This window comes from Cnuibacter physcomitrellae, from assembly GCF_014640535.1.
GTDB classification, from domain to species: Bacteria; Actinomycetota; Actinomycetes; order Actinomycetales; family Microbacteriaceae; genus Cnuibacter; species Cnuibacter physcomitrellae.
Map to the genome: position 1 here is coordinate 56,304 of NZ_BMHD01000002.1, position 55,716 is coordinate 112,019.

53 protein-coding genes and 4 tRNA genes (1 of these 57 cut by a window edge) are annotated in these 55,716 nt (G+C 70.6%); 24 read left to right on the forward strand and 33 right to left on the reverse strand.

Annotation, left to right across the window (positions count from 1 at the left end; all coding sequences use genetic code 11):
- The first annotated feature begins 86 nt into the window (after window positions 1–86).
- The 3 genes from IEX69_RS17135 to IEX69_RS17145 all read left to right on the forward strand — a co-directional run bounded on the left by IEX69_RS17135 (window position 87) and on the right by IEX69_RS17145 (window position 3,026).
- Window positions 87–1,097, forward strand: coding sequence for a LacI family DNA-binding transcriptional regulator (locus tag IEX69_RS17135; protein ID WP_085019070.1), 1,011 nt, complete (start codon window positions 87–89; stop codon window positions 1,095–1,097).
- Window positions 1,098–1,295: 198 nt separating this feature from the next.
- A complete protein-coding gene (locus tag IEX69_RS17140; protein WP_085019069.1) occupies window positions 1,296–1,619 on the forward strand; it encodes an L-rhamnose mutarotase in 324 nt (107 codons plus the stop codon).
- A gap of 60 nt (window positions 1,620–1,679) precedes the next feature.
- Window positions 1,680–3,026, forward strand: coding sequence for an L-fuconate dehydratase (locus tag IEX69_RS17145; protein ID WP_085019068.1), 1,347 nt, complete (start codon window positions 1,680–1,682; stop codon window positions 3,024–3,026).
- Window positions 3,027–3,076: 50 nt separating this feature from the next.
- Here IEX69_RS17145 and leuS read toward each other — a convergent pair whose 3' ends face one another.
- From leuS to IEX69_RS17170, 5 genes are all read right to left on the reverse strand, one after another.
- On the reverse strand, window positions 3,077–5,659 hold the full coding sequence (gene leuS / locus IEX69_RS17150) for a leucine--tRNA ligase (protein ID WP_085019067.1): 2,583 nt from the start codon (window positions 5,657–5,659) through the stop codon (window positions 3,077–3,079).
- A gap of 108 nt (window positions 5,660–5,767) precedes the next feature.
- Entirely contained in the window at window positions 5,768–7,411 is a 1,644-nt protein-coding gene (gene cydC, locus IEX69_RS17155; RefSeq protein ID WP_085019066.1) for a thiol reductant ABC exporter subunit CydC, read from the reverse strand.
- Window positions 7,412–9,115: a thiol reductant ABC exporter subunit CydD gene (gene cydD, locus IEX69_RS17160; RefSeq protein ID WP_085019065.1), complete on the reverse strand. Its 1,704-nt coding sequence runs from the start codon at window positions 9,113–9,115 to the stop codon at window positions 7,412–7,414.
- 4 nt (window positions 9,116–9,119) lie between these two features.
- Complete coding sequence (cydB, locus tag IEX69_RS17165) at window positions 9,120–10,160, reverse strand: cytochrome d ubiquinol oxidase subunit II (RefSeq protein WP_085019064.1); 1,041 nt, start codon at window positions 10,158–10,160, stop codon at window positions 9,120–9,122.
- Window positions 10,161–10,169: 9 nt separating this feature from the next.
- Complete coding sequence (locus IEX69_RS17170) at window positions 10,170–11,582, reverse strand: cytochrome ubiquinol oxidase subunit I (protein ID WP_085019063.1); 1,413 nt, start codon at window positions 11,580–11,582, stop codon at window positions 10,170–10,172.
- 116 nt (window positions 11,583–11,698) lie between these two features.
- On the opposite strand from IEX69_RS17170, the gene IEX69_RS17175 reads away from it, so the two are divergent.
- A complete protein-coding gene (locus tag IEX69_RS17175) occupies window positions 11,699–12,427 on the forward strand; it encodes a DedA family protein (protein ID WP_085019062.1) in 729 nt (242 codons plus the stop codon).
- Here IEX69_RS17175 and IEX69_RS17180 read toward each other — a convergent pair.
- The 5 genes from IEX69_RS17180 to IEX69_RS17200 form a co-directional block, all read right to left on the reverse strand.
- Window positions 12,420–13,361 (reverse strand): ABC transporter substrate-binding protein, encoded by a 942-nt coding sequence (locus tag IEX69_RS17180; RefSeq protein WP_085019061.1) that lies wholly within the window; start codon window positions 13,359–13,361, stop codon window positions 12,420–12,422. The two genes, IEX69_RS17175 and IEX69_RS17180, sit on opposite strands and share 8 nt — an antisense overlap.
- Before the next feature lie 5 nt (window positions 13,362–13,366).
- On the reverse strand, window positions 13,367–14,104 hold the full coding sequence (locus tag IEX69_RS17185; protein ID WP_085019060.1) for an ABC transporter permease: 738 nt from the start codon (window positions 14,102–14,104) through the stop codon (window positions 13,367–13,369).
- Window positions 14,101–14,799: an ABC transporter permease gene (locus IEX69_RS17190; RefSeq protein ID WP_085019059.1), complete on the reverse strand. Its 699-nt coding sequence runs from the start codon at window positions 14,797–14,799 to the stop codon at window positions 14,101–14,103. The genes IEX69_RS17185 and IEX69_RS17190 overlap by 4 nt, the downstream gene beginning before the upstream one ends.
- Window positions 14,796–15,608, reverse strand: coding sequence for an ABC transporter ATP-binding protein (locus tag IEX69_RS17195; protein ID WP_085019058.1), 813 nt, complete (start codon window positions 15,606–15,608; stop codon window positions 14,796–14,798). Before IEX69_RS17195 ends, IEX69_RS17190 begins: the two co-directional genes overlap by 4 nt.
- Window positions 15,609–15,742: 134 nt before the next feature.
- Window positions 15,743–16,399: a TetR/AcrR family transcriptional regulator gene (locus IEX69_RS17200; RefSeq protein ID WP_115365105.1), complete on the reverse strand. Its 657-nt coding sequence runs from the start codon at window positions 16,397–16,399 to the stop codon at window positions 15,743–15,745.
- Window positions 16,400–16,516: 117 nt separating this feature from the next.
- Between IEX69_RS17200 and IEX69_RS17205 the strand changes: the two genes are divergently transcribed.
- On the forward strand, window positions 16,517–17,566 hold the full coding sequence (locus tag IEX69_RS17205; protein ID WP_229756444.1) for an App1 family protein phosphatidate phosphatase: 1,050 nt from the start codon (window positions 16,517–16,519) through the stop codon (window positions 17,564–17,566).
- A 49-nt stretch (window positions 17,567–17,615) separates the two neighbouring features.
- Here IEX69_RS17205 and IEX69_RS17210 read toward each other — a convergent pair whose 3' ends face one another.
- On the reverse strand, window positions 17,616–19,061 hold the full coding sequence (locus IEX69_RS17210; RefSeq protein WP_085019055.1) for an XRE family transcriptional regulator: 1,446 nt from the start codon (window positions 19,059–19,061) through the stop codon (window positions 17,616–17,618).
- Between the two features lie 109 nt (window positions 19,062–19,170).
- Here IEX69_RS17210 and IEX69_RS17215 point away from each other — a divergent pair, with 109 nt between their 5' ends.
- The 5 genes from IEX69_RS17215 (at window position 19,171) to IEX69_RS17235 (ending at window position 25,196) form a co-directional block, all read left to right on the forward strand.
- Window positions 19,171–21,006, forward strand: coding sequence for a phosphoenolpyruvate carboxykinase (GTP) (locus tag IEX69_RS17215; RefSeq protein ID WP_085019054.1), 1,836 nt, complete (start codon window positions 19,171–19,173; stop codon window positions 21,004–21,006).
- Window positions 21,007–21,277: 271 nt separating this feature from the next.
- Window positions 21,278–23,854 carry a valine--tRNA ligase gene (gene valS, locus IEX69_RS17220; RefSeq protein ID WP_188760977.1) on the forward strand — a complete coding sequence of 859 codons (2,577 nt, stop codon included), beginning with the start codon at window positions 21,278–21,280 and terminating at the stop codon, window positions 23,852–23,854.
- Between the two features lie 14 nt (window positions 23,855–23,868).
- Window positions 23,869–24,357 carry a GNAT family N-acetyltransferase gene (locus tag IEX69_RS17225; RefSeq protein ID WP_229756445.1) on the forward strand — a complete coding sequence of 163 codons (489 nt, stop codon included), beginning with the start codon at window positions 23,869–23,871 and terminating at the stop codon, window positions 24,355–24,357.
- Entirely contained in the window at window positions 24,354–24,593 is a 240-nt protein-coding gene (locus IEX69_RS17230; RefSeq protein WP_229756446.1) for a hypothetical protein, read from the forward strand. The genes IEX69_RS17225 and IEX69_RS17230 overlap by 4 nt, the downstream gene beginning before the upstream one ends.
- A gap of 57 nt (window positions 24,594–24,650) precedes the next feature.
- Window positions 24,651–25,196 (forward strand): hypothetical protein, encoded by a 546-nt coding sequence (locus IEX69_RS17235; protein WP_085019052.1) that lies wholly within the window; start codon window positions 24,651–24,653, stop codon window positions 25,194–25,196.
- 115 nt (window positions 25,197–25,311) lie between these two features.
- Here IEX69_RS17235 and IEX69_RS17240 read toward each other — a convergent pair whose 3' ends face one another.
- From IEX69_RS17240 to IEX69_RS17270, 7 genes are all read right to left on the reverse strand, one after another.
- Window positions 25,312–26,118, reverse strand: a complete 807-nt coding sequence (locus IEX69_RS17240) for a methyltransferase domain-containing protein (protein WP_085019051.1) — start codon at window positions 26,116–26,118, stop codon at window positions 25,312–25,314.
- A gap of 9 nt (window positions 26,119–26,127) precedes the next feature.
- Entirely contained in the window at window positions 26,128–27,381 is a 1,254-nt protein-coding gene (locus IEX69_RS17245; RefSeq protein WP_085019050.1) for a benzoate/H(+) symporter BenE family transporter, read from the reverse strand.
- Window positions 27,311–28,588, reverse strand: a complete 1,278-nt coding sequence (clpX, locus tag IEX69_RS17250) for an ATP-dependent Clp protease ATP-binding subunit ClpX (RefSeq protein ID WP_085019049.1) — start codon at window positions 28,586–28,588, stop codon at window positions 27,311–27,313. Before clpX ends, IEX69_RS17245 begins: the two co-directional genes overlap by 71 nt.
- Window positions 28,589–28,751: 163 nt before the next feature.
- Window positions 28,752–29,438 carry an ATP-dependent Clp protease proteolytic subunit gene (locus IEX69_RS17255; protein WP_085019048.1) on the reverse strand — a complete coding sequence of 229 codons (687 nt, stop codon included), beginning with the start codon at window positions 29,436–29,438 and terminating at the stop codon, window positions 28,752–28,754.
- 40 nt (window positions 29,439–29,478) lie between these two features.
- Window positions 29,479–30,072, reverse strand: coding sequence for an ATP-dependent Clp protease proteolytic subunit (locus IEX69_RS17260; protein ID WP_085019047.1), 594 nt, complete (start codon window positions 30,070–30,072; stop codon window positions 29,479–29,481).
- 251 nt (window positions 30,073–30,323) lie between these two features.
- A complete protein-coding gene (gene tig, locus IEX69_RS17265; protein WP_085019046.1) occupies window positions 30,324–31,682 on the reverse strand; it encodes a trigger factor in 1,359 nt (452 codons plus the stop codon).
- Window positions 31,683–31,745: 63 nt separating this feature from the next.
- A tRNA-Pro gene (locus IEX69_RS17270) sits at window positions 31,746–31,820 on the reverse strand.
- 135 nt (window positions 31,821–31,955) lie between these two features.
- Between IEX69_RS17270 and IEX69_RS17275 the strand changes: the two genes are divergently transcribed.
- A tRNA-Gly gene (locus IEX69_RS17275) sits at window positions 31,956–32,026 on the forward strand.
- A gap of 64 nt (window positions 32,027–32,090) precedes the next feature.
- Window positions 32,091–32,546, forward strand: a complete 456-nt coding sequence (locus IEX69_RS17280; RefSeq protein WP_085019045.1) for a hypothetical protein — start codon at window positions 32,091–32,093, stop codon at window positions 32,544–32,546.
- Between the two features lie 67 nt (window positions 32,547–32,613).
- Here IEX69_RS17280 and IEX69_RS17285 read toward each other — a convergent pair whose 3' ends face one another.
- Window positions 32,614–34,083 (reverse strand): DUF4190 domain-containing protein, encoded by a 1,470-nt coding sequence (locus IEX69_RS17285; protein WP_157127127.1) that lies wholly within the window; start codon window positions 34,081–34,083, stop codon window positions 32,614–32,616.
- 184 nt (window positions 34,084–34,267) lie between these two features.
- Here IEX69_RS17285 and IEX69_RS17290 point away from each other — a divergent pair, with 184 nt between their 5' ends.
- The 4 genes from IEX69_RS17290 to IEX69_RS17305 all read left to right on the forward strand — a co-directional run bounded on the left by IEX69_RS17290 (window position 34,268) and on the right by IEX69_RS17305 (window position 36,588).
- Window positions 34,268–34,711, forward strand: a complete 444-nt coding sequence (locus IEX69_RS17290; RefSeq protein WP_229756447.1) for a hypothetical protein — start codon at window positions 34,268–34,270, stop codon at window positions 34,709–34,711.
- A gap of 6 nt (window positions 34,712–34,717) precedes the next feature.
- A complete protein-coding gene (locus IEX69_RS17295; protein WP_085019043.1) occupies window positions 34,718–35,521 on the forward strand; it encodes a nitroreductase family protein in 804 nt (267 codons plus the stop codon).
- Window positions 35,518–36,009 carry a hypothetical protein gene (locus IEX69_RS17300; protein ID WP_085019042.1) on the forward strand — a complete coding sequence of 164 codons (492 nt, stop codon included), beginning with the start codon at window positions 35,518–35,520 and terminating at the stop codon, window positions 36,007–36,009. The genes IEX69_RS17295 and IEX69_RS17300 overlap by 4 nt, the downstream gene beginning before the upstream one ends.
- Before the next feature lie 93 nt (window positions 36,010–36,102).
- On the forward strand, window positions 36,103–36,588 hold the full coding sequence (locus IEX69_RS17305; protein ID WP_085019041.1) for a Dps family protein: 486 nt from the start codon (window positions 36,103–36,105) through the stop codon (window positions 36,586–36,588).
- 86 nt (window positions 36,589–36,674) lie between these two features.
- Here IEX69_RS17305 and IEX69_RS17310 read toward each other — a convergent pair whose 3' ends face one another.
- The 5 genes from IEX69_RS17310 to IEX69_RS17330 are packed head-to-tail and all read right to left on the reverse strand — an operon-like array spanning window position 36,675 to window position 41,891.
- Window positions 36,675–38,147, reverse strand: coding sequence for an amidohydrolase (locus IEX69_RS17310; RefSeq protein WP_085019040.1), 1,473 nt, complete (start codon window positions 38,145–38,147; stop codon window positions 36,675–36,677).
- A complete protein-coding gene (locus IEX69_RS17315) occupies window positions 38,144–38,803 on the reverse strand; it encodes an FMN-binding negative transcriptional regulator (protein WP_085019039.1) in 660 nt (219 codons plus the stop codon). Before IEX69_RS17315 ends, IEX69_RS17310 begins: the two co-directional genes overlap by 4 nt.
- 4 nt (window positions 38,804–38,807) lie before the next feature.
- Window positions 38,808–39,809, reverse strand: a complete 1,002-nt coding sequence (locus IEX69_RS17320) for an Fpg/Nei family DNA glycosylase (protein WP_085019038.1) — start codon at window positions 39,807–39,809, stop codon at window positions 38,808–38,810.
- Between the two features lie 3 nt (window positions 39,810–39,812).
- A complete protein-coding gene (locus IEX69_RS17325; protein WP_085019037.1) occupies window positions 39,813–40,301 on the reverse strand; it encodes a ribose-5-phosphate isomerase in 489 nt (162 codons plus the stop codon).
- Window positions 40,302–40,310: 9 nt separating this feature from the next.
- Complete coding sequence (locus IEX69_RS17330; RefSeq protein WP_085019036.1) at window positions 40,311–41,891, reverse strand: AMP-binding protein; 1,581 nt, start codon at window positions 41,889–41,891, stop codon at window positions 40,311–40,313.
- Between the two features lie 63 nt (window positions 41,892–41,954).
- On the opposite strand from IEX69_RS17330, the gene IEX69_RS17335 reads away from it, so the two are divergent.
- A complete protein-coding gene (locus IEX69_RS17335; protein ID WP_174604414.1) occupies window positions 41,955–42,752 on the forward strand; it encodes a DUF4184 family protein in 798 nt (265 codons plus the stop codon).
- A 15-nt stretch (window positions 42,753–42,767) separates the two neighbouring features.
- On the opposite strand, the gene IEX69_RS17340 is transcribed toward IEX69_RS17335, so the two are convergent.
- Both IEX69_RS17340 and IEX69_RS17345 read right to left on the reverse strand, forming a co-directional pair.
- Complete coding sequence (locus tag IEX69_RS17340) at window positions 42,768–43,691, reverse strand: NAD(P)-dependent oxidoreductase (RefSeq protein WP_085019035.1); 924 nt, start codon at window positions 43,689–43,691, stop codon at window positions 42,768–42,770.
- 17 nt (window positions 43,692–43,708) lie between these two features.
- Window positions 43,709–44,344 carry a mycothiol-dependent nitroreductase Rv2466c family protein gene (locus tag IEX69_RS17345; RefSeq protein WP_268235440.1) on the reverse strand — a complete coding sequence of 212 codons (636 nt, stop codon included), beginning with the start codon at window positions 44,342–44,344 and terminating at the stop codon, window positions 43,709–43,711.
- Between the two features lie 97 nt (window positions 44,345–44,441).
- On the opposite strand from IEX69_RS17345, the gene pepN reads away from it, so the two are divergent.
- Genes pepN through IEX69_RS17365 form a run of 4 tightly spaced genes read left to right on the forward strand, consistent with a single transcriptional unit; the run spans window position 44,442 to window position 50,183 of the window.
- A complete protein-coding gene (gene pepN, locus IEX69_RS17350) occupies window positions 44,442–46,985 on the forward strand; it encodes an aminopeptidase N (protein WP_085019034.1) in 2,544 nt (847 codons plus the stop codon).
- Window positions 46,986–46,994: 9 nt separating this feature from the next.
- Window positions 46,995–48,077: a mechanosensitive ion channel family protein gene (locus IEX69_RS17355; protein ID WP_157127125.1), complete on the forward strand. Its 1,083-nt coding sequence runs from the start codon at window positions 46,995–46,997 to the stop codon at window positions 48,075–48,077.
- The gene (locus tag IEX69_RS17360; RefSeq protein ID WP_085019033.1) at window positions 48,074–48,475 is read left to right on the forward strand and encodes a globin; all 402 of its coding nucleotides are present in this window, start codon (window positions 48,074–48,076) and stop codon (window positions 48,473–48,475) included. The genes IEX69_RS17355 and IEX69_RS17360 overlap by 4 nt, the downstream gene beginning before the upstream one ends.
- A gap of 49 nt (window positions 48,476–48,524) precedes the next feature.
- A complete protein-coding gene (locus tag IEX69_RS17365; RefSeq protein ID WP_085019032.1) occupies window positions 48,525–50,183 on the forward strand; it encodes an FAD-binding dehydrogenase in 1,659 nt (552 codons plus the stop codon).
- Between the two features lie 381 nt (window positions 50,184–50,564).
- Here the strand turns inward: IEX69_RS17365 and IEX69_RS17370 are convergent, their stop codons facing one another.
- From IEX69_RS17370 to orn, 4 genes are all read right to left on the reverse strand, one after another.
- Window positions 50,565–51,821, reverse strand: a complete 1,257-nt coding sequence (locus IEX69_RS17370) for a D-alanyl-D-alanine carboxypeptidase family protein (RefSeq protein ID WP_085019031.1) — start codon at window positions 51,819–51,821, stop codon at window positions 50,565–50,567.
- Between the two features lie 87 nt (window positions 51,822–51,908).
- Window positions 51,909–52,259 carry a metallopeptidase family protein gene (locus IEX69_RS17375; protein WP_085019030.1) on the reverse strand — a complete coding sequence of 117 codons (351 nt, stop codon included), beginning with the start codon at window positions 52,257–52,259 and terminating at the stop codon, window positions 51,909–51,911.
- A tRNA-His gene (locus IEX69_RS17380) sits at window positions 52,259–52,334 on the reverse strand. The genes IEX69_RS17375 and IEX69_RS17380 overlap by 1 nt, the downstream gene beginning before the upstream one ends.
- Before the next feature lie 39 nt (window positions 52,335–52,373).
- Window positions 52,374–52,994: an oligoribonuclease gene (orn, locus tag IEX69_RS17385; protein WP_085019029.1), complete on the reverse strand. Its 621-nt coding sequence runs from the start codon at window positions 52,992–52,994 to the stop codon at window positions 52,374–52,376.
- 74 nt (window positions 52,995–53,068) lie between these two features.
- Here orn and IEX69_RS17390 point away from each other — a divergent pair, with 74 nt between their 5' ends.
- Window positions 53,069–53,284: an SCO4848 family membrane protein gene (locus IEX69_RS17390; RefSeq protein ID WP_085019028.1), complete on the forward strand. Its 216-nt coding sequence runs from the start codon at window positions 53,069–53,071 to the stop codon at window positions 53,282–53,284.
- A gap of 71 nt (window positions 53,285–53,355) precedes the next feature.
- Here the strand turns inward: IEX69_RS17390 and IEX69_RS17395 are convergent.
- The 3 genes from IEX69_RS17395 to IEX69_RS17405 all read right to left on the reverse strand — a co-directional run bounded on the left by IEX69_RS17395 (window position 53,356) and on the right by IEX69_RS17405 (window position 54,710).
- Window positions 53,356–53,428, reverse strand: a tRNA-Arg gene (locus IEX69_RS17395).
- A 66-nt stretch (window positions 53,429–53,494) separates the two neighbouring features.
- A complete protein-coding gene (locus IEX69_RS17400; protein WP_157127124.1) occupies window positions 53,495–54,379 on the reverse strand; it encodes a hypothetical protein in 885 nt (294 codons plus the stop codon).
- A 97-nt stretch (window positions 54,380–54,476) separates the two neighbouring features.
- Complete coding sequence (locus IEX69_RS17405) at window positions 54,477–54,710, reverse strand: hypothetical protein (protein WP_157127123.1); 234 nt, start codon at window positions 54,708–54,710, stop codon at window positions 54,477–54,479.
- Between the two features lie 62 nt (window positions 54,711–54,772).
- Between IEX69_RS17405 and msrA the strand changes: the two genes are divergently transcribed.
- Complete coding sequence (gene msrA, locus IEX69_RS17410; RefSeq protein ID WP_085019026.1) at window positions 54,773–55,300, forward strand: peptide-methionine (S)-S-oxide reductase MsrA; 528 nt, start codon at window positions 54,773–54,775, stop codon at window positions 55,298–55,300.
- A 136-nt stretch (window positions 55,301–55,436) separates the two neighbouring features.
- A protein-coding gene (locus tag IEX69_RS17415; protein WP_085019025.1) for a single-stranded DNA-binding protein crosses the window boundary here: on the forward strand, window positions 55,437–55,716 show its 5' portion. The gene runs 191 nt beyond the window's last position; 280 of the gene's 471 nt are visible here — the first part of the coding sequence; its start codon is at window positions 55,437–55,439; its stop codon lies beyond the right edge, outside the window.

Below are 55,716 nucleotides of genomic sequence, written 5' to 3' on the forward strand. Positions count from 1 at the left end.
TGAGGCTCAGGGTACTCCCCCACGACGCCGCGGATGCACCCGCCCCCGCAGGACTGCACCTCCGGTGGTGTCCCTAGACTGATCCGATGGCGACCCTCAGCGACGTGGCCTCGATGGCGGGGGTGTCGATCTCGGCCGTCTCCCGCGTGCTGTCGGGTGCCGCGGACGCCCGCGTCAGCGATGCCACCCGCCAGCGCATCCACGACGCCGCCCGCGAGCTGCGCTACCAGCCGAACTACGCGGCACGAGCCCTGAAGCTCTCGCGCACGGAGGTCGTGGCCCTCGTCGTGCCCGATCTCACGAACGCGATCGTGAGCGAGCTGATGCACGGGGTGGAGGACGAGGGGTACGAGCGCGGGTACATGGTCCTGCTCGCCCGCGCCGAGCGCGAGCTGGAGCAGTACGCCCTGCCGCGCCTGATCGGCGAGGGCCGGATCGACGGAGCCCTGGTGCAGGCGGCGGATGCGATGCTCCCCGACGAGCTCCGCGAGCAGATCGACAGCGGGCTCCCCGTCGTCTACGTCAACTCCAACCACCCTGACGACGGCGGTTTCGTCGACCTGGAGGACGAGCTCGGCGTGGCCGTCGCCACCCGCCACCTGATCGACCTCGGGCACGAGCGGCTGGCCTTCGTCGGCGGACTCGCGTCCTCGGTGACCGGCAGACGCCGGGTGGCGGGGTTCCGCTCGGAGATGGCGTCCTCGGGCCTCACGGTGGACGATGCGCTCGTGACCGATCTCGGGTACGAGCTGGAGGCCGGTCGCGCCGCCGTCCGACAGCTCCTCGCGCAGCGCACCAGACCCACAGGGATCGTGGTGGCGAACATCAACGCGGGCTTCGGGGTGCTCCTCGAGCTTCGCAGCCAGGGCATCGAGGTGCCCCAGGACGTCTCGGTCGTGGCCCTCCACGACGCCTGGACCGCGGACAGCACGTGGCCGCCGCTGACCACGGTGAAGATGCCGCGCTACGAGCTGGGCCGGGCGGCGATGGCAGCGCTCTACGAGCGCATCCACGGCGGCACCGTGCCTCGGATCGTCGTCACGGATCCGCCGCCCCGCCTGATCGTGCGGGAGTCCACGGCCGCGCTCGAGCGCTGACCCGCGCTGACGAGACGGCGAGGCGGCGATGCCTCGGCGACGACGAATGCTCCTACGTCCGCCTGCTCAAACGTTTGACTTCGACGATCGCGCGGGGATAACGTGTCACGCGAACAGACGGGGAGACCCGTCACCAGCACACCCCAGACCGGGAGCGTCGATGAAGACACCAGGAGCACTCACGGCAGGAGCCGCACGATGAAGCGCGTCGCGTCGGTCATCGGCCTCCCCGAGGCGAACCGCGAGGCGTACGAGGCGTACCACTCGGCCGTCTGGCCCGAGGTCCTCGATCGCTTGGCCGCCAGCCACGTGCACAACTACTCGATCTACCGCTTCGGCGAGCTGCTGTTCTCCTACTTCGAGTACACCGGCGACGACTACGACGCCGACATGGCGGCCATCGCCGCCGACGAGCCCACCCGCCGGTGGTGGGCCGTGCAGGAACCGCTCCAGCGACCACTCGACACCCGCGCCGACGGCGAGTGGTGGCAGGAGATCCCCGAGGTCTTCCACACCGACTGACCGCGAGGCACCCGCCTCGCGAGCTCCCCCACCATCCACGACCGAACGGTTCCTCTGCAGATGACCACCCTCACCGGGGTCGACGTGTTCGACGTCCGCTTCCCCACCTCCCTCAGCCTCGACGGCTCGGACGCCATGAACAAGGACGCCGACTACTCGGCCGCCTACGTGGTCCTGAGGACGGACGACGACCTCCGCGGCTACGGGTTCACCTTCACGATCGGCCGTGGGAACGACGTGGTGACCGAGATGTCCCGCCAGCGGGCGCTGCCCCTGATCGGTCGCGACGTGGACGAGATCGTCGGCGACCTCGGGCGCGTCTACCGGGAGCTCGCGTCGGACTCCCAGCTGCGCTGGCTCGGACCGGAGAAGGGGGTGGAGCACCTCGCCCTGGCGGCCGTGATGAACGCCGTGTGGGACATGGCGGCCCGGCGCGCGGGCAAGCCGCTCTGGCGGCTGCTGGCCGACATGACCCCTGAGGAGCTCGTCGACGTCGCCGACCTCCGCTACCTCTCCGACGCCCTCACCCGCGAGGAGGCGCTCCAGATCCTCACCGACATGGCGCCCACCCGCGCCGCGCGCATCGCCGAGCTGGAGCATCGCGGCGGCTACCCCTGTTACACCACCAGCGCCGGCTGGCTGGGCTACACCGACGACAAGCTGCGCCGGCTGCTGCAGGAGTCGGTCGACGAGGGGTACCGGCATCTGAAGCTGAAGGTCGGAGCGGACCTCGAGGACGACATCCGACGCTGCGGGATCGCCCGCGAGGTCATCGGCTGGGATGCGCATCTCATGATCGACGCGAACCAGGTCTGGGACGTGCCCCAGGCCATCGAGTGGGTGAACCGCCTGGCCGAGTTCAAGCCGCTCTGGATCGAGGAGCCGACGAGCCCCGACGACGTGCTGGGCCACGCCGCGGTGCGCAGGGCCGTGGCCCCCATCGGCGTCGCCACCGGCGAGCACGGGATGAACCGGGTGCTGTTCAAGCAGATGTTCCAGGCCGAGGCGATCGACTACTGCCAGCTCGACTCGGCGCGCCTGGCGAGCATCAACGAGATCCTCGCGGTGTACCTCATGGCCAGGAAGTTCGACGTCCCGGTGTGCCCGCACGCGGGTGGCGTGGGGCTCTGCGAGCTCGTGCAGCACCTGTCGATCTTCGACTTCGTCGCCGTCTCCGGATCGCTGGAGGGGCGGGTGACCGAGTACGTCGACCACCTGCACGAGCACTTCACCGACCCCTGCATCGTGGTCGACGGCAACTACGTCCTGCCGTCCCTCCCGGGCTACTCCGCCGAGATGCACGCGGAGTCGATCGCGGAGTTCTCCTTCCCCGCCGGCGGCTACTGGGCCACGACTCGTTCCGGGGAACGGCCGCTCGAGTCGGCGGGCGCCGGCGCCCAGGCGTGAGGACCCGTCGCTGAGGGGCTCGCTCCCCGCGGAAGCTAGGCGGGCCCTCCTCAGCCGAGCGGCTTGGTGACGATGTTGACCAGACGCGGCGGGCGGCAGACGACCGTGACGATCTCGCGATCGCCCACGGAGCGCACCACTCCGGGGAGCGTCCGGGCCAGGGCCTCGAGCTCGGCGGCGCCGATCTTCGGCGAGACCTCGACGCGGTCGCGCACCTTGCCGTCGACCTGGATCACCGCCGTCACCGCGTCCTCGGTGAGGAGCGATGGGTCGGCCTTGCGCCATCCGTAGTTGGCGACCGAGGGCTCGTAGCCCAGTCGCTCCCACATGTCCTCGGCGGTGTACGGCGCGAAGAGGCTGAGGCCCAGGGCGATGGTCTCGACGGCCTCGCGGACGGCCGGGTCGCCTGCGCCGGGGCCCGAGTCGATGGCCTTGCGGGCGGCGTTCGTCAGCTCCATGATGCGGGCCACCACGACGTTGAACTTGAACGCCTCGATCAGACCGGGAGCCTCCGCGAGGAAGCGGTGCGTCACTTTGCGCAGCGCGCGGTCGCCGTCGCGCCAGTTCACCTCGGGCGCGCTCGTGACCTCGCCGGACAGGCGCCAGGCGCGAGCGAGGAACTTCGCCGACCCCGCGGGCGACACGTCGGCCCAGTCGATGTCGTCCTCCGGCGGACCGGCGAACGCCATCGTCAGGCGCACGGCGTCGACGCCGTGCTCGTCGAGCTGGTCGGAGAGCCGGACCAGGTTGCCCTTGGACTTCGACATCGCCGATCCGTCCATCAGCACCATGCCCTGGTTGAGCAGCGCGCTGAACGGCTCGGTGAAGGGCACGTAGCCGAGGTCGAACAGGACCTTGGTAATGAAGCGCGCATAGAGCAGGTGCAGGATCGCGTGCGTCACGCCGCCGACGTACTGGTCGACGGGGGCCCACTTCTCGACCTCCTTCGGGTCGAACGGCTGGGTGTCGTCGTTCGGCGAGAGGAAGCGGAGGAAGTACCACGAGCTGTCGACGAAGGTGTCCATCGTGTCGGGGTCGCGGCGGGCCGGGGTCCCGTCGACGGGGTTCGGCACGTTCACCCAGTCCTCGGCCGCGCCGAGGGGCGACGACCCCTTCGGCGTGAGGTTGAGGCCCTCCGTGGGAGGCAGCACGACGGGGAGCTGGTCCTCGGGCACCGGATGCTCGGAGCCGTCCTCCCCGTGGATGATCGGGATGGGCGTGCCCCAGTAGCGCTGACGCGAGATGAGCCAGTCGCGAAGGCGGTAGTTCTTCGCCGGACGCCCGGTCCCCGCCTGCTCCAGCAGCTCGATGATGCGGCGGATGGCGTTCGACTTCGACAGGCCGTCGAGCGGCCCGGAGTTGATCAGCCGCCCCTCGCCGGTGAGCGCGGTCCCGGTCGACTTGGGATCGAGCGGGGGCAGCTCGTCGAGGTTGTCGAGGTCGATGACGGGGATGACGCCGGTGACGGGCTGGTTCGTGTCGACCACCACGCGCACGGGCAGGTCGAAGGCCCGGGCGAAGTCGAGGTCGCGCTGGTCGTGGGCGGGGACCGCCATGACCGCGCCGTGTCCGTAGTCGGCGAGCACGTAGTCGGCCGCCCAGATCGGGATGCGCTCCTTCGTGACCGGGTTGATCGCCCAGCGCTCGAGCGGCATGCCGGTCTTCGGCCGATCGGCGCTCTGGCGCTCGGTCTCGGACGTCTTCTGCACCTCGGCGAGGTAGGTCTGGAAGCGCTCCTGCACCTCGGGGGTCGAGCCCGCCGCCAGCTCGATGGCCAGGTCGGAGTCGGGGGCGACCACCATGAACGTCACGCCGTAGAGCGTGTCGGGACGCGTGGTGAAGACCGTGACGGGCTCGTCGCGGCCCTCGATGACGAAGTCGACGTCGGCGCCGACGGACCGGCCGATCCAGTTGCGCTGCATGGCGATGACCTTCGAGGGCCAGGTGCCCTCGAGCTGCTTGAGGTCGTCGAGCAGGCGGTCGGCGTAGTCGGTGATGCGGAAGTACCACTGGGTGAGCTTCTTCTTCACCACCACGGCGCCGGAGCGCTCCGAGGTGCCGTCGGGCAGGACCTGCTCGTTCGCGAGCACGGTCTGGTCCACCGGGTCCCAGTTGACCCAGCTCGCCTTGCGGTAGGCCAGGCCCTTCTCGTACATCTTGAGGAACAGCCACTGGTTCCACTTGTAGTACTCGGGGTCGGAGGTGTGGAGCACCCGGCTCCAGTCGAACGAGCTGGCGTACTTCTTGAAGCTCTGGTGCTGCTGGTCGATGTTGTCGTACGTCCACTGCCTCGGGTCGAGGCCGCGCTTGATGGCGGCGTTCTCGGCGGGCAGGCCGAACGAGTCCCATCCCACGGGGTGCAGCACGTTGAAGCCCTGCTGCCGCCAGTAGCGGGCGATCACGTCGCCGAGGGCGTACGCCTCGGCGTGACCCATGTGCAGGTCGCCCGAGGGGTACGGGAACATGTCGAGCACGTACTTGCGCGGGCGGGTGTCGCCGGGGACGTCGGTGCGGAAGGGCTTGATCTCCTCCCACACCGGCATCCACTTCGCCTGGAGGCTCGCCGGATCCCAGCGCTCGGTCTCCTCGGCGGCCTTGCCGCCCTCGCTGACGGGGCTGTTGTCGATGACCACGTGGTTCTCACTTCATTGCAGGCGCGTGCGGCACGAGAAAGGGGCCGGAGGGGTCTGGCGGGTGCCGCGGGAGGACGGTGCGCTCGAAGGCGCACCAGCTCAAGAGTACTAAAGCCGGAGGGCCCGGTCGACGAGAGCGGGGTCGACGGGGGCGTGGGAGATGAGCACCACGGCCCGTCCGGATGCGCGGGCGGCTCCGACCAGGTCGGCCACCAGGGCGTCGGCGCGATCCGCGTCGACCCCGGCCGTGGGTTCGTCGAGCACGAGGACGGGCCTGTCGGCGAGCATCGCTCGGGCGAGCGCGATCCGCTGCGCCTGCCCTCCGGAGACGAGCGATCCCCTCTCCCCGACCCGGGCGTCGAGACCGCCGCGCTCGGCCGTCCACTCCCCCAGGCCCACCCGGTCGAGCACGGCCAAGAGGTCGGCGTCGTCGCTGTCCTCGCGGGCGAACAGGAGGTTCTGCCGCAGGTCGTCGTCGAACAGGTGCGGCGTCTGCTCGCACAGCCCCACCAGGCGGCGCACGTCGTCCGGAGCGAGGTCGCGCACGTCGACGCCGTCGATCTCGTAGCGTCCGCCGTGCTCGAGGAAGCGGACCAGGACGTGCGCCAGCGTCGTCTTGCCGGCTCCGCTCGAGCCGGTGACGAGCACGCACTCCCCCGCGGAGACGTCGAGGTCGATGCCGGAGACGGCGGGCTCCGACGCGCCCGGCCAGCGCGCGGACACCCCGCGCAGACGGATGCTGCGGCCCTCCGGCAGGGTCGTGACAGCGCTCGACGGCTCCTGCCGAGGGATCTCCGCGGGGATCTCGTCGGGCACCACCTGCGCGATGCGCTGCGCCGACGCCGAGACCCGCCGCCAGGATCCGAGCGCGAGCGGGATCATGCCGAACACCTCGAACACGGCGAGCGGGACGAGCACCACCACGGCGAGCGCCGGCCCGTCGAACCCGCCCGTGCCGAGCGCCGGGACGCCCACCAGGACGGCGGAGAGCGTCGCCGCCCCGGCGAGCAGGGTGGTGAGGGCGGAGGCGATGCTCGCGCCCGCGACACGGCGCCGGACGGCCGAGGTGAGCGCGCGGTCCGCCTCGTCCAGGCGGCGTTCGGCGGCCGGAGCCGCCCCGTAGGCGATGAGGGTGTCGAGCGAGCGGAGGTACTGCGTGAGGCGGGCCAGGTGCTCGCCGCGGAGGGCCGCCACACCCCGCTGCACCCCGCGCGCGACGGCGGAGTCGACCGCGGTGCCGACGACCGCGGCCACCAGGAGGCAGGCGAGGAGGGTCATGCCCGCGGCGGGGAGCAGCAGCCAGACGAGGACGACGCTCGCAATCGCCGTCAGGCTGGAGACGAGGAGCGGCTGCACCACCCGCAGCGGGAGGTCCTGCTGGTCGTCGACGTCGGACACCAGCCGCGAGAGCAGGTCGCCGCGCCGCGTCGTCCCGAGGCCGTCGGGCGAGCGCGGGACGAGGCGCTCGTAGAGGCCCACCCGCAGCTCGGGCATGGCTCGGAAGGCGGCGTCATGGCTCGCGAGCCGCTCCGTGTAGCGGAAGAAGGCCCGCCCGAGCGCGAAGGCCCTGACCCCTACCATGGCGGCGGAGAGGTACAGGATCGGCGGCTGCTCCGCAGCACGCGTGATGAGGTAGGCCGAGGTGGCCAGGAGGGCGACGGCGCAGAGGGCGCTCAGGAGTCCGAGGAGGATGCCGGGCGCGGCGCGCCAGCCCCGGGGCTTGGCGAGTCGGAGGACGTCGGATCGCTGCACTCAGACCACCTCCACGCTCTCGTCGGCGACCACGGCGACCGGGTTCCCGTCACCGGCCGGCGCCGGGCGGGCGGGCTCCGCGAGGACCGGGACGACGGAGTCGGCGGAGTCGAGCAGGGCGGCCCGGTGGCTGACGACGACCACTGCACGGCCCTCGTCGGCCAGAGCGCGCGCGAGTCGCACCACCGCGCTCTCCGCGACGGCGTCGAGAGCGGAGGTGGGCTCGTCGAGGGCGACCACGGCGCAGTCGAGACGTCGTGCGCGGTACGCGGCTCGCGCCACCGCCACACGCTGGGACTGGCCCCCTGAGAGCCCCCGGCCCTCGGCGTCCGCCGACCTGGTCAGCTCGAGCTCGGGGGCGCCCGCCTCATCGAGGCAGCGACGGGCCAGCGCGGCATCCGGCTCCTCGTCCCCCAGAGCCACGTTCGCCAGCAGGTCGCCTTCCACCAGGTCGGCTCGCTGGCCGGCCCAGCTGATCCACGCACGGGGCGCCGGGTCGTCGGACGCGTCGCGACCGGCGACGACGATGCGCCCCTCGTGCGGCGCGAACCCGACGAGCGCCGCCAGGAGCGAGGACTTGCCGCTCCCGCTCGGGCCCGCGATCGCGGTCACCTCTCCCGCGGGCAGCACCGCGTCGACGGTTCCGAGCGCGGCTCCCTCCCGGACCACGCGAACCCCCTCGAGGACGACCGACGACCCGCGCGGAGCCGGCGAGCCGGCGGCGACGGAGGGTTCCGCCGCGTCGTGGGCCACCGGAGCCTCCAGGATCGCGAACACGTCGTCGGCCGCGGCGACCCCGTCGGCCGCCGCGTGGAACTGCGTGCCGACGCTCCGCAGGGGGAGGAAGACCTCGGGGGCGAGGAGCAGGACGAACAGCCCCACCCCCAGCCCGAGGTCGCCGTCGATGAGCCGGACCCCGATCGAGACCGCGACCAGGGCGACCGACAGGCTCGCCGCGAGCTCGAGCGCGAACCCGGAGAGGAACGACACCCGCAGCACCTTTATCGTCTGCACGCGGTACTCGTCGCTGACCGAGCGGATGCGCTGCGCCTGGCGATGCTGCCGTCCGTAGAGGATGAGGGTGGAGAGACCGCCGACCACGTCGAGGAACGCGCTCGAGAGCCTCGTCAGCCGCTCCCACTGCCTGGCCTGCATCGACTGGGTCGCCCATCCGATGAGGACCATGAAGACCGGGATGATCGGCAGGGTGAGGGTCACGATCAGGCCGCTCAGCCAGTCCTGCCACCACACGATCGCGAGGAGCAGCGGTGTCGCGACGGCCGTGAGGATGAGCTGGGGGAGGTACTTCGAGAAGTACCCGTCGAGGGCGTCGAGCCCGGGCCCGACGGTCGTCGCCACCGAGGCGCTGCTGCGCCGGGCGAGCCAGGCTGGGCCGAGGGCGGTGATCCTGGCCACGACGGCGCGGCGCAGCTGGCTCTTGACCCGCGCCGCCGCCTGGGCCGCGTTGGCGTCGGCCCACCAGGTGGCGAGGAACCGCACCGCGATGGCGGCCGCGAGGCCCGCTATCAGCGGGGCGAGCTCGGCGAGGGAGGCGCCGCCGATCGCCCGGACGACGAGGGCGCTGGCCGACCAGGCGAAGGCGGCGATCGCGACCGTCTGCACGAGTCCGGCGAGTCCGCCGAGGGCGAAGAACGTCCTCGCTGCCGCCGCGTACCGCAGCAGCCGGGGATCGACGGGGCGCATCGCTCTAGTGTGCGCCATCCGGCTGGGCCCCCGCCACGCCGGTGGACTGGGGCTCGCCGATGTGGGCCCGCGTGACCCGCTTCCGGAAGATCCAGTAGGTCCACGCCTGGTACCCCAGGATCAGCGGCAGGAACACCAGGGCGACCCAGCTCATGATCGAGAGCGTGTACCCGGACGACGACGCGTTCGCGATGGTGAGCGTGTTCGCGGGGTCGTTCGAGGCGGGCATCACGTTCGGGAACAGCGACAGGAACAGGCTGAGCACGGCGAAGGCGATGGTCGCCGCCATGAGGGCGAAGGCCCACCCCTCCTTGCCCGCCGCGTTCGACAGCACGGCGAGCACCAGGGCGACCGCCGCGGCGCCCGCGAGCGCGATCCCGGCCGGGGTCCCGTGGGCGGCCGAGGTCCAGACCAGGAACGCGGCCGCGACGACGATCGTCACGATCCCCGCCCGGGTGGCCAGCCGACGGGCGCGTCCGCGGATCTCGCCGTCGGTCTTCAGCGCGACGAACACCACGCCGTGGGTGAAGAACAGCAGCAGCGTCGTGAGTCCGCCCAGCAGGCCGTAGGGGTTGAGGAGCGTGAGCAGCGAACCGGTGAAGTCGTGGTTCGCATCGAGCGGCACGCCCTGCACGATGTTGGCGAACGCGACGCCCCAGAGGAACGCCGGCACGGCGGAGCCGACCGTGATCATGAGGTCGAACCGGCGCTTCCAGCTCGCCTCCGGTCGCTGGTGGCGGTACTCGAACGAGACGCCGCGGGCGATCAGTGCGAGCAGGATGAGGAGCAGCGGCAGGTAGAAGCCCGAGAACAGCGTCGCGTACCACTCGGGGAACGCGGCGAACATCGCCGCGCCTGCCACGATGACCCAGGTCTCGTTGAGGTCCCAGACCGGGCCGATGGTGTTGATGAGCACACGACGGTCGGTGTCGTCCCTTCCGAGGAAGGGCAGCGACATCCCGACGCCGAAGTCGAAGCCGTCGAGCACGAAGTAGCCGACGAAGAAGAACCCGACGATGAAGAACCAGAGGGTGGGGAGGTCCATGATCAGCTCCTAGTAGACCGTCGCGTGGTGCTGGACCTCGCCCGTGGCCTCGTCCTTCTCAGGCGGCTCGGGCGGGCCCTTGCGGATGGCGCGGATGATGAGTCGGAACTCCACCACCGCGAGCGACCCGTAGACGAGCGTGAAGGCGATCAGCGAGATGAGCACGTCGAGCCCCGTCACGCCGGGCGAGACGGCGTCCTCGGTCTTCAGCAGGCTGAACACGATCCACGGCTGCCGACCCATCTCGGTGAAGACCCAGCCGACGATCATCGCCAGGAGCGACAGCGGGAACGACCAGACGGCGACGCGCCACACCCAGCGCTGCTTGGGCATCCGGCCCTTGCGGGTGAGCCAGAGTCCGACGACGGCGACGAGCACGTGCGCCATGCCGAGACCGATCATCCAGCGGAACGCCCAGTACGTGACCCAGATGATGGGGGTGTAGTCGCCGGGACCGTAGAGCTGCGTGTACTGCGCCTGGAGATCGTTGATGCCCTCGACCGTGCCGTCGAAGGTGTGGGTCGACAGGAAGCTCAGCAGGTACGGCACGCGGATCGAGAACAGCTCGTGCACCCCGTCCGGCGTGCCCAGCGTGAAGATCGAGAACGACGCATCCGCCCCCGTCGACGTCGTGTAGAGCGCCTCGGCGGCCGCCATCTTCATCGGCTGCGTCTCGACCATGGCGAGGCCGAGCTGGTCTCCGCTCAGCACGGTGAGCGCTCCCGCGATCACCATCATCCACAGTCCGAACTTCAGCGCCGGGCGCATCGACTCCAGGTGCTGGTTGCGGGCCAGATGCCACGCCGCCGCGGCGATGATGAGGCCCGCCGAGACCATGAACGCGGCGAAGATCGTGTGCGGGAAGGCCGCGAGCGCCACCTTGTTCGTCAGCACGGCCCCGATGTCGGACAGCTCGGCCCGGCCGCGCTCGGCATCGATCGTGTAGCCGACCGGGTTCTGCATGAAGGCGTTCGCCGCGATGATGAAGTAGGCCGAGAGGATCGAGCCGATCGCCGTCGCCCAGATGGTCAGCAGGTGGAGCTTCTGCGGCAGCCGGTTCCAGCCGAAGATCCAGAGTCCGATGAACGTGGCCTCGAGGAAGAAGGCGAGGAGACCCTCGAGCGCCAGCGGGGCGCCGAACACGTCGCCGACGAACCTGGAGTAGTCGCTCCAGTTCATGCCGAACTGGAACTCCTGCACGATGCCCGTCACCACGCCCATGGCGAAGTTGATGAGGAACAAGGACCCGAAGAAGCGGGTGAGCTGCAGGTAGTGCGCCTTCGCGGTGCGGACCCAGGCCGTCTGGAAGATCGCGACCGTGGTGGCCAGGCCGATCGTCAGCGGCACGAAGAGGAAGTGGTAGATGGTCGTCAGACCGAACTGCCACCGGGAGAGGAGCAGCGGGTCCAGCAGGTCGTTCACGGGTGGGACCTCCGATTCGGATCCACTCTACCCGCCTTGTATACAAGCTCCGAATCGGTTCAGCGTTTCCTCTGCTGTGCACTGTACGGTGGGCGAATGCCCTGTGGAATACAGCCATGAACGAGCTGCTGAGCACACTGCTCGATTTCATCTCGAGCATAGATCCCCTGTTCAGAGTGCTTTTCGCCGGAATCGCGATCGCCCTCGAGACCAGCATCCTGATCGGCCTGATCGTCCCGGGTGACACGGTGGTCCTGGTGGCGAGCACGGCGGTCTCGAACCCACTTGAATACACGTCGATGGTCGTCGTCGTCATCATCGGCGCTCTCTGCGGCGAGTCGTTCGGCTTCTTCCTCGGCCGCTGGGTGGGGCCCCGCATCCGGGCGAGCCGGGTGGGCAGGCGCATCGGCGAGAAGAACTGGGCGCGCGCCGAGACCTACCTCGCGCGGCGAGGCGGACTGGCCATCTTCCTCTCGCGGTTCATCCCCGTGCTGCACTCCCTCATCCCGCTCACGGTCGGCATGAGCGGGATGCGCTACCGCCGTTTCATGGCGTGGACCGTCCCGGCCTGCGTCCTCTGGGCGCTCGCCTATGTCAGCGTGGGCACGTTCGCCGCGGGCGGCTACCGGGAGCTCTCCAGCGAGCTGCACTGGGCCGGGTACGCCTTCGTGGGCGTGATCGTGCTCTTCGCGGTGCTGGTCGTGGTGGTCAAGAAGCTGATCCAGCGCGCCGAGCGGCGCCACATGACCGCGGCGCAGGACGACGCCCCGCCGTCCGCCGCCCAGGATGGGGCGGCGGGACGACGGGGCGTCGAGGGTTCCGGGAGCGGTCCCGCGGCTACTTGAGCCCCTTCTCGGTCAGCCAGTCGGACGCGATCTTGTCGGTCGACTCCTGGTCGTTCACGCTCTTGGAGTTGAGCGCGATGAGGTCGTCGACGGTGAGCGCGGCGCTGACCTTGTTGATGACCTCCTTGACCTGGTCGGTCACGGCGGCCGAGTTGATGATCGGCACCACGTTCTGGGCCAGGATGAGACCCTTCGGGTCCTTCAGCGTCACCAGGTCGTTCGTGGCGATGTTCGGGTCGGCGCTGTAGATGTCGGCCAGCTGGACCTGGCCGTCCTTCAGGGCCTTGACCGTGAGCGGGCCGCCCGAGTCCTCGATCGGGGTGACGGTCACCGTGACGCCGTAGGCGCTCTTGAGCCCGTCGGGGCCGTAGGGACGGGTCTGGAACTCGGAGTTCGCCCCCACCGTCAGCGGCGTGGTGACCTTCGAGAGGTCCTCGAGGCTCGTGACGCCGTTCTGCTCCGACCACTCCTTCGTCACGTTGTAGGAGTCCTGGTCGGTCGCCTCGGCGTAGTCGAGGGCCTCCAGGCCCTGCGGCAGGGCGCCCTGGAGAGCCGTGTAGACGTCCTCCGGGGAGGTGGCCGTGGCGCTGGAGTCGAAGTACTGCAGCAGGTTGCCGGTGTACTCCGGGAACAGGGTGACGCTGCCGTCCTCGAGGGACGGGATGTACGCCTCGCGCTGGCCGATGTTGAACTGGCGCTGCACGGAGACGCCCTGGGCCTCGAGGGCCTGGGCGTAGATCTCGGCGATGATCTCGTTCGAGTAGTAGGCCTGCGAGCCGATCACGATCGTGTCGGAGCCCGAGGTCGACGCGCCGGATGTCGACCCTGCGTCGAGCGGACTGCTGCTCGACGAACACCCTGCCAGCGCCACTGCTGCGCTGACCGCGACCGCGCCGATGACGGCGAGCCGGCCCTTCTTCCTTGCTGTGAACATGTGATTCATTTCCCTTCCTGGATGGGGGTTCCCATCACCGGGCGAAGCCGGGTCGGCCTCTCCCGGACATTCTCCGCGGTACCGGCGACAACGCCTCGGGGCACCACGAGCCTCTGCACCAGCGAGAGCAGCAGCTCGAGCACGATCGCCAGCAGCGTCACGAGGATCGAGGCGCCGAGCATGATCGTGTAGTTGCGGGTGGAGTAGCCGAGGTAGATGAAGGAGCCGAGCGCCCCTCCTGTCACGTACGCCGCCAGCGTCGCCGTGGCGACCACCTGCAGCACGCCCGAGCGGATGCCGCCGATGAGGAGCGGCAGCCCGAGCGGCAGCTCGACCCTGGTGATGATCTGCCACTCGGTCATGCCCATCGCGCGCGCCGCATCCACCGTCTTGCGGTCGACGGCCTCGATGCCGGCGTAGGTGCCCGCCAGCACCGGCGGGATGGCGAGGATGACGAACGTGATGAGCGGCGCCCGGAACCCGATCCCGAGCCCGAGGGCGATGAGGATGAGCAGGCCCAGGCTCGGCAGGGCCCGCAGGCCGCCGGACAGGGCGACCGCGACGTCCCGGCCCTTGCCGGTGTGACCGATGAGGATGCCGAGCGGGAGCGCGATGACCAGCGCGATCAGCACGGCGCCGAACGTGTAGGCGAGCTGCTCGATCAGCCGCGCGCCGATGCCCTGCGGGCCCTGCCAGTTCGCCGGGTCGAGGAGCCACCCGATCGCGTCGCCGAAGAGGCTCATGCGCTCGCCCCCTCCGCCGTCAGCGCCGTCGCCTGACGGCGCGACCGCGCCTTGGCGATGCGGTCGCGCCGCGTCCACGGCATGAGGAGGCGCCCGAGCAGCACGAGGATGCCGTCGAAGACAAGGGCGATGACCAGGACCATGACGATGCCGGTGAGCACCTCGGCGGGGATGTTGCGCTGGAAGCCGTTGATGAAGAGGTAGCCGAGGCTCGTGACCCCGACCGCGGAGCCGATGGTGAGCAGGCTCACGGTGCTCACCGAGACCACACGGAGGCCGGAGAGCAGGACGGGACCGGCGAGGGGGAACTCCACCCGGAAGAAGCGCTGCGCACCCGAGTACCCCATGGCGCTCGCGGACTGCAGAATGTCGGGATCGATGCCGCGGAGCCCGTCGGCGGTGGTGCGCAGCAGGAGCGCGACACCGTAGATCGTGAGGCCGATCTCCACGTTGATCGGATCGGTGATCTGCGTGCCGGTCAGCGCCGGGAGGAAGATGAACAGCGGCAGCGACGGGATCGTGTACAGCAGTCCGCCCACGGTGAGGAGGACTCCCCTGGTGAGCCGGAACCGGTTGGCGAGCCAGCCCAGCGGCACCGAGAACACGAAGCTCAGGACGATCGGGATCGCGCTGAGCACCGCGTGCGTGGCCGTGAGGCTCAGGATGAGCTCGACGTTCGAGAAGACCCAGTTCACCGCTGGAGCACTCCCGCCGGAGTCCCGTCCGCGGAGACCACCACCTCGTGCCCGTCGATGGACTCGAGGTGGAGCGCGCGCTTGCCGCGGTCGGCGCCCACGAACTCGGCGACGAAGTCGTTCGCCGGGTTCGCGAGGATCTCCTTCGGAGAGCCCTTCTGCGCGATGTGGCCCCCGCGCTGGAGGATCACGATCTGGTGACCCAGCCGGAACGCCTCGTCGATGTCGTGCGTGACGAAGACGACCGTCTTGCCGAGCTCCCGCTGGAGCCGGATGGTCTCGTCCTGGAGCTCGGTCCGCACGATGGGGTCGACCGCTCCGAAGGGCTCGTCCATGAGCAGGATGTTGGGGTCGGCGGCCAGCCCGCGGGCCACGCCCACACGCTGCTGCTGACCGCCCGAGAGCTGGCGCGGGTACTTCGAGGCGAGGGATCGGTCCAGGCCCACCGTGTCGAGCAGCTCGAGCGCCCGGGCCCGGGCCTCGGCCTTGGGGACGCCGTTCAGGACCGGCACGGTCGCGACGTTGTCGATCACCTTGCGATGCGGGAGCAGGCCCGAATTCTGCATCACGTACCCGATGCGCCTCCGGAGTCGCACCGGCTCGAGCGACGCCGTGTCCTCGCCGTCGATCAGGATGCTGCCCGACGTCGGGTCGATCATGCGGTTGATCATCCGGAGCAGCGTCGTCTTCCCGCAGCCCGACGATCCCACGAAGACGGTCGTCTCCCGGGGTGGGATGACGAGGTCGAACGTGGCCACGGCCCGCGTGCCATCGGGATACGTCTTGGTCACCGAGCGGAACTCGATCATGTCGGCCCTATCGTCGCCGGGGCCGTCGGACACAACCCACGCGGCAAGCCAAACACGGTTCGCTCCAGACGCCAAGCGGGTCGACACCGGGCGTCACATCCGCCCGCGACCGTGCGGACGGGGACCGCTCGGCCTCAGGCGACGAGCGGGGAGTCCTCGGCGGCGAGCACGCTCCGGGCGACCGCCCGGGCGGCCTCGATCGCCCGCTCGTCTCCCGCGCGGTCGCGCAGGAAGGCACGCACGAGCAGGGCGTCCACGGCGGTGAGGGCGGTGTCGAGGCGGTCGGCGAGCGAACCGTCGTCGGTGAGCGAGTACTCCGAGACGAGCACCTTCGCGAACGGCGCTGCGAACCGCGCGGTGATCATCGAGACGCCGTCGACGTCGGGCAGCGCGACCTGGTCGCTCAAGCGCAGCGAGGTGTAGCCGGGCTCGGTCCGGTGCAGATGGACGGAGGCGTCGATGACGCGATCGACCGCGTCCTGCCAGGTCTCGGGCGCCGACTGCTCGAGGTTGTCGACCGCGGTGCGGACGAAGCGCTCGTATCCCCGGAGGCTCATCGCGGCGAGGACGGCGATGCGGTCGGGGAAGTACCGGTAGACGGTCCCGATCGACGCTCCGGCTCGGTCCGCCACCATGGCGGTCGTGAGACGCTCGATGCCCACCTCCGACACCACCGCGGACGCCGCGTCGAGGAGGGCGGAGATCCGCTCGCTGCTCCGGGCCTGGACGGGCTCGTTGCGCACGCGTTCGGAGACCGTGAGAGCGCCCTCGATCAGCTCGTTGAAAGACACGTAGCCCATTCCTTCCCGTGACCCCTCCCCGATTCTAGCGATCGTCGATGCGCCGGAATACACCTCACGACGAATCCTCATCGGAACATCCCGGGTCGATCATGGCAGAGTGGAGTCGTGGGCATCCCGGCGACTCCGACCCCTCTGCAGGGCTGGGCCCGGCTCGACGACCTGGTGCACGACGTGCGCGAGCGGTTCGCCCGCCGTCGCGGGCAGCTCCCCACGGTCATCCCGTACACGGGTTTCGGCACGACCACGCGCATCCGCGTGCTCTGCCGCGTGCTGCTGACCAAGACGCCCCGCCCGGGATCCAGGGACGCCCGCCTCATGCTGCGACGCGAGGAGCGGGTGCGCGGCTGGCGGAGCTTCACGAGCGTGCCCGTCGGCGACGTCGACGTGGTGGTCACCGCGGGCGGGTCGGAGCACGTCGTCCGGGCCGACCGTGGAGGCGTCGTCGACGTCGGGGTCGACGTGGCGCTCGAACCGGGCTGGAACACGATCACCCTCCGGACCGAGCACTCGGAGCCCGTCGACGCCCCGGTCTACGTCGTCCCGCCGGATGCGCGGTTCGGCGTCGTCTGCGACATCGACGACACCGTCATGGTGACGGCGCTCCCCCGTCCCTTCCTCGCCTTCTGGAACACGTTCGTGCTGGACGTCCACGCCCGGACGCCGACGCCCGGCATGGCGGTCTTCCTCGATCACTTCGTCCAGCAGCACCCCGGCGCGCCGGTGATCTACCTCTCGACCGGCGCCTGGAACGTGGCCCCGACGCTCAACCGCTTCCTCGGGCGCAACCTGTACCCCCAGGGTCCCCTGCTGCTCACCGACTGGGGTCCCACGCACGACCGGTTCTTCCGCAACGGCCGGGAGCACAAGGAGCAGAACCTCCGCCGTCTGGCGGCGGAGTTCCCCGACATCCGCTGGCTGCTCGTCGGCGACGACGGGCAGCACGACGAGGAGATCTACGCCGGGTTCGCCCGCGAGCACCCGGAGAACGTCGCCGCGGTGGCCATCCGGCGCCTCTCCCCCGCCGAGGCGGTGCTCGCCGGCGGTCGCGCGAACACGCCCGACACCGGGCCCGCCGAGATCCCGTGGGTGTCGGCCCCGGACGGCGCAGGCCTGGCGGAGCAGCTCGGCCGCGCGGGCCTCATCCGCACGCCCTGACGCACGCCCCCCGCTCCGACAGGATCGGCGCCACGGCGCCCGTCCTCGCTCAGCTCAACGTGCCGGCGTGGCGCTCGAGGAACTGGTACACCTCGTTCTCGGCGACTCCGGGGAACTTGCCCGAGGGCAGCGGCGACAGGATGTGGGCGTGCAGCTTCGCGCTCGGCCAGGCGGCCGTCGACCAGCGCTCGGCCAGCTCCGAGCTCGGCCGCCGACAGCACGACTCGTCCGGGCAGGTCGAGACGCGGCGCTGCTGCGTGTCGCGTCCGCGGAACCACTTGGCGTCGGCGAAGGGGACCCCGAACGTGATCGAGAACTCGCCCTGGTCGCTCATCGACCCGGTCTGGGTCGCGCACCAGAACGTGCCGACCGGGGTGTCGGTGTACTGGTAGAACTCCGTCGTCCGGTTGGTCCGGGCGAGCGCGCCCCGTGCCGCCCACTTGTCGCACACCTGCTGCCCCTCGACCGCTCCCGTCACGTCGGTGGGCAGCGGGAGTCCGTCGTTCTCGTACGCCTTGTAGACGGCGCCGTCCTCTCCCACCCGGAGGAAGTGCACCCGCATGTCGAGGTGGCTGGTCGCGAGGTTCGTCATGCGCAGCGCGGCCGCCTCGTGCGTGACGCCGAACGCGTCGCGGAAGTCCTCCACCGAGAGGTCCTTGCGCTGCTTCGCCGCCTGCAGGAAGCGGACCGACTGCTCGAGCGGCATGAGGCACGCCGCGGCGAAGTAGTTGATCTCGAGCCGCTGCTGGAGGAACTCCGCGTAGCTCTCCGGCGGGGTGTGCCCGAGGATGCGGTGTCCCATCGCCTGCAACGCCATCGACCGGAGTCCGTGGCCGCCGGGGATCGACGCCGGCGGCAGGTAGATCCGGCCGTTGTGGAGATCGGTGACCGAGCGCGCCGAGTGCGGGAGGTCGTCGACGTACACGAGGGTGAAGCCGAGCCTCTCCGCGAGCAGCGAGACGCTGCGGTGCGTGAGCGCACCGGTGGTGTGCCCCACGCTGGCCAGGGCGTCCTGGGCGGCCTGCTCGAGATCCGGGAGGTAGTTGGCCCGTTCGCGCATCCCGGCCTTGTTCTCGGTGTTCGCGCGACGGGCCTCCTCCGGCGTCGCGATCGACTGACGCGCCCGCCGGTCGAGCTCGCGGTGCAGACCGACGAGCGACTGGAGCGTCTCCATCGGCAACGACCGGCTCGCCGGCACGACCGGCAGGCCCAGCGCCGAGTAGAGGGGCCCCGCCTGCGCCTTCGCCAGCTCGATCTCGAGCGCCGTGCGCTCATCCGGGGCCTCGTCCCGCAGCAGATCGGGCATCGGCACGTCGAGCTCCACCGAGAGCGCCTGCAGCAGCGACAGCTTCGGCTCGCGCCGTCCGTTCTCGATCAGCGACAGCTGGCTGCCCACGACGCCCACCTTGGCGCCGAGCTGGTCGAGCGTCAGCCCGCGCTCGCGCCGGTGGTGTCGGATGCGCCTCCCGAGGGTGATGAGGTCGGTGCCAGGCATCTTGCTCCTTTGTAAAGATCGCCCGTTCTTGACGACGAATTCTCTCGAAGATAGCCGCTCGAGGCCGAATAGTGGAAGACACACCTCACACTTTCGAAGGATCTACCCCATGAGCATCCTGGAGACAGCACCCACCGCCCTCGAGGGCGGGCCGAGCCGCAACGCCGCCGTCAACAACTGGGTCGCCGACGTCGCCGCCCTCACGAAGCCCGACCGCATCGTCTGGTGCGATGGATCGGCTCGGGAGTGGGACGACCTGACCAAGGAGATGGTGTCGAACGGCACCCTCATCCGCCTCAACCCCGAGTGGCGCCCGCACAGCTTCCTCGCGCGGAGCGACCCCGACGACGTCGCCCGCGTCGAGGACCGCACCTTCATCTGCTCGGAGAGCCGCGAGGACGCGGGCCCGACGAACAACTGGCGCGACCCGTTCGGCATGCGGGAGGAGCTGACGACGCTCTTCGCCGGCAGCATGCGCGGACGCACGATGTACGTCGTCCCCTTCTCCATGGGCCCGCTCGGGGGTGCGATCTCGCAGCTGGGCGTGCAGATCACCGACTCGCCCTACGTCGTCGTGAGCATGCAGCTCATGACCCGGATGGGCACCGAGGCGCTCGACCTCATCGGTCCCGACACGGAGTGGGTCCCCGCGCTGCATTCCGTCGGCTACCCGCTCGTCGACGCCGACGGCACCCGCCGCGACGAGGTCCCGTGGCCGAACAACCCGGTGAAGTACATCTCCCACTTCCCCGAGACCCGGGAGATCTGGTCCTACGGGTCCGGCTACGGCGGCAACGCCCTGCTCGGGAAGAAGTGCTTCGCCCTCCGCATCGCCTCGGTCATGGCGCGCGACGAGGGCTGGCTCGCGGAGCACATGCTCATCATCAAGGTGACGAGCCCCGAGGGCCGGGTCTACCACCTCGCCGCCGCCTTTCCCTCGGCGTGCGGCAAGACGAACCTCGCGATGCTCATGCCCACCATCCCGGGCTGGCGGGTCGAGACGATCGGCGACGACATCGCCTGGATGCGGCCCGGGCCGGACGGCCGGCTGCGCGCGATCAACCCCGAGCGGGGCTTCTTCGGCGTCGCCCCCGGGACCGGGATCGCGACCAACCCCGCCGCGGTCGACACGATGTGGGGCAACACGATCTTCACGAACGTGGCACTCCGCGACGACGGCGACGTCTGGTGGGAGGGGCTCACCCCCACTCCGCCCGCGCACCTCGTCGACTGGCGCGGCGAGGACTGGACCCCGGCCTCGTCGACGCCCGCCGCGCATCCGAACTCGCGCTTCACCGTCGCGGCCGACCAGTGCCCGACCATCGCCTCCGAGTGGGACTCGCCCGACGGGGTCGTCATCGACGCCATCCTGTTCGGCGGCCGCCGACCCTCGACGGTGCCGCTCGTGACGCAGGCGCGGGACTGGGGCCACGGCGTGTACATGGGCGCGACCATGGCCTCCGAGACCACCGCCGCCCAGGAGGGCGCCGTGGGCCGCCTGCGGCACGACCCCTTCGCGATGCTCCCGTTCTGCGGATACGACATCGCCGACTACTTCGCGCACTGGCTCGAGGTGGGCGAGGAGCTCGGCGAGAACGCGCCGGCCGTCTTCCAGGTCAACTGGTTCCGCCGCGGCGACGACGGGCGCTTCCTCTGGCCCGGGTTCGGTGAGAACTCGCGCGTCATCGAGTGGATCGTGCGCCGCCTCGAGGGCGCGGTCGACGTGGTCGACGCTCCCATCGGCGGGCTGCCGCTCGTCCGCGACATCGACGTCGACGGCCTCGACGTCGCGTACGAGGACCTCCAGTCGCTCCTGTCCGTCGACCGCGCCGCCTGGTCGCGCGAGGCCGCCGAGATCGAGTCCTACTTCGACGAGATCGGCGGCGACCGCATCCCCGCCCGCCTCCGCCGCGAGCTCTCGAGCCTGAAGGCCAGCCTGCGCTGAGCTGAGTCGGCCTGGGCGCCGCCGCCCCTGCGGTCCAGGCCCTCCTACGGGAGAGGACCAGACCCTCGCACGGGAGAGGCACCGTGCGAGCCGGGTCGCCCGCAGTGGCAGCTGCGGGCGACCCCACCCCTGCCCTGCCCCGCGAGGTCCGAACACCACCTGGCCCTCGCGGGGCAGTACCCTGTCGGCCGCGTGCCCGCGCACGGTATCCTTGAGCGATCACACAGTGAGGCACCCCCGACGCGGTGCCGTCTACATCGCAGGAGGACCCATGCCCGCCACCGTGCCCGAGAAGCCCGCTCTGGAAGGACTGGAGTCCAAGTGGGACGGCGTCTGGTCGTCCCAGGGCACGTACCTCTTCGACCGTGAGGGCGCCACCCGCGACTGCGTGTACTCGATCGACACTCCCCCGCCCACCGCATCCGGGTCGCTCCACATCGGGCACGTGTTCTCGTTCACGCACACCGACATCGTCGCCCGGTTCCACCGGATGCGCGGCAAGCGCGTCTTCTACCCGATGGGCTGGGACGACAACGGCCTGCCCACCGAGCGCCGCGTGCAGAACTACTACGGCGTGCGCTGCGACCCGTCGCTCCCCTACGAGCCCGACTTCGTGCCGCCGTTCGAGGGCGGCGACAACAAGAGCTCCAAGGCGGCCGACCAGAAGCCCATCTCCCGCCGCAACTTCATCGAGCTGTGCGAGCGCCTCACCGTGGAGGACGAGAAGCAGTTCGAGGCGCTCTTCCGCGAGCTCGGCCTCTCGGTCGACTGGTCGCAGACCTACCGCACCATCGGAGACGACTCGCTCCGCACCAGCCAGCTCGCGTTCGTCCGCAACGTCGCCCGCGGCGAGGCGTACCAGGCGATGGCGCCCACCCTGTGGGACGTGACGTTCCGCACCGCCGTCGCCCAGGCGGAGCTGGAGGACAAGGAGCAGCCGGGCGCCTACCACCGCCTCGAGTTCCACCGCGCCGACGGTGAGCCGCTCTACATCGAGACCACCCGTCCCGAGCTGCTGCCCGCCTGCGTGGCCGTGGTCGCGCATCCCGACGACGAGCGCTACCAGCCCCTCTTCGGCACCACCGTGACCACGCCCGTGTTCGGCGTGGAGGTCCCCGTGGTGGCCCACCATCTGGCGCAGGCCGACAAGGGCTCGGGCATCGCCATGATCTGCACGTTCGGCGACATCACCGACGTGACCTGGTGGCGCGACCTCGACCTGCCCAACCGCGCGATCATCGGCTTCGACGGCCGCATCGTGAGCGAGCCGCCCGCGGCGATCGACACCGAGGCGGGCCGCGAGGCCTACGCCCAGCTCGCCGGCAAGACCGTGTTCTCGGCCAAGCAGGCGATCGTCGAGCTGCTCAAGGAGTCCGGTGAGCTGATCGGCGACCCGAAGCCCATCACCCACCCGGTGAAGTTCTTCGAGAAGGGCGACCGTCCGCTCGAGATCGTCTCGACCCGTCAGTGGTACATCACGAACGGCGCCCGCGACGAGGCGCTCCGCGCGAAGCTCGTCGAGCTCGGCCGCGAGCTCGACTGGCACCCCGACTTCATGCGCGTGCGCTACGAGAACTGGGTCGGCGGACTGACCGGCGACTGGCTGGTGTCACGGCAGCGCTTCTTCGGAGTGCCGCTGCCGGTCTGGTACCCGCTCGACGCCGACGGCAACCCGGTGTTCGACGAGCCCATCATCGCGCCGGAGGACATCCTGCCCGTCGATCCCTCGAGCGACCCTGCGCCTGGCTACGACGAGTCGCAGCGCGGCGTGCCCGGCGGCTTCCAGGGCGAGGTCGACGTCATGGACACCTGGGCCACCTCCTCCCTCACCCCGCAGCTCGCGGGGGGCTGGGAGCGCGACCCCGAGCTGTTCCAGGCGGTGTTCCCGTTCGACCTGCGTCCGCAGGGCCAGGACATCATCCGCACCTGGCTGTTCTCGACGGTGCTCCGCGCCGCGCTGGAAGAGGGCGGCAAGCCCTGGACGAACACGGCCATCTCCGGCTTCATCGTCGACCCCGACCGCAAGAAGATGTCGAAGTCGAAGGGCAACGTGGTGACCCCGGCCGACATCCTCGCGGCCCACGGGTCGGATGCGGTGCGCTACTGGTCCGCCTCCTCGCGCCTGGGCACCGACGCCGCGTTCGACGAGCGCAACCCGACGCAGATCAAGATCGGTCGCCGCCTCGCCATCAAGATCCTCAACGCCGCCAAGTTCGTCTACGGGTTCGAGGCGCCCGAGGGCTTCGACCGGGTGACGGAGCCGATCGACCTCTCGATGCTCGCCGAGCTCGACCGTGTCGTGCGCGTCGCCACCGAGGCGCTGGAGTCGTACGACCACGCGCGAGCGCTCGAGACGGTCGAGACGTTCTTCTGGACCTTCTGCGACGACTACCTCGAGCTCGTGAAGGAGCGCGCCTACTCCGCGGAGTCGGCGCCCGAGGGGAAGGCGTCGGCCGTGCTCGCCCTGCGCGAGGCGATCGACGTGCTGCTGCGCCTGTTCGCCCCCGTGCTCCCCTTCGCGACCGAGGAGGTCTGGTCCTGGACGCACGACGGCTCCGTGCACACCGCATCCTGGCCGGTCCCGTCCGAGAGCGCCTCGGATGCCCACTCCGGCCTGCTGGAGCTGGCCGGCCGGGCGCTCACCGGCATCCGCGGCGCCAAGACGGCGGCGAAGGTCTCGCAGAAGGCGCCGGTGCTGAGTGCCGTGCTGACCGGGTCGGAGGCCGACCTCGCCGCGCTCCGGCTGGTGGAGGCCGACCTGAAGTCGGTGGGCCGGATCGCGACGCTCGACTACCGCTCCGGTGAGGAACTCTCGGTCGGCGATATAGTTCTCGCACCCGCTCAGTGAGCCCGACGCGCACCATGAGCACACCTACAGCGATCACCCCCACGGAGGCGACGATGCCCATCACGATCAGGCCGGTCGAACAGAGCGAGTTCTTCGCCTGGTACGCCCTGTTCGCCGACTACGCGGACTTCTACGAGACCCCGCTCTCCGACGAGACCGCGGTCCTCGTGTGGAGCTGGATCATCGACCCGGCCGCGGAGCTCGACGCCCTCGTCGCGGTCGACGAGGAGGGCGCGCTCGTCGGGTTCGCCCACCACCGCACGTTCCTGCGCCCGCTCGCCGGGTCGAAGGGCATCTACCTCGACGACCTCTTCGTCTCCCCCGCTCACCGCGGGAAGGGCGTCGGCACGCAGCTGATCGACGCCGTCGCCGAGATCGGCAAGAGCCGCCGCGCGAGCATCGTGCGCTGGATCACCGCCGACGACAACGAGACCGCGCAGCGCCTCTACGACAAGGTCGCTCAGAAGACGACGTGGGTCACCTACGACAAGGAGCTCGCGTGATCCAGCTCGGCACCCGGTGGTCGGTCGGCGACGAGGCGCCCTCGTCGCTGCCGCAGGCGGTCACAGACGCTGTGCTCGAGGTGGAGGCCGAGCTCTCCGAGCAGGGCGTCGACGTCGCCGACTGGAAGTGGACGCTCACCTGGCTCGAGGGCCGGCCCGTCGTCGAACTCGACGACGACACCGTGATCGAGTACGACCCCGCCGCCGACGAGGCAATCGTCACTCCGGGCGAGTAGTCGCGGCGGTTCGGGCCGGAGAGGGAACCCATCCGCGCCCCGCGGACACTCCTGGGTATGAACGACGACATCCGACCCTCTCGCGAGCTCCGAGCGGACCGTGGCGGCCGGGTCCTCCCGGCCCTGGCGGTGGGGAGCGGCATCCTCGCCATCACCGTGATCGCCCTCGCGGCGGTCACGCTCTCGAGGGGCGGTCACAGCGCCCCCGCTGAGGCTGCGGCGCCCTCCCCCGTGGTGTCGACGGCCGCGGCGCCCGCACCCTCGTCGGACACGCCGTCGCCCGCCGCGACCGCACCGCCGCCTGTCGCACCGGTCGCCGACCCGGTGCTCGACGCGCAGGCCGCCTACGACCTCTGCGTCGCGGGTGCGGACCCCTGGGACTCCGCGGTCGTCACTCCGCAGGGCGAGCTGCCGCCCGCGCCGACGACCAGTCTCGCCTCATTCGAGGAGAGCGAGGCCGACTCCTCGGCTGAGGGCACCTGGACGGTCGTCATCCCCGTCGTGCGCGAGCACGAGGAGGGTCCTCGCGACGGGATCAAGGTCTGCACGATCACGGGCAGCGCCGACGCCCCCGAGGTCTCGGTCACCGACGCCCTGCACTGAGTGCGCACGGCATGGTCGCGGTGGCTTTCGCGGGTTGCGCCCGCTGAGCGCGCGCTCGTCGCCCTGGAAGGGACGACGGCGCGCTCGGCGGGCACAACCCGCGGGGTCTCCCCGGTCAGCCCCGGGCGATGATCTCGAAGTGGGGGAACGCGAACACCCCGGACGGGGCGTCCACCCACTCCAGCCACGCCGACCGGATCGCCTCCAGCTCGAAGCGCGTCGCAGCGCCGATCTCCAGGGCCCGAGCGCCGAACGCGCTCTCGATCACCCGATCCGCCCAGGAGGTGCCCCACCAGTCCCGCTCGGCGTCCGAGGCGAAGCACCACGTCGACGCGGTCGTCTGCACGTCGTCGAACCCCGCGGCGAGAGCCCAGGCCTTCAGGCTGCGGCCCGCGTCCGGGTCGCCCGCGTTGGAGCGCGCGACCTCGTGGTACAGGTCGAGCCAGGCGACGAGGCCCGGGAGCTCGGGCGAGAACACCGTCGCGCCGTAGTCGACGTCGCGGGCCGCGACGATCCCACCCGGCTTGACGACACGGCGGAACTCGCGGAGGGCGTCGACCGGATCGGCGAGGTGCTGCAGGACCTGATGCGCGTGCACGACGTCGAAGGTGTCGTCGTCGAACGGGAGATGGTAGGCGTCACCGGTGACGAACTCGACGGTGTCGACGCCTTGATCGCGGGCGAGCGCGTTCGCCTGGTCGACGATCTCCTCGGCGGCGTCGAGGCCGACGACCCTCCCGGGCGCGAGACGTCGGGCGAGGTCGACGGTGATCGTGCCCGGACCCGCGCCCACGTCGAGCAGGCTCATCCCCGCCGAGAGGTGCGGGAGGAGGTACGCCGCCGAGTTCTCGGCGGTGCGCCAGGTGTGGGAGCGCAGGACGCTCTCGTGATGGCCGTGGGTGTACTGCTCGTGGGCTGCCATGGCCTCAGACTACGGCTTCGCGGGCTCCTCGGTCGCGCGGCGGCGCCTCCAGGGGAAGGCGGCCCACAGCATGATGAGGGCGCCGACGACCAGTCCCCAGAACGCGGACCCGATCCCCAGGATCGAGACGCCGGAGGCGGTCACCAGGAACGTGGCGATGGCGGGGATGCGCTGCCCCGGCTCCTCCAGCGCGTTGCCCACCGCGGTCACGAGTGCGCCCAGCAGCGCGAGACCTGCGACGGCGGTGATCAGCACCGGTGGGGCGGCGCCGATGAGCGCGGTGGCGACGCCCGCACCGAGACCCAGCACCACCCATCCGATGCCCGCCGTGAACGACGCGATCCAGCGCTTCGAGCGGTCGGGATGCGCATCCGGGCCGGCCATGATGGCCGCCGTGATCGCGGCGAGGTTGAGCGCATGGCCACCGAAGAACGACCCGACCGCGGTCGCCGCACCCGAGGTGACGAGCGCCGCACGAGGCGGCACGGTGTAGCCGAAGGTCGACATGACGGCGAAGCCCGGCACGTTCTGGCCGGCCATGGTGACGATGAACAGCGGCAGCCCGAGACCCACGATGACCAGCGGGTCGAAGGATGGGAGGACGAACTGCAGCGACGGGGCCACGTGCGCCTGGTCGAGCCAGCCCGTCCCGGCGCTGACGAGGATGGCGATCACGGCGGTGAGCATCGCAGCAGGCACGGCCCACCGGGGCGCCAGCCGGAACAGCACCAGCCAGACGCCGATGACGGGCAGCGCGAGCCACGGCACCTGGACGGCGGCCGTGATCGGCGCGACGCAGATGGGGAAGAGGATGCCGGCGAGCATCGCCCCGGCGAGCGGCCTCGGGATGCTCGTGATGGCCCGACCGAGGGCCGGCCAGAGCCCGCACAGCACGATCAGCAGGCCGCACACGAGGAAAGCGCCCACGGCCGCCCGGAAGTCGCCGGTGGTGGCCGAGGCGGCCACGAGCAGCGCGGCACCGGGTGTCGACCAGGCGAACGAGATCGGGATGCGGAACCGCCAGGCCAGCCCGATGCAGCACAGCCCCGTGAGCACGCTCAGGACGAGGAGCCCGCTCGATGCCTGTTCCGGCGTCGCGCCGACGGCCTGGAGCCCCGCGATGACCAGGACGAACGACGACGCGAACCCGGTGATGACCGAGACGAGCCCGGCCGCGATGGGCTGGAGCAGGTTACGCCGACTTCTCTTCGCGGCGCGCGGTCCGCGGGACGATCGTCGGCGCCGCGTTCGCGACCACGGCATCCTTCGTGACGATCACACGCGCGACCTCGTCGGTGGACGGCACCTCGAACATGATGGGGCCGAGCACCTCCTCCATGATCGCGCGGAGACCGCGGGCGCCCGTCTGCCGGAGGACGGCGAGGTCGGCGATCGCCTCGAGCGCCTCCTGCTCGAACTCGAGCTGCACGCCGTCGAGCTCGAACATGCGCTGGTACTGACGCACGAGCGCGTTGCGCGGAGTGGTGAGGATCTCCATCAGCGCCTCCTGGTCGAGCGGCGTCACCGTGGTGACGACGGGGAGGCGCCCGATGAACTCGGGGATGAGCCCGAACTTGTGGAGGTCTTCCGGGAGCACCTCGCTGAAGAGGTTGACGTCCTCCCGCTTGGAGTGCAGCGGCGCGTTGAAGCCGATGCCGCGCTTGCCCGCCCGCTGGGAGATGATCTCCTCGAGCCCCGCGAAGGCGCCCGCCACGATGAACAGCACGTTCGTCGTGTCGATCTGGATGAACTCCTGGTGCGGATGCTTCCGCCCGCCCTGCGGCGGGACGCTCGCCACGGTGCCCTCGAGGATCTTCAGCAGCGCCTGCTGCACGCCCTCGCCCGACACGTCGCGCGTGATCGACGGGTTCTCCGCCTTGCGGGCGATCTTGTCGACCTCGTCGATGTAGATGATGCCGGTCTCGGCGCGCTTGACGTCGTAGTCGGCGGCCTGGATCAGCTTGAGGAGGATGTTCTCGACGTCCTCCCCCACGTAGCCCGCCTCGGTGAGGGCGGTGGCGTCGGCGACGGCGAACGGGACGTTCAGGCGCTTCGCGAGCGTCTGCGCCAGGTAGGTCTTGCCGCAGCCGGTCGGGCCGATGAGGAGGATGTTGCTCTTCGCGATCTCGACCTCGTCGGCCTTGGCCTCGGCCGAGACGATCGCGCTGCGCGCCCGGGTGCGCTTGTAGTGGTTGTAGACCGCGACCGAGAGCGCGCGCTTCGCGGCGTCCTGCCCGATCACGTACTCCTCGAGGAACTGGTAGATCTCCTTGGGCTTCGGCAGCTCGAACTCGCTCGCCGCCTCCTCGCCCGCCTCGGAGAGCCGCTCCTCGATGATCTCGTTGCACAGCTCGACGCACTCGTCGCAGATGTACACGCCGGGGCCAGCGATGAGCTGCTGCACCTGCTTCTGGCTCTTGCCGCAGAAAGAGCACTTCAGCAGGTCGGCGCTCTCACCAATGCGTGCCATCGCACGGCCTCCTCACGCTTGCGGTTCCATGAAGCCTAACCCGAACCCCGGACGGTCACGGGCATCCACGCTCTATTCGCCCGCATTCGCGCCGAAGGGCGCATCCCGGAGCGGACTCCTGGATGCGCCCTTCGGCGTGTGCGCCAGCGGACGGCGGGTCTGGTCAGCCGACCAGGGCCGGGACGTTCTTCCGGCTCGCGAGCACCTGGTCGATGAGGCCGTACTCCAGCGCCTCGTCGGCCGACAGGATCTTGTCGCGGTCGATGTCCTTGTTGACCTGGTCGATGGTGCGGTTCGAGTGGGTCGAGAGGGTGGTCTCGAGCCACGTGCGCATGCGCAGGATCTCGCGGGCCTGGATCTCGATGTCGGACGCCTGTCCCTGACCGGCCTGGCCCACGGCCGGCTGGTGGATGAGGATGCGGGCGTTCGGCAGGGCGAGGCGCTTGCCGGGGGTGCCGGCGGCGAGGAGCACCGCGGCGGCGGAGGCCGCCTGGCCGAGGCACACCGTCTGGATCTGCGGACGCACGTACTGCATCGTGTCGTAGATCGCGGTCATCGCGGTGAACGAGCCACCGGGAGAGTTGATGTACATCTCGATGTCGCGGTCGGGATCCTGCGACTCGAGCACCAGCAGCTGGGCCATGATGTCGTCGGCCGAGGCGTCGTCGATCTGCACGCCGAGGAAGATGATGCGGTCCTCGAACAGCTTGGCGTAGGGGTCCTGGCGCTTGAAGCCGTAGGCGGTGCGCTCCTCGAAGCTCGGGAGGATGTAGCGGCTCGACGGCATCATGCCGGCGGCAGCCGCCGCCTGGCCTGCGTCGCCCGCGGAACGGAAGGTGGGGGTCTCCATTGCAGTTCTCTCTTCTGAGGTCGTGTCGTTCGGGTGCGGGTCAGGACTGGGGCTCGTCGGTGCCGCCGCCGCCCACGACATCCGTCGCGAACTCGCGCACGTGGTCGACGAATCCGTACTCCAGGGCCTCCTGCGCGCTGAACCAGCGGTCGCGGTCGCCGTCGGCGTTGACCTGCTCGACGGACTTGCCCGTCTGAGCCGCGGTGATCTCGGCGAGGCGCTGCTTCATGCTGAGGATGAGCTGTGCCTGCGTCTGGATGTCGGACGCGGTGCCGCCGAAGCCGCCGTGCGGCTGGTGGAGCAGGACGCGCGCATTCGGGGTGATGTAGCGCTTGCCCTTGGTGCCGCTCGTGAGCAGGAACTGCCCCATCGAGGCGGCCATGCCGATGCCGACGGTGACGATGTCGTTCGGCACGAACTTCATGGTGTCGTAGATCGCCATGCCGGCCGTGATCGAGCCGCCGGGCGAGTTGATGTAGAGGTAGATGTCGCGCTTCGGGTCCTCGGCAGCGAGCAGCAGGATCTTCGCGCAGATCTCGTTCGCGTTGTCGTCACGCACCTCGGAGCCGAGCCAGATGATGCGGTCCTTGAGCAGTCGGTCGAAGACGCTGACGGGGAAAGCCTGATCGGCCATGTGTAGTCGCTCCCATTCACTTTCAGTGCTCTGAATCTACTGGGCCCGCCCCCTCCCCGGGCCCCTGTTCGCCGTCGGCAGAGCGTGTGCGCCCGCACCTCCCCGGGCTTTGTCCACCTTTCCGTCGCGAATCGGGCGAAACGCGACGGAAAGGTGGACAAAGCCGGGGTGGGCGGGGCGGGGCGGGAACGACGGAGGGCCGCCCCGCGGTGTGCGGGACGGCCCTCCGGATGCGCGGGGCGCGCAGGGCGTCAGTGCGAGTGGCCCTCGTGGTCGTGGTCGTGACCCTCGTGGTCGTCGTCGGCGTCGAGCAGGTTCTCGCCACCCGTCTCGCGGGCCAGCTGCGTGAACTCGGACAGGTCGACGGCCTTGCCGTTGGTGTCGGTGACCTTCGCCTTGTCGAGCACGATCGCGAGCGCCTTGTTGCGGGCGACCTCGGCCACCATGGCGGGGATCTGGTTCGACTCGGAGAGGAGCTTCACGAACTCGTTCGGGTCCATGCCGTACTGGGCGGAGGACTGCACGAGGTACTGGGTAAGCTCGTCCTGGCTGACCTTGACCTCCTCGCGGTCGACGACCGCGTCGAGCAGGATCTGCGTGCGGAAGGTCTTCTCGCTCGACTCGGTGACCTCGGCGCGGTGCGTGTCGTCCTCGAGGCGGTTCTCGCTCTCGAGGTGACGGTGCACCTCGTCCTCGATGAGGGCCGGCGGCACGGGCACGTCGACCTGCTCGAGCAGGGTCTCGACGATCCTGGTGCGTGCCTCCGACGCCTGGCCGAAGGCCTTCTGGCTCGCGACCTGCTCCTTGAGGCTGGTCTTCAGCTCGTCGAGGGTGTCGAACTCGCTCGCGATCTGCGCGAAGTCGTCGTCCGCCTCCGGCAGCTCGCGCTCCTTGACGGCGTTGAGGGTCACGCTGACCTCGGCGTCGCGGCCGGCGTACTCGCCCCCGAGCAGGGGCGCGGTGAACGTGGTGCTCTCGCCCGCGGTCAGGGTGTCGAGGGCCTCGTCGATGCCCTCGAGGAGCTCGCCGGAGCCGATCTCGTAGGAGATGTTGGAGGCGGTGTCGACCTCGACGTCGTCGACGGTGGCGACGAGGTCGATCTGGGCGAAGTCGCCGGTCTTGGCCGGGCGGTCGACCGTGACGAGGGTGCCGAAGCGGGTGCGGAGGCGCTCGAGCTCGGCGTCGACGTCCTCGTCGGACACGTCGACCGGCTCGACCTCGACGGCGAGGCCCTCGTAGTCGGGGAGGTCGATCTCGGGACGCACGTCGACCTCGATCGCGAGCTCGAGGTCGCCGGAGAAGTCGGCGGCCTTCGGCCACTCGACGATGTCGGCCTGCGGACGGCCGAGCGGGCGGAGCTCGTTCTCGGAGACGGCCTGGCGGTAGAACGTGTCGATGCCGTCGTTGACGGCGTGCTCGAGCACGGCCTCCTTGCCGACACGCTGGTTGATGACGGGCGGCGGCACCTTGCCCTTGCGGAAGCCGGGCACCTGGATCTGCGCGCCGATGTGCTCGTACGCGTGGTCGATGCTGGGCTTCAGCTCCTCGGGCGTCACCGAGATGGCGATCTTCACCCGGGTCGGGCTCAGCTTCTCGATCGTGCTCTTCACGATTGGTGTCTCCTGGATCTTCCGGCGGCCTGCGGTGCCCACGGGCCTGATGTGGTGAACGTGTCGGGGCGACAGGATTCGAACCTGCGACCTCCCGCTCCCAAAGCGGGCGCTCTAGCCAAGCTGAGCTACGCCCCGGTCGCCCGGATGAGCGGGCCGGTGACCCGCTCCGGTTCACGAACTGCGACGTGCTCCGGCGAAATGGCCTCCGCAAGTCTACGGCATGCCACGCCGTGTACTACGATGTTCTGGTGCCCGGGCGTATGCCCGCACGGGGATGTAGCTCAATGGTAGAGCCTCAGTCTTCCAAACTGATTACGCGGGTTCGATTCCCGTCATCCCCTCCCTAGTGTTGATCCCGAGACCGTAGTTCCACTTTCAGTAGAAGCGTCGAAGGGATCACGATCGATGACCACTCCGAGCCCGACAGCAGGCCCGACCTCTGGCCCCGCTCCCCGCGGACGCTGGAAGCGCCCTGCCTACCTGGTCCTCGTCGTCGCCGCCTTCGCGGTCGTGGTCGCCGTCTGGTTCCACACCCCCACCGTGGAGGTCGAGTCCGGTTCCGCGGACGGCGGGTACTCCACGGCGACGTGCGCGAACGCAGGGCCCTCGCGGTTCGACTCTCCCACCGTTCACCGGGGCCAGGAGGTCCGCTCCGACCCGGCCATGGAGACGTTCAACACGCAGGTCATCAAGAACGACATCGAGTCGCTCCGCGTCGACCTCGCCTGCGACCAGGCCCGCGACGGGCACACGAACACCCTGATCGTCACGACCTTCGCCGCCGGAGCCGCCCTGCTGTTCGGCTACGCCGGGCTCTGGCGTCGGCGCGCCGGCGCGGTGCCACCGACGCCTGTGTCCTGATCGCACGAAGGGGGCGGCCGCGCGATGCGGTCGCCCCCTTCGGTGTCTCCGGGTCAGCTGTCGCCGGTCAGAAGGTGAAGACCGTCGACTGGTAGGAGAAGCCGGGACTGGTGTCGTAGGTGATGTCGGTCGGATCCGCGACGGACCAGGCCTCCTTGAAGGTCACGGAGGCGCCGGGCGCGATCGGGTCGGTCGGCGGGAGGACCTCGAGGTCCTGGCTGGGGTCGGCGATCAGCGACGCGTCGGTCCCCTTGGAGGTGACGGTCGACAGCACGAACGGGGTGAGCTCGGTGCTGCTGCCGTTCGTGATGGTGATGGTCACGACGATGTTCGCGGCCTGGTCCGCTCCGACGGTCGAAGCGGACGGGGTCAGCGGAGCCGGCGTCGAGACCGTCATCGTCACCCCGTCGTCGTACTCGACCTGCTGACCGAACTTGGCCGTGATCACGTCGTCGGACGGGATGGGGTCGGGCGTCGAGGTGAACGGGTCGTCCTCATCGGTCGGCAGCGGCGCCGGGGTGACGGTGTAGTTGTCGAAGTCGTCGAACGCGTCGTTGATCGGCGCCACGACGAGCACGTTGACGTAGATCACCTGCATCACGATCGCGGCGATGATCGCCACTCCGGAGACGATCGTCCCGATGAGGGCCATCGTCCTGCGGACGTTCTTCACGATCAGGCCGACGATGCCCAGGATCAGTCCGATCACGCCGAAGAACACGCCTCCCCAGCCCGCGAACGGCACGAACGCCAGCAGGAACCCGAAGATGCCGACGATCATCGCAGCGAGCCCGAAGCCGTTGAACCTGCCCCCTGGCGGCACCGGCGGCGCACCGTAGGGTGCAGGCGGTTGCCCGCCGTACCCGCCGGCGTTCACCGGCTGCCCGTAGCTCGGCGGAGCGCCGGGCGGCGTCGACCCGTAACCCGGGCCACCGGGCGGCGTCGACCCGTAACCCGGGCCACCGGGCGGCGTCGAGCCGAAGCCACCCGACGGAGGCACCGGTGCGGTGGGCGGAACGGGTGCAGGAGGAGGAGTGGGCGCGGACCCCGGCACGGACGAACCGTAGCCGACCGCGGGCGGAGCGGGCGGGACCGAGCCCGGAGTGCTCGAGTACGGCGTGGTGGGCGGGGGCGTCGAGAAGGAGGGTGCGGTCGGCGCTGTCGGCGGCGCGGGGTCGGTGCCGGCCTCCTCCGCGGTGATCCGCTCGGTCACCGCCTCGTCACGCGCGACCGGGTCGCTGTCGGCGACGACATCCTCGACCACGATCGCGTCCTCGGGGGCGTCCTCGGGGGCGTCCTCACGGCCAGCCGGCTCGGAGACGGGCGGCTCGGACACCGGCACGTCGGCGGGCGTCGGATCCTCAGCGGCACTCGGCTCGGCCTTACCGCTGGCCTCCGGCCCCGTTTCCGGCTCGGACGGCTCGGCTGGCTCGGACGGCTCGGACGGCTCGACTGGCCCGGACGGCGCCGGGGCACCCGGATACGGCGGCAGTTCGGGCGCCGGAGCCGCGGGCGCCGACCCGATGCCGTCGGGCATCGGCGGGACCGGCGGCACCGCGTCTCCCGAGGGGGTGCTACCCTCCTCCGATCGGCGGGGTGGCGTGGGTTCCTGTGGATTCGTCACTCTCCGAGTCTGGCACTCGCGTCGAGCCGATGCCACCCTTCCGGGGGCGAGTCCATCCCCCAGGGCGAACCCGCCCGGACCCCGTAGGGTGAGGCACGTGCACCGGGAACGTCACCAGGAGCGTCAGCACCGAATCCCGCGAGAGGCCCTCGCGCGGACGCGGCGACGGCAGACCCGCGCCCGCGCGCATCCGCTCTTCATCGCCGCCACGGTGAGCTACGCCGCGAACTGCGCCCTGGGCACCGCCGTCGCCACGGGCCGAGTGCACACGGGCCGCGCGCACTGGGTGCACCACGCGCTGTACATCTGCACGAGCACGCTCGCGGCGGCCGCGGCGAGCTCGCTGGTCTGGAGTCGCAGCCGGGCCGGCTGGGCACTGCTCCCGGCCGCGATCCCGCTCGTCGCGATCCCGACGGTGAGCGCTCGCACCCGCGGACACGTGCGCATCGCGCTGAGCGCGGCGCCCTTCTTCCTCGGCGCGCTCCTCGCGTCCCTCCGGGAGAGGGAGAACGGGAACATCGAGAACAAGAGGAAGAGGTAGCACCGCATGGATTTCCTCGACGTCGTCAGGCGCCGCAAGACCACCAACGGCCCGTTCCTGCCGGACCCCGTCCGCCCGGAGCATCAGCGCCTCCTGATGGAGGTCGCCGGCCGAGCGCCGTCCCAGCTCAACAGCCAGCCCTGGCGGTTCGTGATCGTGGAGAACCGCGACACCATCGAGCGGGTCGCCGAGATCAGCGGATCGAGCATGACGGAGGCGATGTCGAACGGCACCTTCTTCGAGCGCTACAAGCCGTACTTCCGGTTCAGCGCCGAGGAGATGCGCGAGAAGCGGAGCGGGATGCTCTTCGACCGCCTCCCCGCCGCGCTGAAGCCCTTCACGAAGCAGGTGTTCACACCCCGCGGCCAGAAGATGATGAACACCTTCCGCGTGCCGCAGACCCTCGGCGAGGAGAACCGGAAGCTGGTCGCCGGGTCCCCGCTGCTCCTGGGTGTGATGCTCGACCGCAGCGAGTACCGACCGGGCGAGCTGTCGTCGTTCTACTCGGTGTTCAGCATGGGCGCGGCGATGGAGAACGTCTGGCTGACGACGGTCGAGCTCGGGATGGGGATCCAGTTCGTGTCGTTCCCCATGGAGGTGCCGGGCAAGTGGGCGCTGCTCGAGGAGCTGCTGCGGGTGCCGCCCGAGCTCGAGCTCATGGCCGTCTACCGGCTCGGATACGTGCCCGTCGAGCAGCGGCGACCCGCCATCGACTGGTCCAGTCACGAGCGCAAGCTCGCCTCCCAGTATGTTTTCCGTGAGACCTGCGAGACCCCTCAGCAGGGATGGGACGATCCGGAGGACCGATGACCGATCACCTGCGCAGCGACGACTTCGACGACACCGAGTTCTCGGGAGAGCCTGCGATCATCGCCGCTCCGTGGTCGACGAAGGCCGCGTTCTGGCTGTGGCTGACCGAGGCGCTCATCGCGGTGATCAACGGCGTGCTCGTGCTGGTCTTCGGGCCGACGCTCGCCGCCGGTCTCGACCCCGACCTGGCAGCGACCACGGCCGGCGTCGCGATCGGGTTCGGCATCCTCCTCATCGTGGCGGCCCTCTTCCGCGCGCTGTGCGCGGTGTACGTGCTGCGCGGGCGGACGTGGGCCAAGTACACCCTGACCATCCTGGGCGTCATCGGCGTGGGCTCGGCCCTGACCCAGGTGACCACGGCCCCCGGGACCACGATCGCCTCGGTGCTCGTCACCATCGCCGCGATCGTCTTCCTCTACCTGCCCGACTCCAACGCCTACTTCCGCAGGATCTCGGAGGAGCGGCTGGCCGGGAAGGCCCGAGGATAGCCTCCCCTCAGAACGGTTTAGCCGAGCCTTCGCTTGCTTGCGAGGAATTCTCCGCTGAGTAGCGTGGTTCCTACGCGAAGGAAGGACCGAACAATGAGCGAAGTCATCGTCACCCCGAAGAGCACCACCAACCCCGACGTCGCCGCGGCGGCCGCCCAGTTCCTGAGCCCCGTCGTGATCGAGCTCCAGGCTCTCGCCGTCAACGGCAAGCAGGCGCACTGGCACGTGCGCGGCGCGAACTTCATCGGCGTGCACGAGCTGCTCGACGACGTGGTCGACCACGCGCAGGCCTACGCCGACCTCGCCGCGGAGCGCGTCGTCGCCCTCGGCCTCCCGGTCGACGCCCGCATCCAGACCGTGGCCGAGAAGACCACCGCGAAGCCCCTCAGCGCCGGCTTCCACAAGTCGGACGTGGTCATCGCCCAGGTCATCGACCAGATCGACACCGCGCTCGCGGCCGTGAACAACGCGGTCAAGGAGCTCGACGAGATCGACCAGACCAGCCAGGACGTCGCGATCGAGATCGCCCGCGGCCTCGACAAGGACCGCTGGTTCCTCTTCGCGCACATCTCGGAGTGATCTGACGCTCCCTCCGAAGGGCGTGCATCCACGATGGGTGCACGCCCTTCGTCGTCCTGCCGGCGCCGTCCCAGGGCGGATGCGGTCTATCCGCGGTGGGTGATACGGCCCGCCAGCATGGTGAGGGCCACCGACATCGCCCGCAGGCGGTCGCCCGTCGCATCGGTCGCGGCGGCCCGGGGATCGTCGGCGACCACGACGAGGTCGGCGGGGTCGCCCGCCTGCGGCCGCACGCGCCCCACCCGGGCCGAGGCCGCGAGCGCCGCGTCGACGTCGATCGCCTGCTCCGGGTGCCACGGGGTGCGCCCGTCGCGAGCACGGGTCACGGCCGCCGCGATCGCGATCCACGGGTCGAGGGGAGCCACGGGCGCGTCGGACCCCAGCGCGAGCCGAGCGCCCGAGCGCACGAGGGAGGCGAGCGGGAAGGACCGCTCGGTCCGCCCGGACCAGTACCGGTCGGCCACGTCGCGATCGTCCATGGCGTGCTCGGGCTGGACGCTGGCGGTGACGCCGAGCGCCGCGAACCGCGGCACGTCGGAGGCGGTGAGCAGCTGCGCGTGCTCCACCGAGCCCGCGCACCCGGACGTCTCGAAGGCGTCGAGCGCGATCGTGCCGGCACGGTCGCCGATGGCGTGCACCGCGGCCCTCAGGCCGCCCGCGCGAGCCCGGGTGAGGAGGTCGACGAGCTCGTCCGGCGGCACCGTCTGCATCCCGCGCGCTCCCGCACCGTGCAGCCCGGGGTAGGGGTCGACGCAGTGGGCGGTCCGGGTGTTGAGCGAGCCGTCCGTGATCACCTTGAAGGGGCCGACCGTCACGAGGCCGTCCTCGTCGAGGGCGTCCCCCGTCCGCAGACCCTCCGCGATCGCGCGATCGAGGTGCTGGGGGTAGATGCCGACCTCGACGCGGTGAGCCGGCGGCGCCTCGGCCGCCCGCCTGCGCCAGTGTCCAGGACCCCAGGTCATCTCGAGATCGACGACCCCGACGACGCCCCTCGCGGCGGCGCGGCGTCCGGCCTGCGCGACCCAGCGGTCGAGCGTGACGTCGTCGAGGTCGTCGAGGGTGCGATGCACGGCGAAGGCGGCCTCCTCGCGTAGGAGGCCGTCGCCCTCGACGCCGAATCGGCGGAGGGCCGCGGTGCTGAGCCAGACGGCGTGGAGGTCGGCGCTCACGACCACGACGGGGACGTCACCGGCCACCGCGTCGAGGATGGCGGCGACGGGCGCGTCGGTCCACAGGGCGTCGCGGAAGCCGACCGCGACGAACGGTCCCTCGTCGTCGACCGGGCGCGAGCGCAGTCCCTCTCCGATCGCGGTCGCCGCGGCGAACGGGGACTCGGCAGCGCTCACGTCGAGCCGACGGGAGTAGGCGGCCCACTGCCCCAGGTGCACGTGGTTGTCCCAGAGGCCCGGGAGGAGGACGCCGTCCACCTCGAGCACCTCGTCGCCGTGTCCGTCGCCCGCGGCGACGATCCTCGTGATGACCCCCTCGGAGACCTCGACGTCGACCGGCGCCTCGGCACCGAGCAACCGTGCGCCACGCAGCAGCGTCGTGTCGGTCACGCGGGATCCCCTCCGCGGAGGCGCTCATGCGCGCGGCGCATCTCGGCCGCGAGCGCCGGCTGCGCGTAGGGCCCGTCGCCCTCCAGCTCGGCGAGCACGGTCCGGACGACCTCGTCGGGCTTGTTCTGGCTCAGCTTCGCCTTCGCCACGACCCGGGTCACCCGCAGACGGAAGCCGACGGTGCCGGCGCTGATGCGGTCGGCGTACTCCGAGTCGGCCAGGGTGCCGCGCATCAGTCGCGGCGACGCCTGCTCCCGCTCGAAGTGCTCGACGAGTCGCTCGAGCACCTCGAGGTTCTCGGCGGCCGAGAGGATCTCCGGCGTGCCGTAGAGGTGCGCGGTGACGTGGTTCCAGGTGGGCACCGAGGGGGTGTCGCCGTACCAGCCCGAGGAGATGTAGCCGTGCGGACCCTGCACGATCACGACGATCTCGTGCTCCCCCAGCTCATGGAGGCGCTCGTCGGGGCGTCCCACGTGCGTGACGAGCACCAGATCGTCGCCCGATCCGGCCCCCGGGGTCTCCTCGAGGAGGAACGGGTAGTGCGAGACGACCAGACCGTCGTCGGTGTGGCTGACCATGGTCGCCCACGGATGCTCGCGCACGAGTCGGGCGATCTCGCTGCGGTCGGTGAGCGCGAAGCTCGGGTTCTCCCTCACGCGATCACACCTGGTCCGTGGGGCACCAGTAGAGCTTGCGGGCGCCCATCTCCTCGAGCACGATGTTCGTGCCGCAGATCCGGCACGGCAGTCCCTCTCTCTTGTAGACCCAGTGGCGGTCGGCGCGGTTCGCCATCGCCTGGGCGAGCGCCTCGCCCGTCAGATCGTCGATGGTGAGCATCTGCCCCGTGCGCACGCCGATGTCGAGCAGGTGGACCCAGTCGCGCCAGAGCTCCCGCAGAACGTCCGCGGGCACCGCCCGACCGGGCGTGTGCGGGTCGAGACGAGCCCGGAACAGCAGCTCCGCGCGGTAGACGTTGCCGATGCCGCTGACGACCGACTGGTCCATGAGGAGCAGGCCGATCGGTGTGGGCTTCCGCGAAGCCGTCTCGACGAAGCGCCGCTCGCCCTCGTCGAGGTCGTCGACCAGCGGATCGGGCCCGAGCTTGGCGAGCACGGCCTCGACCTGCGGCGGATCGAGCACCTCGCACGCGGTGGGCCCACGGAGGTCGGCCACCGCGGTGTCGGTGAGGAGCCGCACGCGCACCTGTCCCACCGGCTCGGGCGGCCAGGTCTCGTACTCCGCCCCGGCCGACTCGCTCTCGGCCATCCGGAAGCGCGACCGGCGCGGCGCTCCGATGCTCGACACCGAGTCCTCCCCCGCCACGTCGTCGAGGTCGGTCCCCTCGTCGTCGGTCGGGTCGGTTCCGCGCTGGTTCGTCTGACCCATCCGGCCCGACGCGGAGCGAATCGTCGCATCCGTGGAGATGTCGCCGGCGAAGTCCCACGCCCCGTACATGCCCAGGTGCACGCGCAGCCAGCGGTCGTCGTCGAAGCGGAGGAACATCTGCTTGCCCACGGCCTTCGCCTCGACCATCGTGTGACCGTCGAGGAGCGCGGCGCCCGCGGCGAACCGGCCCTGGGGCGACGACGCGGTCACACGGTGACCGACGAAGTTCTTGGCGAACTGACGAGCGATGCGATGGACGGAATGACCCTCGGGCATGCGCTACTTCTCGATGACCTTCCCGGCGATCTCGCCGGTGGCCTCGTACTCGGCCAGCTGCGCGATGCGGCGCACATGGCGCTCCTCGAAGCTGAAGGGCTCGGCGAGGAACAGGTCGACGAAGTGGAGCGCCTCCTCCACGGTGTGCTGACGAGCGCCGATCGAGATCACGTTCGCATCGTTGTGCTGACGGGCGAGCAGCGCCGTGGCCTCGCTCCAGACCAGCGCCGCGCGGGCACCCTGCACCTTGTTGGCGGCGATCTGCTCCCCGTTGCCCGATCCGCCGAACACGACGCCGAGCGCCGCGACGCCGGCACGCTGGTCGTTCACGGTGGCCTGCGCGGCGTTGATGCAGAACGACGGGTAGTCGTCGATGGGGTCGTACTCGGTGGGACCGTGGTCGACGACCTCGTGACCGGCGGCGGTGAGGTGGTCGTTGATGGTCCTGCTGAACTCGAGGCCGGCGTGGTCGGTGCCGAGGTGGATGCGCATGGCACCAGCTTATTGCGCGGCTCGGAGGTCCTTCCGGAGGATCTTGCCCGACGTCGACTTGGGCACCACCTCGATGAACTCCACCGCGCGCACCTTCTTGTGCGGCGCCACGAGACCGGCCACGTGCGCCATCACCGCGGCCTCGTCGAGGTCGTCGTGACCGGCCGCCCGCACGACGAACGCCTTCGGGATCTCCTGCCCGTCCGCATCCGGCACCCCGATCACGGCGGCGTCGGCGATCGAGGGATGGGCGAGCAGCACGGCCTCCAGCTCGGCCGGGGCGACCTGGTACCCGTGGTACTTGATGAGCTCCTTGACCCGGTCGACGATCCGGAACGAGCCGTCCGCGAGCACGACGGCCACGTCGCCGGTGTGGAGGAAGCCCTCCGCGTCGATCGTGCGCGCGGTGTCGTCGTCGTGGCCGAGGTAGCCGAGCATGACGTTGGGGCCTCGCACGGCGAGCTCACCTGGTCGGCTCTCGCCCTCCGACGGGGTGTCGATGTCCTCGCCGGTCTCGAGGTCCACCAGGCGGCACTCCACGTTCGCGATCGGCACGCCGATGCCTCCGAGCGAGAGGTCGTCCCGCTCGGGCGGGATGACGTGGGAGACCGGGCTCAGCTCGCTCATGCCGTACCCCTGACGCACGCGCACGCCGAGACGCTCGGCGACCGCGCCCGCCAGCTTCTCGTCGAGAGGCGCCGCCCCGGAGAGCAGGGCCCGCGCGCTCGAGAGGTCGTACTCCTCGACGAGCGGATGCTTCGCCAGGGCGACCGCGATGGGCGGCGCGATGAACAGGTAGGTGCAGCGGTGGTCCTGGATGATCCGCAGGAACTCCGCCAGGTCGAAGCGGGGCATCGTCACGAGGCGAGCGCGCCGGGACAGTGCGAGGTCGAGCAGGACGGTCATGCCGTAGATGTGGAAGAACGGCAGCACGGCGAGGACGACGTCGTCCGACTCGACGTCGAGCACCGGGGTGCACTGCACGACGTTCGCGACGAGGTTTCGGTGGCTGAGCCGGACGCCCTTCGGGAAGCCCGTGGTGCCGGAGGAGTAGGGCATCACGGCGACGTGGGTCGCCGGGTCGATCCGGACCGACGGTGCGGCGGCCCGCTCCGCGAGGAGTTCCGCGAGGGACGGATGCCCGTCGGCTCCGTCGAGGACGATCACCCGATCCGCGGGGATCCCCGCCTCCTCCGCCGCGGGGCCCGACTGGGGCAGCAGCGGACCGACCGTGACGAGCATCGTCGCTCCCGAGTCCTCGAGCTGCCGAGCCACCTCGGCGGTCGTGTAGAGGGCGTTCACGGTGGTGGCCGTGGCACCGCTGCGCAGGATGCCGTGGAACGCGATCACGAAGGCGGGCACGTTCGGCGAGTGGAGCGCCACGACGTCGCCGGGGCCGATGCCTCTCGCCGCCAGTGCGCCGGCGAACGCCTCGATGCGCGCTCTGAGCTCACCGAACGTGGTCTCACCGCCGCTGACGCCGTCGATGAGCGCGACCCGGCCGGCGTCGTCCTCCGACAGGTCCGCGAACAGGAAGTCGAACACGCTGACGTCGGGGATGACCTCGTCGGCGTACGGGCTGCGCATCATGGCTCTCCTTCAGATCTCCATCGACCTTCCTGGCATCGTATTCCGGTCCGCTACGCTCCACCCGTGCCGTTCACGCCGAGTCACGCCGTCGTGGCGATCCCGTTCGCCCGGACGCCGCTGCCCGCCGTCGGCGTCGCCGCGGGCGCGATGGCGCCGGACCTGCCGATCTTCCTTCCCGGCGGCCACGGGTACTCCCTCACCCACCAGGCGCCCTTCTTCCCGCTCACCGGCCTCGCCCTCGGACTCCTCCTCGTCCTGGCGTGGCGCGTGCTGCTGCGTCCGTGGGCACGCGTGCTGATGCCCGCCGCGATCGCGGGCCGACTGCCCGAGGACTGGTCGGGGACCTGGCGGGATGGTCTCGACTCCCTGCCACGACAGGCGTCGGGTGCGGTGCTGCTCCTGGCCGCGATCGAGATCGGTGTCGTCACCCATGTGGTGTGGGATGCGTTCAGCCACGTCGGACGACTCGGCGCGCGTCTGCTGCCCGTCCTCGACGCCGATGGGCCCCTTCACGTTGCCTGGGCATCGTGGGTGCAGTACGCGAGCTCGGTGCTGGGACTCCTGGGGATCGTGATCTGGGCGACGCTGTGGCTCCGCCGGCGCCCGGCCCGGACCGTGCCTCTCGCGGATCCGCGACTCGCCGCCGCCGTCTGGGGCCTCGTCGCCGCCGCGGCGATCGTCGGTGCCGCCGTCGCCGCCGCACGAGCCGCGCTCGGCGGTGAGCCGTGGATCGACGTCGTGGTGGCCGTGCTCACGGGCGGGATCGGCGCCGCAGTTCTGGCGCTCGTGCTCGCGGCCGTGCTCCTCTCCCTCCTCGGCGTCGGAGCCCGACCCTCGGGAACGCGCCGCGACCCGGAGTAGAGCCGTCGGGCTCCCTCACCCCTCCGCGGGCGGCGCCGGCTCGAACGGTGGACGCGCCAGCGGTCCGCCGGACCTCTCCTCCACCAGCCGCGCGCCGAGCATCTCGCCGAGCGCGGGCCCGTAGCGGTCCAGCGCCGCGACGTGCACCCGCAGGCTCGCATCCAGCACGCTCGCCTCGACCTGCCCCGCGTCCGCGAGGGCGGCGACGGAGCGCAGCTCGTCGACCACCCGGTCGATCCCGAACTCGGGCATGAGATCTCCGGCCAGGACGTGGTCGACCTCGCGATCGAGGAACCGGCTCGCCCCGGGGCCGGTGCGCAGCAGCGCCGCGACCGCCTCGGGATCCAGACCGGCGGACCGCGCCACCAGCAGCGCCTCCGTCGTGGCGAGGGCCTGCGCGAACCAGAGCGCGTTGCCGAGGAGCTTCACGACGTGCGCGGCGGCGACGTCGGCGCCCGCTCTCCGGAGCTCGCCGCCGGCTCCGAGCCGCCGCAGGAGAGGGGCGATGCGCCCGACGGCCTCCGGGTCGCCGGCCACGACGAAGTCGAGCGACCCCGACCGCGCCTCGGCCGGCCCGCCGCTCATCGGCGCGGCCACCGACGCGATCCCTCGCGCTGCAGCACGCCCGGCGACCTCGGTCGCCACGCCCGGGTCGTTGCTCGTCAGGTCGAGCCAGACACCGCCCGGTCGGACGGCCTCGAGCAGCGACCCGTCGCCGCCCAGGGCCCCGGCGACCTCCGCCGGCCCGGGGAGGACGGTGACGAGGACGTCGAGATCGGAGAGGTCCCGCGCCTCCGTCGTCGCCCGGAGACCCTCGGGGAGCCCCGCGAGCGCGACGGGATCGACGTCGAGGGCGATCAGGTCCGCATCCTCGGCGCGGTGCAGGGCTCGCGCGATCGGTCCGCCCATGCGGCCGACGCCGACGATCCCGACGCGCATCCGGGACGCCCTCGCGCTCAGTCGAACTGCGGGTCGCGAGTGCGCGAGCGCTTGAGCTCGAAGAAGCCGTCGAACGAGGCGGCGGCCACGACGCCGTCCCACAGGGTGAGCGCCTGCTCGCCGCGGGGCGTCGGGCTGATCACGGGGCCGAAGAACGCGGTGCCGTTCACGGCGATGACCGGCGTGCCCACGTCGTTGCCGACGCGCTCGATGGCCGCGAAGTGCGAGGCGCGCATGGGCTCGTCGTACTCGTCGGTGTCGGCGTAGCGGGCGAAGTCGGCCGGGAGCCCGACCTCCTCGAGCGCTCCGGCGATCACGGCGTCGGCGTCGGTCGAGCCACCCGGGTGGATGCGCGTGCCGAGCGCGTCGTAGAGCGGCTTCACGATCTGCTGCCCGTGCAGCTCCTTCGCGGCGGCGACGAGGCGGGTGTACCGCAGCGCTCGGGGGAAGAACGCGCGGTAGGACTCGGACACGTCCTTGTCCTCGTTGAGCACGGCCAGGCTCATGATGTTCCAGGTGACGTCGAGGTCGCGATGAGGGGCGACCTCGTCGACCCAGCGGGAGGTCATCCACGCCCAGGGGCAGGAGGGGTCGAACCAGAATTCGACCGCGGTGGTTCCGGTCGCAACGGGAGCGGTGTTCTCAGAGGTCACCCACTCATCCTCGCACTAGGCTGGGCGGCGATGGCGCGGCGATCCCGTGTCCGTCGACGCCCACCGCATCCAGCAAGTACAAGGAGTGTGCGACCAAGTGCCTGGCGAGAACCTCACCCGCGACGAAGCCCGAGAGCGAGCCGAGCTGCTGGAGGTGAGGAGCTACGACGTGGTGCTCGACCTCACCACCTCGCCCGAGACGTTCCGCAGCACCACCACCGTCCGGTTCAGCGCCCGCGAGGGGGCCTCGACGTTCATCGACGCGATCACCCGCGCGGTCCACGGCGTGACGCTCAACGGCCGATCCCTCGACCCGGCCGTCGTCGCGGACGGCGTGCGCATCCAGCTCGACGGTCTGGCGGCCGACAACGAGCTCGTCGTCGACGCCGACATGATCTACACGAACACCGGTGAGGGCCTGCACCGCTTCGTCGACCCCGTCGACGACGAGGTCTACCTGTACTCGCAGTTCGAGGTCCCCGACTCGCGGCGCATGTTCGCCGTGTTCGAGCAGCCCGACCTCAAGGCGGAGTTCACCTTCACCGTGACGGCGCCCGACTACTGGGAGGTCGTCTCCAACTCCCCCACGCCCGAGCCCGTGCCCGGTCCCGACTCGACCGCCACCTGGACGTTCGAGCCGACGCCGCGCATCTCCTCGTACATCACTGCGCTCGTCGCCGGCCCGTACATCGTGGAGCGCAGCGAGCTCACCAGCGCCGACGGCCGGACCATCCCGCTCGGCGTGTTCAGCCGCGCCTCCCTCGCCCAGTACATGGACGCGGACTACATCTTCGAGAAGACCCGCGAGGGCTTCGCGTTCTACGAGGAGCAGTACGACTTCCCGTACCCCTTCGCGAAGTACGACCAGCTCTTCGTGCCCGAGTTCAACGCGGGCGCCATGGAGAACGCGGGTGCGGTCACCTTCACCGAGACCTACGTCTTCCGCTCCAAGGTGACGGATGCGGTGCGCGAGCGCCGCGTCGTCACCATCCTCCACGAGCTCGCGCACATGTGGTTCGGCGACCTCGTCACCATGCGCTGGTGGAACGACCTGTGGCTGAACGAGTCGTTCGCCGAGTACATGTCGACGCTGGCGACCGCCGAGGCCACGGAGTGGAAGGAGGCCTGGACCACCTTCGCCGCCATGGAGAAGAGCTGGGCGTACCGCCAGGACCAGCTGCCCTCGACCCACCCGATCGTCGCCACGATCAACGACCTCGAGGACGTCCAGGTCAACTTCGACGGCATCACCTACGCCAAGGGCGCCTCCGTGCTCAAGCAGCTCGTCGCCTGGGTCGGGCAGAAGGAGTTCATGGCCGGCGTCGCCGCGTACGTGAACAAGCACCAGTTCTCGAACACCGTGCTGAACGACCTCCTCGTCGAGCTCGAGGCCACGAGCGGGCGCGACCTCGCCTCCTGGTCGAAGCTCTGGCTCGAGACCGCGGGCGTCAACACGCTCCGTCCGGAGTTCTCGGTCGACACCGACCAGCGCTTCACCTCGTTCGCCGTGCTGCAGGAGGCCCCGGCCGACTACCCGACGATCCGCCCGCACCGTCTCGCGATCGGCTTCTACTCGCTGCAGGACGGCACGCTCGTCCGCACCCACCGCGAGGAGCTCGACGTCGACGGCGAGCGGACCGAGGTCCCGCAGTTCGTCGGCATGGAGCGTCCGGACCTGGTGCTCCTGAACGACGACGACCTCGCGTACGCGAAGATCAGGCTCGACGAGGCGTCGCTCGACGTCGCCATCGAGCACCTCGCGTCGATCGAGGACCCGCTCGCCCGCTCGCTGGTCTGGGGCTCGGTCTGGGACTCCACCCGCGACGCCGAGACCCGCGGCCGCGACTTCGTCCGGCTCGTGCTCGGCAACATCGCGACCGAGACGGAGTCGACGACCATCCGCACGGTCCTGGGTCAGCTCGTGCTCACGGCCACGCAGTACGTCGCGCCCGAGGTGCGCGACGAGACGGTCGCCATGGCCGCCACCTCGCTGTGGAAGCTCGCCCTGGCCGCCGAGTCCGGGTCGGACGCCCAGTTCCAGTTCGTCAAGGTCTTCGCGGCGCTCGCCGGCACCGAGGAGCAGCTCGAGAACGTCTCGCACCTGCTCGACGGCACCGTCGAGCTCGACGGACTCGACATCGACACCGACCTGCGTTGGGAGCTGCTCATCGCCCTCGTCGCCGGAGGCAAGGCCGGGGCCGACGAGATCCAGGCCACGCTCGACGCCGACAACACCGCATCCGGTCAGCAGTCGGCCGCGCACGCCCGTGCCGCGATCCCCACCGTCACCGCGAAGGAGGCGGCGTTCGCGTCGCTCGTCGACGTCGACACCGCCCCGAACGCGATCGTGCGCGCCACGGGCCTCGGCTACCAGCGCGCCGCCGATCCGTCGGTGCTCGAGCCGCTCGTCGCGCCCTACTTCGAGGCGCTGCAGCGGATCTGGGAGACCCGGAGCTACGCCATCGCGGCGTCGGTGATCAACGGGCTCTACCCCGCGCCGCTCGCGAACACGGCGCTCCGCGACGCGACGCTCGCCTGGCTCGACAAGAACCCCGAGCCGCCGGCGCTGCGCCGCATCCTGATCGAGAACCTCGCCGGAGTCGAACGGGCACTGGCCGCGCAGGCCCGCGACGCCCGGTAGGAGCGGCCTATGACGTGGGACTCCTTCTGGAGCGGTGTCGGGACCTTCCTCGAGACCTGGCGCATCCCGCTGACGATCCTGCTGATCCTCGTGGTGGCGGTGATCGGTCGCCTCATCCTGCTCTCGCTCGTGCGTCGTCTGGTCGACCAGGTCGTCCGGGGCGTCAAGCGGAAGCAGAACGTCACCGACACGCAGGCGCTGCAGGCGCAGGCGTCGCCGCTCGCCGCGGTGCGGGTGGTGCAGCGCACGCGGACGATCGGGACGGTGCTCACCAACGTCATCAACGTGACGGTGGTGGTCGTCGCGGTCGTGTGGATCGTGACGACGATCGACCCCAACATCCTCGGGTCGCTCGCCCTGCTCACCGCCGCCCTCGGCGCCGGGCTCGGGTTCGGTGCGCAGAACATCGTGAAGGACGTGCTGAACGGTCTCTTCATGGTCTTCGAGGACCAGCTCGGGGTCGGCGACGTCGTCGACCTCGGGCCGGCCACCGGCGTCGTGGAGCGGGTCGGCATCCGCATCACCACGGTGCGCGACGTGAACGGCACCCTGTGGTTCGTCCGCAACGGCGAGATCCTGCGGGTGGGCAACATGTCGCAGGGCTGGTCCCGGGTCATCATCGACCTCGCCGTGCCCTACGACAGCGACCTCGACGCGGTGCAGGACCGGATGCTCCAGGTGGCCGTCGACATGTCGGAGAGCGCCAAGTGGCGCTCGCGCATCCTCGAGCGCCCGGAGATCTGGGGGCTGGAGTCGATCTCGGCGGAGGCCCTGGTGATCCGCCTGGTCGTGAAGACGAGGAGCACGGCGAAGGACGACGTGGCGCGGGAGCTGCGCGCCCGGTTGAAGAGCGCGCTCGACGCCATGGGCATCACGCTGCCGTCGCTCAACACGGTCGTGCTGTCGGGGTTCGAGGAGGCGACGAGCGTCCGGGGTGCCCATCCGCCGAAGACCATGCCCGTCCCGGCGGGCGGTGACGCGGCCGCCGCAGGCCCGTCGACGACCCGCGCGCCGCGCGCGCCGCGCGGGTCGCGACGGCCGTCCAAGCCCGGAAAGGGCAGCAGCGCAGACACCGGAGGCGATGCCACGTGAGCGACGTCCCCGCCCTCCCCGGGCGATCGTTCTTCGACCAGGTCGGCGGACACGAGACGTTCGAGCGGCTCGTCCGCGAGTTCTATCGCGGCGTCGCCGACGACCCCGTCCTGGCGCCGATGTATCCGCCCGACGACATGGAGGGTGCGATCACGCGCCTGACGATGTTCCTCGAGCAGTACTGGGGCGGGCCGGGCACCTACAGCGAGCAGCGCGGGCATCCGCGTCTGCGCATGCGGCACATGCCGTTCAAGGTGAACCCGGATGCGCGCGACCGCTGGCTCGCGCACATGCGGGTCGCCGTCGACTCGCTGGCCCTGCCTCCGCTCGACGAGCAGATGCTCTGGGACTATCTCGAACGCGCCGCGCATGCCATGGTGAACACGTTCGAGGAGTGAGACCGCGGCCGCCACGGCCGCGCAGACGACGAGACGCGAAGGAGCGCTCATGGGTTCGACCAGCTCGACCGATGTCGTGATCGTGGGCGCCGGCCTGTCCGGCCTCGTGGCGGCGTGCGAGGCGCTCGACGCCGGGCGCCGGGTCACGATCGTCGACCAGGAGCCCCGCGCCTCGCTCGGTGGCCAGGCGTGGTGGTCGTTCGGCGGTCTCTTCCTCGTCGACAGCCCGGAGCAGCGCCGCATGCGCGTGCGCGACTCGCTCGAGCTCGCTCGACAGGACTGGTTCGGATCGGCCGGCTTCGACCGCCCGGAGGATGCCTGGCCGCGACTGTGGGCGGAGGCGTACCTCGACTTCGCCGCGGGCGAGAAGCGAGCGTGGCTGAGGTCGCTCGGGGTGTCGTTCTTCCCCGTGGTCGGCTGGGCCGAGCGCGGGGGCGGGACCGCGCGCTCACACGGCAACTCGGTGCCGCGCTTCCACATCACGTGGGGCACCGGCCCGGGGATCGTCGAGCCCTTCGCCGAGAAGGCGCTCCAGGCCGAGCGGGAGGGCCGCCTGAAGCTGCGGTTCCGGCACCGCGTCGACGAGCTCGTGACCGCCGACGGCACGGTCGTGGGAGTGCACGGGTCCGTCCTCGCCCCGTCCCCCGTGTCGCGCGGCGAGGCGAGCTCGCGCGAGGTGGTCGACGAGTTCACCCTCACCGCGGGGGCGGTCGTGGTCGCGTCGGGTGGGATCGGCGGAGACCACGACCTGGTCCGGCGGATGTGGCCCCCGCGCCTCGGAACGCCGCCGGAGCGCATGCTGTCGGGTGTCCCCGCCCATGTCGACGGCCGGATGCTCGGCATCGCCTCCGATGCCGGCGCCCACCTCATCAACGGCGACCGGATGTGGCACTACACGGAGGGCATCGAGAACCACTCCCCCGTCTGGGCGCGGCACGGCATCCGCATCCTCCCCGGCCCGTCGTCGCTGTGGCTGGACGCGACCGGCCGCCGCCTCCCTGTGCCCCTCTTCCCCGGGTTCGACACGCTGGCCACGCTGGAGCACATCCTCGCCACCGGTTACGACCACAGCTGGTTCGTGCTCACCCAGAAGATCATCGAGAAGGAGTTCGCGCTCTCCGGCAGCGAGCAGAACCCCGACCTGACCGGCCGCGACCTCGGGCTCCTGGCCCAGCGGGTCCGTCCGGGCGCCCCCGGTCCCGTGGAGGCCTTCAAGGACCGCGGCAGCGACTTCGTCGTGGCCGACTCCCTGTCGGAGCTGGTGAAGGGCATGCAGGCGCTGGAGCCGTCCGGGCCCCTCTCGGCCGAGGCCGTCGTGGCGGAAGTGGAGGCGCGCGATCGGGAGATGGCGAACGACTTCACCAAGGATGCGCAGATCACCGCCCTGCGCGGGGCACGCAAGTACCTGGGCGACCGGCTCATCCGCGTGGCGTCACCGCACCGCCTCCAGGACCCGGCGGCCGGGCCGCTCATCGCCGTGCGACTGCGGGTGCTCACGCGGAAGACGCTCGGCGGCATCGAGACCGACCTCACGGGTCAGGCGCTGTCCGCCTCCGGGGCCCCCGTGCCGGGCCTCTACGCCGCGGGCGAGGCCAGCGGCTTCGGCGGCGGCGGCATGCACGGCTACCGCTCCCTCGAGGGCACCTTCCTCGGCGGCTGCCTCTTCTCGGGCCGCACCGCCGGCCGCGCCGCCGCCCGCTCCCTCTGACCCCGCCCCGCGGCGTGCCGAGCGCGTCGACACGCGGGAAGGCGCCCTTCCCGCGCCGTTCAAGGGGCGTGTTCTCGCCACTCGGTGGGAGGCGGCGAGCTCACCTCGAACGCCGTCCGACGGAGTGAGCGTCGAAAGGTACCGTCAGCCGCCGCATGGCGCGATAGACGCCGCATGTGCGCTCTGACGCGACCTTTCGACGGCCACCCTCCGCCGCCACGCACCGCCGCCCGCGCCGCCCCTCCCCGTGTCCTCCAAGCCAACTCCGGAGATTCAGCTCCATCGGAGCTGACTCCGGACTCCTGCCGGCGTGTCGCGTCGGAAGTCCGGAGTCGGCTCCGGGTGGGGCGGAGGAGGTGCGGCGCCGGTGGCGGAGCGACCTCAGGAGAAGCGGGAGTCGAGGAAGGTGGTGATGAGGGGGACGGGGTGGGTCAGGCGCCAGAGCGGGCCGGGCTCGGCGAGGCGGCCGTCGAGCTGAAGCAGAACCGTGATGGTGCCGTCGGGGGTGTCGACCGTCACCGTGCCGACCTGCTGGCCCGCCGAGCCGCTGGTGAGCGGCTGCACGTCGACCTTGTAGGCCAGAGGTGCTGTCGTCCACAGCATCCGCGACTCGGTGCCCATGGCGACGGCGTTCGCCGTCTCGCCCCAGGGTGTCGTGTACGTGGCGAACGTCTGACCCTTCGTGACGATCGCGGTCTTCGTGAGGGTCGTCGAGGCCGAGCTGGACAACGTCGCGAGGTCGGCGTTGAGGGTGTCCCAGTCGGGCTCGCGCAGGAAGGCGCCGTAGAGGGTGACCTTGTCGCCGCCGTCGGCGGGAGTGACGTCGAGGGCGAAGAGGAAGCACAGACCGGCCTGGTCGGTGTAGCTCAGCGACAGACCCCGGAAACCGAGATCGGATGCATGCACGGCCAGGTTCCCGACGAGACGCTTGCCGCTGACCGTCGCGTCCGGCAGCGCCATCACCTCGCTGATCGCGGGATCGGCGAAGGCCAGAGCGCTGATCCGGGCCAGATCCGAAGCGGACCCGACGTCGCCTTGGTCCAGCCCGGTCGCGTCGACCAGCTGGACGCTCGACAGCTCCTTCTCGGCCAGCCACGTCCTCGCCGCCGCCAGGTATCCGTCGATCGAGCCGAACGCCCACCGGGCGAGAGCGTCGGAGTGCGCATTGCTCGAGCCGAGGAGCATCGCGATCAGCACGTCGCGCTGAGACCACTGCTCACCGGCGATCATGGGCACCGCGCGGCTGCTCTCGCTGATGTACCCGAGGAAGCCGTCGTAGTCCTCGCGACTGATCGTGATGGCCGGCCCCTGCTCCCCCGCGGCGAGGGGCTTCGCGTCGAGCACGACGAGCGCGGTGATGACCTTCGCGCTCCCGCCGAGCGGGACGGCATCGGGCACACCTCCGACCGCGAGCGGGGCCGTGGCGTCGGCGCCGATGACGGCGCTCGCCCCTTCGGCGGGCATGGCGGGCAGCCCGGTGGGCGACACCTCGGACGAGGGATCGACGGTGCTCGCCTGCGCGGTCGGCAGCGGACCGACCAGCGTGGCGGGGCCGTACACGCCCACCGCGAGGATGAGGACGGCGCCCAGCACCACGACGACCACCCTGATCGCCTTGCGACCCGCGCTCCCTGCCATGCCTCCCAGGCTAGGCGGAGCATCCGTCAGCACGCCGTCAGCACGCCGTGAGCGGCTCGGTCGGCGGTGCGACAGCCGAGCAGAACGTCACCCCCAGCCCAGCTCGTGCAGCTTCGCGTCGTCGATGCCGTAGAAGTGGGCGATCTCGTGGACGAGGGTCACGTGCACCTGATCGCGCAGCTCGTCGACCGAGTCGCAGATCGACAGGAGCGGCTCGCGGAACAGGGTGATGCGATCGGGCATCTCACCGAACCCGTACTGGCCGCGCTCCGTCACGGCGACGCCGTCGTACAGACCGAGGAGGTCGAGAGAGCCGTTCTCCGGGCGGTCTTCGACGACGAACACGACGTTGTCGAGGCCGTCGAGCATGTCGTCGGGCAACTCGTCGAGCTCATCCGCGACGAGCTGCTCGAACTCCTCGGCACTCAGGTCGATCATGGGGTGAGTAACGGGACTCGAACCCGCGACATCCGGCACCACAAGCCAGCGCTCTACCAACTGAGCTATACCCACCATGGTCGCTGCCCCGAGGGGCAACGACAAATCATCTTATTACATGTGACCGGAGAATTCGCGCACCACGTCCGCGGCGACGTCCTTGAGCTCGGCCGAGGTCGGTCCGGGCTCCGCGACGAAGACCGCCTTGCGGTAGTACTGCAGCTCGCGGATCGACTCGAGGATGTCGGCCAGCGCCCGGTGCCCGCCCGCCTTCTCCGGGGCGTTGAAGTACACCCGCGGGAACCAGCGACGTGACAGCTCCTTGATGCTCGACACGTCGATGCTGCGGTAGTGCAGGTGGCCGTCGACGCGGGGCATGTACTTCGCGAGGAAGGACCGGTCGGTGCCGATCGTGTTCCCGGCCAGGGGCGCGGTCTGCTCCGCCGGCACGTGCTTCAGGATGTACTCGAGCACCTGGTACTCGGCGTCGGCGAGGCTGACGCCGTTCGGGATCTCGGCCGCCAGCCCGCTCGTCTCGTGCATGTTCCGCACGAAGTCGCCCATGTTCTCCAGGGCGGAGGCGTCGGGCTTGATGACGATGCTGAAGCCGGGGTCGACGAGGTTCAGGTCGAAGTCGGTGACGACGACCGCGACCTCGACGAGCTCGTCGATCTCGAGATCGAGTCCCGTCATCTCGCAGTCGATCCAGACGAGACGGTCGGACAGAGAACTCATGCTCGAAGTCTAGTCGGGTGCCTCCGACGCCCCGGCCGGGGCATCCGGATGCGCCGCGCTCCTAGACTCGAGGGGTGATCGTGACCCTCGCCGTCCTGCTGTTCGTGAACGCCGCGTGGAACCTCGTCGTCTGGCCCCAGTTCCTCAAGCGGGTCAACCGCGATCCGCGGGCCAGGGATGCCTCGGGCCGTCCTACCCGATTCCTCGTCGTGCACGCCGTGCTCATCGGCATCTCGCTGCTGCTCGCCGTGGTGTCGGCGATCGTGGGGATCGTCGCCCTCGTCTCCTGAGCTCACGCGGGCCGGCTCACGCGGCCCGGCGCACTCGACATCCCGCAGGACGGAGCGCGGCCGGCGCTCGGTGCCCCCGGCAGGAATCGAACCTGCGACCAAGAGATTAGAAGGCTCCTGCTCTATCCGCTGAGCTACGGGGGCGGCCTCGACCAGGCTACCGGATGCGCCCGCGACCGAGCCGTCGGGCCGTGCCGGAGGCGGGCCGGGTCAGGCCTTCGACGACTCGCGGGGCGGGAGGGCGTCGACGGTCGACTGCGTCGCGCTGCCGCTCGCGCCCGGTCCGGTGTTGTCGAGCTCGGCGAGAGGCGAGTCGGACGCGGCCACGCGCGAGCCGCGCCCGGCCAGGACCTGCTGCACGGTGGGACGCGGGTCGTTCGTCGGGGGCAGCGGCGCCGCCGGCGCGATCGTCGTGGAGGTGAGCGACGCCGTCGAGGTGCTGAAGCGGTCGTCGGCGCGGATGGCCGGCTCTGCGGAGGCGCTGGGTCGCGCGGAGGCTGCCGGCTGGCCCGCCCCGCCGGGCTGCGAGGCGTACCGGTCGTGATGCTGCTCGGCGACCCAGCGCTCCTGGTCGGCCAGGAGCGAGCTCTCGAGCGAGGCGTCCTCGCTGGACCAGCGCTCGAGGTCGCTCTGGAACACCCGACGCGCACGTCCCGGGCGCTGCTGCCACTCGACGAGACGGTCGCGGAACTCGATGACGGCGGGCTCGACCTGGTAGCCGAAGGTCGCGGAGTTCCGCTTCATCTCGGCCAGAGCGTGCGAGGCCCAGTTGGCAGCCACGTCGGCGCCCTTGATGGGGAGCAGCCGCACCTGGATGTCGGCCTGCCCGCTCGCGCGATCGGACAGGATCTGCTCCTGCGGGGTGAGCGAGTTCCACACCGCCGCCTGCTCCGCGGCGTCGATGAGGGACGCGATCGCAGCGATCTTCAGCTCACGGTCGTGCTTGGCGAGGAGGCTCTTCACCGCACCCCGGGCGATGAGGGCGGCCAGCACACCCGCGACGAGGATCGCGATCGCAGGCATGACGAGACCGGAGACGACGTACGCGCCGGTGTCGCTCCCGAGCCACCCGACGAACCCATTCCACCATTCCATGCGCCGCACGATACCTCCGCGTCGGCCGCCCGCCGGGACGACGGGCCGACGTCGCGGGAATCGTGATCCCTCGTGGCCGGAGTGCCCATCCGCGTGCTCACCGCAGGGCGCGCGCGGCATCCTCCCGGTCGTGGAACTCGCCGATGGGCAGCACGGCGATGGACGGGGACACCGCGACCAGTCGTGACGCGGCATACCTCAGGTGACCGTCGGGCCGGGTCTCCTCCACGTACCCGAGCACGCGACCGTCTGCCGCGCTCACCCGCCAGTAACCCTCGCGGATCCGCCGGAGCGCTGATGCCGTCGCCGTCGCCATGGTCCCTCCCGTCATCTGTCGACATGAACGCTACGACCGACCACCGACACCGCAGACGGAGGCCGTAGGCTCTGCGCATGCACACCTTCGTTCTCGCCGGCGGCTGCTTCTGGTGTCTGGACGCCGTCTACCGAACCCTCCGCGGTGTCCAGGACGTCGTCTCCGGGTACACCGGCGGCACCGTGGCCGACCCCAGCTACGAGCTCGTCTGCACCGGGACGACCGGGCACGCCGAGGCCGTCGCCGTGACGTTCGACCCCGAGGTCATCCCGGACGAGGTCATCCTCGACGTCTTCTTCACCCTGCACGACCCGCGGCAGCTGAACCGTCAGGGCGACGACGTCGGAACGCAGTACCGGTCGGCGATGTTCTACGCCGACGACGAGCAGAAGGCCCTCTTCGAGGCGGCGCGCGACCGGGCGAGCGAGCTCTGGGACGGCGGCGTCGTCACGACCATCGAGCCGCTCGGGGAGTTCTACGACGCCGAGGACTACCACCAGGACTTCTTCGCCAAGAACCCCGGCCAGGGGTACTGCATGGCCGTCGCGGTGCCGAAGGTGAACAAGGTACGCAAGGCCTACTCGAGCTACATCAAGGCCGCCTGACCCGGCTCCTGCACAGCGGCCGCCGCGGCGCCGGTTTTTCACTGATGCGCGCAACACCCCTCTGAGCGCCGGTCCCCCGCGCGAGACTCGGGACGAGCATCCGCTCGACACCCTGATCGCACGAGGAGCACCACCGATGAACGACACCCTGACCCTCACCGGGGTCGTGGCCACCGACCCCCAGGCCCGCACCACGACGAGCGGCATCCCCATGACGAGCTTCCGGCTCGCCTCGTCGCAGCGCCGCTTCGACAGGGCGGCCGGCCGCTGGATCGACGGCGACACCAACTGGTACTCGGTGACCGCGTTCCGCCACCTCGGTACGAACGCGGGCCGGTCGCTCGTGAAGGGCGACCGCGTGGTGGTCGTGGGCCGGCTGAAGATCCGTCGCTGGGAGCAGGCGGAGCGGTCCGGCA

Coding starts and splice junctions, on each gene's coding strand:
- msrA (WP_085019026.1), top strand. CDS start 54,773: ATGCACACCTTCGTTCTCGCCGGCGGCTGCTTCTGGTGTCTGGACGCC.
- IEX69_RS17340 (WP_085019035.1), bottom strand. CDS start 43,691: ATGCGCGTCGGGATCGTCGGCGTCGGCCGCATGGGCGGACCGATCGCG.
- IEX69_RS17175 (WP_085019062.1), top strand. CDS start 11,699: ATGAACGAGCTGCTGAGCACACTGCTCGATTTCATCTCGAGCATAGAT.
- IEX69_RS17300 (WP_085019042.1), top strand. CDS start 35,518: ATGACCGATCACCTGCGCAGCGACGACTTCGACGACACCGAGTTCTCG.
- IEX69_RS17260 (WP_085019047.1), bottom strand. CDS start 30,072: ATGGCCGATCAGGCTTTCCCCGTCAGCGTCTTCGACCGACTGCTCAAG.
- IEX69_RS17185 (WP_085019060.1), bottom strand. CDS start 14,104: ATGAGCCTCTTCGGCGACGCGATCGGGTGGCTCCTCGACCCGGCGAAC.
- IEX69_RS17225 (WP_229756445.1), top strand. CDS start 23,869: ATGAGCACACCTACAGCGATCACCCCCACGGAGGCGACGATGCCCATC.
- cydD (WP_085019065.1), bottom strand. CDS start 9,115: ATGCGCCCCGTCGATCCCCGGCTGCTGCGGTACGCGGCGGCAGCGAGG.
- IEX69_RS17235 (WP_085019052.1), top strand. CDS start 24,651: ATGAACGACGACATCCGACCCTCTCGCGAGCTCCGAGCGGACCGTGGC.
- orn (WP_085019029.1), bottom strand. CDS start 52,994: ATGAGTTCTCTGTCCGACCGTCTCGTCTGGATCGACTGCGAGATGACG.
- IEX69_RS17180 (WP_085019061.1), bottom strand. CDS start 13,361: ATGTTCACAGCAAGGAAGAAGGGCCGGCTCGCCGTCATCGGCGCGGTC.
- IEX69_RS17240 (WP_085019051.1), bottom strand. CDS start 26,118: ATGGCAGCCCACGAGCAGTACACCCACGGCCATCACGAGAGCGTCCTG.
- clpX (WP_085019049.1), bottom strand. CDS start 28,588: ATGGCACGCATTGGTGAGAGCGCCGACCTGCTGAAGTGCTCTTTCTGC.
- IEX69_RS17305 (WP_085019041.1), top strand. CDS start 36,103: ATGAGCGAAGTCATCGTCACCCCGAAGAGCACCACCAACCCCGACGTC.
- IEX69_RS17330 (WP_085019036.1), bottom strand. CDS start 41,891: ATGATGCGCAGCCCGTACGCCGACGAGGTCATCCCCGACGTCAGCGTG.
- IEX69_RS17285 (WP_157127127.1), bottom strand. CDS start 34,083: ATGCCCGACGGCATCGGGTCGGCGCCCGCGGCTCCGGCGCCCGAACTG.
- IEX69_RS17215 (WP_085019054.1), top strand. CDS start 19,171: ATGAGCATCCTGGAGACAGCACCCACCGCCCTCGAGGGCGGGCCGAGC.
- IEX69_RS17400 (WP_157127124.1), bottom strand. CDS start 54,379: ATGGAATGGTGGAATGGGTTCGTCGGGTGGCTCGGGAGCGACACCGGC.
- IEX69_RS17135 (WP_085019070.1), top strand. CDS start 87: ATGGCGACCCTCAGCGACGTGGCCTCGATGGCGGGGGTGTCGATCTCG.
- IEX69_RS17140 (WP_085019069.1), top strand. CDS start 1,296: ATGAAGCGCGTCGCGTCGGTCATCGGCCTCCCCGAGGCGAACCGCGAG.
- IEX69_RS17375 (WP_085019030.1), bottom strand. CDS start 52,259: ATGATCGACCTGAGTGCCGAGGAGTTCGAGCAGCTCGTCGCGGATGAG.
- IEX69_RS17365 (WP_085019032.1), top strand. CDS start 48,525: ATGGGTTCGACCAGCTCGACCGATGTCGTGATCGTGGGCGCCGGCCTG.
- IEX69_RS17280 (WP_085019045.1), top strand. CDS start 32,091: ATGACCACTCCGAGCCCGACAGCAGGCCCGACCTCTGGCCCCGCTCCC.
- IEX69_RS17145 (WP_085019068.1), top strand. CDS start 1,680: ATGACCACCCTCACCGGGGTCGACGTGTTCGACGTCCGCTTCCCCACC.
- IEX69_RS17195 (WP_085019058.1), bottom strand. CDS start 15,608: ATGATCGAGTTCCGCTCGGTGACCAAGACGTATCCCGATGGCACGCGG.
- IEX69_RS17255 (WP_085019048.1), bottom strand. CDS start 29,438: ATGGAGACCCCCACCTTCCGTTCCGCGGGCGACGCAGGCCAGGCGGCG.
- IEX69_RS17210 (WP_085019055.1), bottom strand. CDS start 19,061: ATGCCTGGCACCGACCTCATCACCCTCGGGAGGCGCATCCGACACCAC.
- IEX69_RS17405 (WP_157127123.1), bottom strand. CDS start 54,710: ATGACGGGAGGGACCATGGCGACGGCGACGGCATCAGCGCTCCGGCGG.
- IEX69_RS17355 (WP_157127125.1), top strand. CDS start 46,995: ATGACGTGGGACTCCTTCTGGAGCGGTGTCGGGACCTTCCTCGAGACC.
- valS (WP_188760977.1), top strand. CDS start 21,278: ATGCCCGCCACCGTGCCCGAGAAGCCCGCTCTGGAAGGACTGGAGTCC.
- IEX69_RS17295 (WP_085019043.1), top strand. CDS start 34,718: ATGGATTTCCTCGACGTCGTCAGGCGCCGCAAGACCACCAACGGCCCG.
- IEX69_RS17370 (WP_085019031.1), bottom strand. CDS start 51,821: ATGGCAGGGAGCGCGGGTCGCAAGGCGATCAGGGTGGTCGTCGTGGTG.
- IEX69_RS17320 (WP_085019038.1), bottom strand. CDS start 39,809: ATGCCCGAGGGTCATTCCGTCCATCGCATCGCTCGTCAGTTCGCCAAG.
- cydB (WP_085019064.1), bottom strand. CDS start 10,160: ATGGACCTCCCCACCCTCTGGTTCTTCATCGTCGGGTTCTTCTTCGTC.
- IEX69_RS17325 (WP_085019037.1), bottom strand. CDS start 40,301: ATGCGCATCCACCTCGGCACCGACCACGCCGGCCTCGAGTTCAGCAGG.
- IEX69_RS17245 (WP_085019050.1), bottom strand. CDS start 27,381: ATGCCGTGGTCGCGAACGCGGCGCCGACGATCGTCCCGCGGACCGCGC.